Below are 57503 nucleotides of genomic sequence, written 5' to 3' on the forward strand. Positions count from 1 at the left end.
CATCCAGCGCCAGCAGATGAACGACATCTGCCGCCGCGCCCATGAATTCGATCTGCCGGTCGCGCTCGGAGGCCCCTCCGTCAGCGCCTGTCCGGATTATTATCCGTCGTTCGATTATCTCCATGTCGGCGAGCTCGGCGACGCCACCAACCAGCTATTCGAGATCCTGTCGCGCGATGTCTCGCGTCCCGAGGCCCAGGTGGTGCTGACCACCAAGGACCGCGTGCCGATGACGGAGTTTCCGATCCCGGCGTACGAGCTCGCGGACGTGAAGAAATACATGCTTGGCAGCATCCAGTATTCCAGCGGCTGTCCCTATGAGTGCGAGTTCTGCGACATCCCCGGCCTCTATGGCCGCAATCCGCGCCTCAAATCGCCGGAACAGATCATAGCCGAGCTCGACCGCCTGCGCGAATGCGGCATGACCGACACCGTCTACTTCGTGGACGATAATTTCATCGGCAACCGCAAGGCAGCGCTGGATCTCCTGCCGCACCTCATCGAATGGCAGAAGAAGACCGGCTATGTAGTGCGGCTTGCCTGCGAGGCGACGCTCAACATCGCCAAGCGGCCCGAGATACTCAAGAAGATGCGTGAGGCCAATTTCATCACCATATTCTGCGGCATCGAGACGCCTGATCCCGACGCATTGAAGGCAATGCACAAGGACCATAACATGATGGTCCCGATCCTCGAGGGCGTGCGCACCATCAACTCCTACGGCATGGAGGTGGTGTCGGGCATCATCATGGGGCTCGACACCGACAAGGCGAATACCGCGGACGCGCTGCTCGCATTCGTCGAGGAATCCCAAATTCCGCTGCTCACGATTAACCTGCTTCAGGCGCTGCCGAAGACGCCGCTGTGGGATCGGCTGGAGCGGGAAGGGCGCTTGATCGAGGACGATGGGCGCGATTCCAACGTCAACTTCCTGCTGCCCTACGACGACGTCGTGGCGTCCTGGAAGCACGCCATGAGCGTCGCCTATGAGCCGGAAAAGGTGTTCGCGCGCTTCCAGTATCAATGCGACCACACCTATCCGCATCGCCTCAAGATGCCGGTGCCGGATGAGATGAAGACCTGGCGCAACATCAGGCGCGGCCTGATCATGATCAGGAACATCTTCTGGAAGGTCGGTGTGCTCGGCGACTACAAGCGCGTGTTCTGGAAGTTTGCGCTGGGACGCATCAAGCGGGGCGACCTCGAAGGCCTGATCGGCTGCACCCTGATCGCGCACCATCTCATCACCTTTGCGCGTGCGGCATCGAGCGGCGAGACCAATGCGTCGAACTATTCGCTGCGGCTGCGCGAAGCCTCCGTTCCCGCCGAATGATGCGACATGTCTGATTCGGCCGTCCCGCGCCGCCGGACCCTCGATCTGCGGTCGCTCACGCCCGCGCGAGTCGCGCTCGGGCGCAGCGGCGCGAGTGTGCCGACGCGCGCCTTGCTCGATTTCACGTTGGACCATGCCCGTGCCCGCGATGCCGTGCATGCCGTCTTCGACGCGCCGCGGCTGGCAGCGGATCTCCGTGCGCTCGGCCTCCTCGTCACCGAAGCGAAGAGCCAGGCGGTTGACCGCAGGGACTATCTGCGCCGGCCGGATCTGGGACGACAGCTCGATGCCGGCTCGGCAGAGCTTCTCGCGCGAAGTGCCTCGGAGCCGTGCCCACTCGCGGTCGTGATCGGCGACGGCCTGTCGGCGGCGGCGGTCCACGCCCATGCGGCCGCGCTCGTCATGCGCCTGCTGCCGTTGCTCGCGGAAGGGGAAGGTGTCGCGATCGGCCATGTCGCCGTCGCCTCAGGCGCGCGCGTCGCGCTCGGCGACGAGATCGGCGCCATTCTCGGCGCGCGCATGGTCGTGACGCTGATCGGCGAGCGGCCGGGCCTGTCGGCGCCCGACAGCCTCGGCGCCTATCTGACTTTCGCGCCGAAGCCGGGCCGCACCGATGCCGAGCGCAATTGCGTGTCGAACATCCACAAGGCCGGGTTGAGCTATGACGAGGCTGCCTTCAAGATCGCCTGGCTGGTCCGCGAGGGGCTGGCCCGGGAGGTCACCGGGGTGGCGCTGAAGGACGAGAGCGCGGACCGCGCGCCGCGTCGAATTGGCACGGCTTCGCCCGAATGACGGGCATTCCGACAAAATCGCCACATCTTGATCGATTTGGTCACACTTGCCCTGCTTGCGAGAAGGGTGATTGACCTGCTAAACCCCTCGCGGCGATTTTCCGCGCATTTTCAAAGGGCAAGCCTCCCATTGGTATGGCATTTTCAAGCCGTTCGCGGGACGCAATAAGCTCACAGACCGAGCCGATTTAGGAACTGGACAAGGCATGCTCGAAAAGCACCGCGAGAATGAGGTTCATGTCGACAAGGTCGAGCAGGGGCCTGCGTCCTCTATTGCCTTCGGGCTGGAGCGCATCGGGCTGATCGCCGTCCGGGCACCTATTGTCTCCTGCATTGTCCTGCTCGTGCTGATCGTCGGTGCCGTGTTCGGCATTCACCGGATCAAGATCGACGATTCGCTGTCGCAGTTGTTTCGCTCCAACAGCCGCGAATTCCACCAATATGAAGAGGTGACGAAGAAGTTCCCGGCCGAGGAATTCGACGTCCTCGTCGTCGTCGAGGGCAAGACCCTGCTGGCGCGGAACAACCTCGAGAAGCTGCGCGACTTCGTCACCGACATGCAGCTGGTCGAAGGCACGCGCGGGCTGGTCTCGCTGTTCTCCGCGCGTCAGGCACCGGCGCCGGGCAAGCTGCCGGCGGCGCTGTTCCCGGGCGAGCTGCCCGAGGGTGCGGCCTATGACAAGTTCATTGAGACCGTCAAGAACAACGAGATCATCCGCGGCAAGCTGTTGTCGGAAGACGGCACGCTGGCGCTGATCGTGCTGTCGCTCGATCCGGAGGTGGTGGCGTCCAGCAAGCTGACCAAGACCGTCGCCGACATCCGCGCCTTGATGAAGGAAGACCTCAGCGACACCGGGCTCAACGTGCAGCTCTCCGGCGTGCCGGTGATGCAGCTCGAGATCCGCAACGCGGTCGAGCGCGACGGGCTCACCTACAACATCCTCGGCATTCTCGCGGGCTGCGTCATCGCCATCATCTTCTTCCGCAAGATTTCCTTCATGGTGGCCGCGGCGTTCCCGCCGATGATCGCGATCCTGCTGGCGCTCGGCGCGCTCGGCTGGGCCAATTTCAATCTCAACATGTTCCTGAACGTGATGACGCCGCTCATCATGGTGATCAGCTTCTCGGACTCGATGCAGCTGACTTTTGCGGCGCGCGACCGGTTGATCGCGGGCCAGGACAAGTTCACCGCGTTCAAGAACGCGGTGCTGGTGGTGGGGCCGGCCTGCGTGCTGACGCACGGCACCGCCGGCATTTCCTTCATCGCGCTGCAGTTCTCCGACTCCGACCTGATCCGCAAATTCGGCGAGGCGGGCCTTGCCGCCACCATCATCGCGCTGGTTGCGGTGCTGTCGCTGGTGCCGGTGTTCGGCGTGCTGCTGGTGCGCAACGAGAAACTCTTTGCGACCAAGTTCCAGAGCGCGGATGCCGGCGTCCAGGCGCTGCGCAATTTCTGCTACTGGATCGCGGTGCGCATGGTGGGCCGTCCCGGTCTGTTCAGCCTGATCGCGGTGGTGTTCGTCGCCGGCCTCGGGGTCATCTACGCCAATCTGGAGCCGCGCTACCGCCTTGCCGACCAGGTGCCGGACAAGCGCCAGGCGGTCGCCGCCAGCGACCGGCTCGACGCCAAGCTGACCGGCGCCAATCCGGTCAACGTGCTGATCCAGTTCCCCAAGGGTGAATCGCTCTATTCGCCGGAGACGCTGCAAACGATCGCGGACGTGCACGCGACCGTCGAGAAGGCGGCCGGCGTCGGCAATGTCTGGTCGGTCGAGACCCTGCGCCGCTGGCTTGCGGACAAGGCCGGCACCGCCGACGTCGCGACGCTGAAGGAATATGTGAGCGTCATTCCCGAGCATCTGGTGCGACGCTTCATCGATGCCGAGCAGGACGCCGTCGTGGTCGCGGGCCGTGTGCCGGACAAGGATTCCAGCCAGCTGCTGCCGATCGTCGACAAGCTCGATTCCGAGCTCGACGCCGTTCGCAAGAAGCATCCCGGCTACGAGGTTGCGGTGACGGGTCTTGCCGCGATCGCCGCGCGCAACTCGGCCGGCATGATCGAGAAGCTCAACCGCGGCCTCACCGTCGAATTCGCGCTGGTCGCGCTCTTCATCGGCCTCGCCTTCCGCTCATGGGTCGTGATGTTCGCTTGTATCCTGCCCGGCATCTTCCCGGTGGTGATGTCGGGAACGGTGCTGTGGGCGATGGGCGAGGGGCTGCAATTTGCCAGCGTCGTCGCGCTGACCGTCTCGTTCGGCCTCGGCTTGAGCGCGACCATCCACTTCCTCAACCGCCTCAGGCTCGAGAGCAAGCCGGGCGTCGGCTCGGCGCTGGCGGTGGAGCGGGCGACCGTGCTGGTCGGCCCGGCGTTGATCCTGACCACGCTGGTGCTGGCCTGCGGCCTTGTCGTCACGGTGTTCTCCGACCTGCCGTCGCTGCGGCTGTTCGGCTGGCTCAGCGCCTTCTCGATGGTGATGGCGCTCGTCGCCGATCTCTTCATCCTGCGGCCGACGGCGATGTGGCTGATCAACCTGCACGCCAAGCTTCAGGGCGCGGACAAGCCGGCGATCTGAGCGGCTTCATTCGTCGGACATGGAATCGGCGTAGTCTGGACGACTGCGCCGGCGTTCCGGCCGAGGATGCGGTCAATGCGGCAGGACAGCTCCATCCTGGAGTTTCAGCGGAAGCGAGGTGGCGATTCAGCGGCCTTTTTCGTCCCGTTCCTGACACCGGACATGATCCTGCTCGACGCCGGTTGCGGACCCGGGAGCATCACTGCAGCGCTCGCGGGCAGCGTCGGAAAGGCGATTGGCGTCGATATCGAGTCGAGGGCGATTGCGGCGGCCAATCGGCTTGCAGCGGGGACCCGTCTCACAAACTTGTCCTTTGTCGAAGCCGACATGACCGCGCTTCCATTCGAGGATGGATCGTTCGACGCCGTGTTCTTTCACGCGGTGCTCTACCACCAGACCCAGGCGACACTGACGCGAACGCTGGCGGAAGCGCGGCGGGTGCTGAAGCGGGGTGGCTTGGTCGTAACGCGCGACGCCGATGTCGGCGGCAATGTTCTTCATCCCGAACTCGACGGTGTGCGCCTCGCACTCGACCTCTGGCAGCGCTGGTACGAGCACGCCGATCCGGAGGCGCTTTGCTTCGGTCGTCGGCAAGGTTCGATTCTTCGCGCCCACGGTTTCACGCCGGTCTGGGCGGGCGCCAGCTATGTCAACCACAGCGCCGATGCCGCCAGCCGCAGCGAGGCCGTGGCCGATGCGCGGCGCAGCTTGCGCGGCCTCGGGCCGCAGCTCGTGGGTAAGGGGCTCGCGACGGATGATGAAATTCATGCCGCGCTTGCCGGGTGGGACGCTTGGGGAGCCGATCCGGACGCGGTGTATTTCAGATGCCGATGCGAGTGCGTCGCGCGGAAGGATTGATCACACCCGTCACTGTCGTGCGTCGATGCTTGTGCGCTGCGGAGGATGCCGAAGGAGCCGATGTCTGCGATGGAATCGAGCTCAGCAAAAAGCCCCCGGCTCGCGAGAACCGGAGGCCATGTTCCTTTTAGCCGGGAAGGGGATCAGCCCTTCGTCATCGTGATGTTGACGCCGCGGATCTCGCCCTTGGAGGAGATCTGCACCGTCTGCTTGGTGCCATTGGTGCGCAGCGACAAATTGGCAGCGAAGCCGTTGGCCTCGACGAAAACCTCGATCTGGCCGCCGCCGGCGGTGCCCTGCAAATTGCCGAAGATGTTGCGGTTGGTCTCGCTCCAATTGCCGGAGATCCGCTCGCCCTGGCTGGTCACGTCGCTGGTGAGGTCGAATTTGTAGCTGTCGGACGCGCAGTGCAGGGCCTGCTTCAGGCTGAGACCGGTGCCGGCGACCTTGTAGTCCGCCCTGCAGCGGATACGCTCGGTGGAGCCATCGGACAGCGACACCGTGCCGGTGCCGGTCCACGCGCCTTCGAAACCCGCGAACGGTCCGGACGACTGAGCGTGGCTTGCCGAAACTGAGAAGAGCAGCGCAGCCCCGATGCCGGCCGCCTTGATTGCCAGTCCAGATCGTCCAAAGAATTTCATCTCAAATATCCCGTTTTGGAACGACGTCCGCTTATGACTAGAACGTCTCGCCACATCGAAGGTTTAGTGCTCCGAGCCTGTGTCAGGTTCAAATGTCTAACCGGTTCAGATGTCGGCATCGCGAAGCGCGCTCGCCACGGTTCGCCTTGCAATCCCCGTGTTTCGACCTGTTTCTGACGGAAGAGGCGGGGTGGAGAGATGCAGCCCTGCAACAGGTGCGCAGCAAAACGCGATGTGCCTGATTTATGACGTAGTATCAATCTCTTACATCTGCCAATGAAGGCGCAGGGAAGACCTGATTTGGTGGACGCGGCGCCAATTTGGCCGCATTTACCAGTGCTTGTGCCTTCTCCAAAGCCGCACGTTCCGCGGCGACTTGCCATCAGAACAATCCCTTCCGGTCGTCTGCCCTGTGCTGCCCGGGATCGGTGCGATTCTGCCGTCAGAATGAAGGAATACAATGCGTAAGCTTCTCGTCGCTCTCACCTTGCTGTCGGCCTCCCTCTCGACCGCAGCGTTCGCCCAGCAAGGGCGCGGCACCGACGCTGAGCAGAAGGCCTGCTCGCGCGATGTGCAGAAGCTCTGCCGTCCGGTCATCGATCAGGGCGATTTCACCATCCTGGCCTGCCTCAAGGAGAACCGGGCCAAGATTTCGCAGGCTTGTGACCAGGTCCTGAAGAACCACAACCAGTAAGCTCGGCCACTGGCCCACAAAAGGCGGCCCGCGGGCCGCCTTTTCGGGCCCGATCCGCGAAGGGCAGCCATCGAGAGACAGGATTGGTTTTGCGGCCGTATTCCCCTATATGGGGGCCGCGGCGGCATGAGCCCGCGCGAGCGAAAAGCCCTTCCTGTCCAAACGATTGTAGACCAGCCCTCGATGACCTCTGCGAGCGAATTGCGATCCGGCAAGGGTGAGCGCGACGAGAATTTTCCCGTCGCGTCCTGGATCATTCATCCGCGTCATCGCGCGCTGATCCTGGCGTATTACAATTTCGTCCGCACCGCCGACGACATCGCCGACCACGCGACGCTGCCGCCCGACCAGAAGCTCGCTTATCTCGATTTGCTCGAGGCGGAATTGCTCGGCACGGGCGACACCCAGGCCGAGGCCGTCAGCCTGCGGCGCGCGCTGGCCGAGCGCGGCATGGCGCCGCGCCACGCACTCGACGTGCTCATCGCGTTCCGCATGGACGTGACCAAGCTGCGCTACGAAAACTGGGACGAGGTCATCCACTATTGCCGCTATTCGGCGATGCCGGTCGGCCGTTTCATGCTCGACGTCCATGGCGAGAGCACGTCGACCTGGGCCGCATCGGACGCGCTCTGCGCGGCGCTGCAGATCAACAACCACCTCCAGGATTGCGGCAAGGATTTCCGCGAGCTCAACCGCGTCTACCTGCCGCGCGACGCGCTGGCCGCCAGTGGCGCCTCGGTCGAGCAGCTCGGGCTCGCCCAGTCGCCGCCGGCGATGCTGGCCTGCCTTCAGGCACTGGCCCTGCGCAACGAAGCGCTGCTGAACGAGAGCAAACAGTTGAGCGCGGAGGTGCGCGATTTCCGCCTCGGCGTCGAGATCTCGGTGATCCAGGCCTATGCCGACCGCATCGTGCGCCTGTTGAAGGTACGCGACCCCCTGCGCGAGCGCGTGCACCTGAACAAGTTCGAGCTCCTCACCTTCAGCCTCGCCGGCATGATCGGCGAAGTCAGGCGCCGCGCGATCGGACGCAAGGCCATTTCCAGACCGGGGACCGCACATGACGCTTGAGGCGACCTCGCCCGGCGCCAGTTATGGCTCGACCGCATCCGGCAGCTCGTTCTACGCCGCGATGCGTATCCTGCCGCACGACCAGCGCGAAGCGATGTTCCAGATCTACAGCTTCTGCCGCCAGGTCGACGACATCGCCGATTCCGACGGCCCGCGCGACGAGCGGCTCGCCGCCCTTCAGGCGTGGCGCAACGACATCGATGCGCTCTACCAGGGCAATCCGCCGCCGCGGCTGAAGGACTACGTCGCCTCGGTGAAGACCTTCGGGCTGAAGCGCGAGGATTTCCTCGCCATCGTCGACGGCATGGAGATGGACGTGCCGCAGGACATCCGCGCACCCGACATGGCGACGCTGGATCTCTATTGCGATCGCGTCGCCAGCGCCGTGGGGCGGCTGTCGGTGCGGGTGTTCGGCTTGCCGGAAGAGGACGGCATCCTGCTCGCCCATCATCTCGGCCGCGCGCTCCAGCTCACCAACATCCTGCGCGACATCGACGAGGATGCGGGCCTCGGCCGACTCTATCTGCCGCGCGAGGCGCTGCTGCATGCCGGCATCACCTCCAACGATCCGAACCGGGTGATCGTCGAGCGCGCGCTGCCGAAGGTCTGCCTGCCGCTGGCGCAACGCGCGAAGGCGTATTTCGAGGAGGCGGACGAGATCATGAACCGCAACAGGCGCCGCGCGGTGCGCGCGCCGCGGATCATGTCGAAATACTATCATGCCATTCTGGACCTGCTGATCGCGCGCGGCTTCAACGCGCCGCGAGAGCCGGTGCGTGTGTCGAAGATCACGCGCGTCCTGATCCTGCTGCGTTACGCTCTCCTCTGATGCAAAAAACAGCTCACATCATCGGCGCGGGAATCTCCGGCCTCTCCGCCGCCGTGCGGCTCGCCAATGCCGGCTTCAAGGTCGCCGTGCACGAGGCGACGCAGCAGGCCGGCGGCCGCTGCCGTTCCTATTTCGACGGCGCCACCAATCTCACCATCGACAACGGCAATCATCTGCTGCTGTCCGGTAACAGCCATGCGCGCGCCTATGCGCGGTCGATCGGCACCGAGGCCGGCCTCGTCGGTCCTGACAGCGCGCAGTTTCCCTTCGTCGATATCAAGACCGGGCAGCGTTGGCAGATCGATCTCGGCGCCGGCCGGCTGCCCACCTGGGTGCTCGACGAGAGCCGCCGCGTTCCCGATACCGGGCTCACCGATTATCTGAAGCTGGCGCCGCTGATCTGGGCGTCGGAAGCGACGCTGGTTGGAAAATCCATTCCCTGCGAGGGCGTGCTCTATCAGCGCCTGGTGCAGCCGCTGCTGCTTGCTGCGCTCAACGTCGATCCGCCCGAAGGCTCGGCCGGGCTTGCCGGCGCCATCGTGCGCGAGACGCTGCTCGCCGGCGGGCAGGCCTGCCGTCCCCTGATCGCGCGCGACGGCCTCAGTGCGGTGCTGATCGAGCCGGCCGTGACATTCCTGCAGGAGCGTGGCCACACCGTTCAGCTCGGCCACGAGCTGCGCTCGTTTGCGACCAATGACGGCAAGGTCGGCGCGCTGAATTTTGGCGGCGAGGATGTGATCCGGATCGTCGAGGGCGACGTCGTCGTGATGGCGGTGCCGCCGCGCGCTGCAGCGAGCCTGTTGCCGGGCCTGAAGACGCCGACCGAATTCCGCGCCATCGTGAACGCGCATTTCCGCGTTGAGCCGCCGCCTGGCTCGGCGCCGATCCTCGGCGTGATCGGCGGCGTCGTGGAATGGCTGTTCGCGTTCCCGAACCGGCTGTCCGTCACCATCAGCAACGGCGATCGCCTGGTCGACATGCCGCGCGAGGAACTCGCGCAGGCGATCTGGAACGACGTCTGCAAGGCCGGCGGCGTGTCCGGCGAGCTGCCCCCTTGGCAGATCGTGCGCGAGCGCCGTGCCACATTTGCGGCGACGCCGGCGCAGAATGCCCTGCGTCCGGGGCCGGTCACTGCGCTGAAAAACCTGTTTCTTGCAGGCGATTGGACTGCTACGGGATTGCCTGCAACCATCGAGGGATCGGTAAGGTCCGGTGATCGCGCCGCCGATCTGGTTCTGGCCGCCAAAGGATCCTGACAAGGGATACTGACAGGCGGCCCTGACGGGCATTTGTCCCGGCCAATTTCAATCGACTATCGGAGCAATCGAGCGAGATGGATTCCGTGAACGCGACCAGCCCCGAAGCCCTCGAATCCAAGACCTTCGAATCGAAGAGCCTGGAATCAAAGGTCCTGGAATCGAGCATTGCGTCGGCGACGCAAGGCGTCATCGGCTTCCAACAATCCGACGGCCATTGGGTGTTCGAGCTCGAGGCCGATTGCACGATTCCGGCTGAATACGTGCTGCTGCGCCATTATCTCGCCGAGCCGGTCGATGCCGTGCTCGAAGCCAAGATCGCCAATTATCTTCGCCGCGTGCAGGGCGTCCATGGCGGCTGGCCGCTGGTGCATGACGGCGAGTTCGACATGAGCGCCAGCGTGAAGGCGTATTTCGCGCTGAAGATGATCGGGGATTCGATCGACGCGCCGCACATGGTCCGTGCGCGCGAGGCGATCCATTCCCGCGGCGGCGCCATTCACAGCAACGTCTTCACGCGCTTCATGCTTGCGATGTTTGGCGTCGTGACCTGGCGCGCGGTACCGGTGCTGCCGATCGAGATCGTGCTGCTGCCGTTCTGGTCGCCGTTCCACATCAACAAGATTTCCTACTGGGCGCGCACCACCATGGTGCCGCTGATGGTGCTCGCAGCGCTGAAGCCGCGCGCGAAGAATCCGAAGGGCGTCGGCATCGACGAGCTGTTCCTGCAGGATCCGCGCTCGATCGGCATGACCGCCAAGGCGCCGCACCAGAGCATGGCCTGGTTCGTGCTGTTCCGCGCGCTCGACGGCATTTTGCGCGTGGTCGAGCCGATGTTTCCCAAGAGCTTGCGCAAGCGTGCCATTGACGCGGCGCTCGCCTTCACCGAGGAGCGGCTCAACGGTGAGGACGGCATGGGCGCGATCTATCCGCCGATGGCCAACATCGTCATGATGTACGACGCGCTCGGCAAGGACGAGAACTTCCCGCCGCGTGCGATCACGCGCCGGGGCATCGACAAGCTGCTCGTGATCAAGGACGACGAAGCCTATTGCCAGCCCTGCGTCTCGCCGGTGTGGGACACAACGCTGACCGCCCACGCGCTGCTCGAAGCCGGCGGTGACAAGGCGGTGCCGGCGGCCAAGCAGGGTCTCGACTGGCTGATCCCGAAGCAGGAGCTCGAGGTGAAGGGCGACTGGGCGGTGAAGCGGCCCGACGTGCGCCCGGGCGGCTGGGCCTTCCAGTACAACAATGCCCATTATCCCGATCTCGACGACACCGCGGTGGTCGTGATGTCGATGGACCGGATGCGCCGGGAGCACGGTGCGACCGGTTATGACGCCGCGATCGACCGTGCCCGGGAATGGATCGAAGGCATGCAGAGCGACGACGGCGGCTGGGCCGCTTTCGACGTCAACAACCTCGAATATTACCTGAACAACATTCCGTTCTCGGACCATGGCGCGCTGCTCGACCCGCCGACCGAGGACGTCACCGCGCGCTGCATCTCGATGCTGGCCCAACTCGGCGAGACCGCGAAGACCAGCAAGCACGTCGTGGACGGGATCGCCTACCTCCGCAAGACCCAGCACCCCGAAGGGTCCTGGTACGGCCGCTGGGGCATGAACTTCATCTACGGAACCTGGTCGGTGCTGTGCGCCCTCAACATGGCGGGGGTCCGCCACGACGACCCGATGATGCGCAAGGCGGCCAACTGGCTGGCCTCGATCCAGAACCAGGACGGCGGCTGGGGCGAGGACGCCGTCAGCTACCGGCTGGACTACCAGGGCTGGCAGGCCGCCCCCTCGACCGCCTCGCAAACGGCATGGGCCTTGCTTGCCCTGATGGCGGCAGGCGAGGTTGATCACCCGGCCGTCGCCCGCGGGGTGGAGTACCTGATTGCCACACAGAACAAAAAAGGACTGTGGGACGAGAGCCGCTACACCGCCACAGGCTTTCCCCGTGTATTCTATCTACGATATCATGGTTACCCGAAGTTCTTCCCGCTGTGGGCGTTGGCGCGGTATCGGAACTTGCGGAGCACCAACAGCAGGGTGGTAGGGGTCGGAATGTGACTTTGGGGACGGGGGACTATCTGACCGCGGGCAATGCCATTGATCCGCGACCGATCTTGATCGTGACTGGACTGGTTCAGGAGGCCCGCATCGCGGCTGGGCCCGGAATGGCCGTCATTTGCTCGTCGAGCAGCCCGGCCCAGTTGCGGGCGCTGCTGACGGTGATGGATCCCAAGACGATTCGCGGCGTGATTTCGTTCGGCGTGGCCGGCGGGCTCGACCCGACGCTGCGCTCCGGCGACGTCGTGCTGGCGACCGAGGTGCTCGCCGGCGATACCCGCTGGGCCGCCGGGCTGTCGCTCGGCGACGACCTCATCGACCGCCTGACGTCGGGCCGCCGCCGCGTGGTGCGCGGCAGCCTTGCCGGCGCCGAGGAAGTGGTCACCGGCCGCTCCTGCAAGGCGGCGCTGCATTCGGAGACCGGGGCTGCGGCCGTCGACATGGAAAGCCACATTGCGGCGGCGTACGCCGCCGAGGCCGGCTTGCCGTTCGCCGCGGTCCGCGTCATCAGCGATCCCGCCCATCGCGCGCTGCCGGCGCTCGCCCGCGCCGCGATCAAGCCGAACGGCCAGATCGACGTGCTGGCCGTGCTGCGCGGCATCGTGCGAAATCCGACAGCACTGCATGGACTGGTCTCGACCGGCATCGACTTCAACCGCGCGCTGCGCAGCTTGCGCGGCTGCCGCGACTTCCTGATCGGCACCGAACTCGTGGAGAGCGAGGCGCTGGTGTCCGAGGCGGCATAAGTTTCTCGATCCGACAACAGAAAGGCCCGGCCGCCCTTGGCGTCCGGGCCTTTCTTGTTCGCAGCGGCCCATCTATTTCCCGTCTTGTTGGGTGCCGTATCTAGTGCACCTTTCTCTAGGTCTCGTCCGGCGGGACGATCCGGATCGGCCGCGTCCCGATCTCTGCTCCGGTAAACTTATCAATCGTGAGGGGCTCGATCTCGGTTCCCGTTTCTTCGTCAAAGAAGCGCGTTACGCCTGTAGCATCACGATGCTTTCGTCCCCAGGCTCCGATTGTGAGCAGAACGGGAAGAAAGTCCCTTCCGGCTTGCGTGAGGACATATTCGTCACGCGGCGGACGATCGCTGTAGCGGCGGGTCTGAAGCAACCCGTCCTGGGTCAGAGCGGCAAGTCTTTTGGTCAGCATCGTCGGTGCAATCCCGAGGCTTTTGCGAAACTGGTCGAAGCGGGTGAGCCCTGCGTGGGCGTCCCGCAGGATCAGCATGCTCCATGCGTCCCCGACCAGGGAGAGGCTGCGGGCGATTAGGCAAGGCAGATCATCGATGTTTTTCATGTTGATATCGTTTTGATAGTAAGTTAGTATCTTTTCGATATTGACACTTTGACGTGGGAATTCCACGAAAAAAGAGGATTCGAAGACAATGACCAGTCAGCAACGCGTTGCCCTTGTAACGGGCGCTTCTTCCGGTATCGGCTTGGTGACGGCGCAGGCTCTGCGCAAGGACGGCTACCGGGTCTTCGGTACCAGTCGGAAGCCCACAGCCGATACCGACGGCATAAAGATGCTGGTCTGCGACGTCACGGATGACGCTTCGGTGCGAACCCTGGTCGCCGATGTTGTCGAGGCCGCGGGCCGAATCGACTTGCTGGTCAACAATGCAGGAAGCGGGCTGCTCGGCGGCGCCGAAGAATCTTCTTCTGCTCAGGTGAAAGCGCTGTTCGATGTCAACGTCTTCGGAGTCGTCCGGGTGACCAACGCGGTCCTGCCCATCATGCGGCGGCAGCGCGGCGGACGGATCGTCAATCTGAGCTCGCTCCTCGGTCTTGTCCCCGCGCCATTCAACGCCTTCTACTCTTCGACCAAGCATGCCATCGAGGGCTACTCAGAATCCCTTGATCATGAAATTCGAACCCAGGGAATCCGCGTTGTGTTAGTGGAGCCGGGATTCACGCGGACGCCGTTCGAAGACAGCATCACCAAGCCAGACAGCATTCTGCCGGAATACGACTTGGCTCGTTCCTCGGCGGCCGAACAGATGCGAGAGGGTCTGGAAAAAGGTGACGCGCCGGAAGTGGTGGCGAAAGTTGTTGTGAAGGCCGCCAATGCGAGATCGCCGAAGCTGCGTTATACCGCCGGCAAGGTTGCGGGACAGGTCCGGTTCATGCGGCGGTTCGTGCCGGAATCTGTCCTCGACAAGGCCTTGCGCAAGTTCAACAAACTGCCTGCCGCTTGATCGGCTGCGGTTTGAAGTGAACAAAAGAAAGGCCCGGTCGCTAAGGGCGGTCGGGCCTTTTCGTTCGATGTGACGCGCGCGCTCTACGCCGCAGTCGAAGCCTTCCGCGCAGCCTTCTCCTGGGCAGCGGCGGCCTCGTCCTTGCGGATCTCCGACAGGCGCTTCTGCACTTCCGCCGAGAAGATGTACTGCGCCGGACGCTGCTTGCTCATGTCGATCTCCGGCGCCATCGGGCCCGTGGTCCTGACGCCGCGCAGCGACACCCACATCGCCTTCAGCGGATGGCTGATGGCCGCGGTCGCAGCCGTCGGCTCGTAGCCGCAATGGGCCATGCAGTCGGCGCACTTCTCGTACTTGCCGGTGCCGTAGGTCTCCCAGTCGGTGGTGTCCATCAGCTCCTTGAAGGTTTTGGCGTAGCCTTCACCGAGCAGATAGCAGGGCTTCTGCCAGCCAAAGATGTTGCGCGCGGGCATGCCCCAGGGCGTGCACTCGTATTCCTGGTTGCCGGCGAGGAAGTCGAGGAACAGGCCGGAATGCATGAAATTCCACTTCTTGCCCTTGCCCATCGCAAAGACGTCGCGGAACAGCTTCTTGGTCTTGGTGCGGTTGAGGAAGTGCTCCTGGTCCGGCGCGCGCTCATAGGCGTAGCCGGGCGACATCGAGACGCCGACGCCGAGCTCGACGGTGAGATCGAGGAATTTTGCGATCTCCTCGGCCGGATGGCCGTCGAAGATGGTGGCGTTGACATTGACCGTGAAGCCGCGCGCCTTCGCCGCCTTGATCGCGGACACGGCGCGGTCGAACACGCCCTTCTGCGACACCGCCTTGTCGTGGTGCTCCTTCAGGCCGTCCAGATGCACGGAGAAGAACAGATACGGCGAGGGCTCGAACAGATCGAGCTTCTTCTCGAGCAGCAGCGCGTTGGTGCAGAGCGAGACGAACTTCTTGCGCGCGACGAGGCCGCGCACGATCTCGCCGATCTCCTTGTGGATCAGCGGCTCGCCGCCGGGAATGGCGACCATCGGTGCGCCGCACTCGTCGGCCGCGTCCCAGCACTCCTGTGCGGTCATGCGGCGGTTGAGGATCGCATCCGGATAGTCGATCTTGCCGCAGCCGACGCAGGCGAGGTTGCAGCGGAACAGCGGCTCCAGCATCAGCACGAGCGGATAGCGTTTACGGCCAAGCAGCTTCTGCTTGATCAAATAGCCGCCGATACGCATTTCCTTGAAGAAGGGGATAGCCATTACAAAGATTCTTTCTGGGCTTGGAATTCGGGTGGGTCAGCTCGCGGCCAGTTGGGCCGGAAGCCGGAATTCGATGTTTTCCTCGCGGCCCGGCAGCACCGAGACCTTGACCGGTCCGATCCGCCGCATCGCTTCGATCACGTCATCCACGAGTACCTCAGGCGCCGAAGCGCCGGCCGTGATGCCGACGGTCCTGGCATCTTTCAACCACTCCGGATTGAGCGCGCTGCCGTCGGCAATCAGATAACTCGCGACGCCGGCCTCGGTGCCGATTTCGCGGAGCCGGTTCGAATTCGAGCTATTGGCAGCGCCCACCACCAAGATCACGTCGACCAGCTTGCTCAAGTCCCTTACCGCAGATTGGCGGTTCTGTGTCGCATAGCAGATATCCCGGATGTCCGGGCCTTGAATATCTGTAAAGCGAGCCTGCAGGGCCGAAATGATGTCCTTGGTGTCGTCGACCGACAGGGTGGTCTGGGTGATGTAGGCCACTGGCGTATCCGCGGGCAGCGTCAGGGCCTTAACCTCCTCAACGCTTTGGACCAGCAGCACGGGGCCGGGAACCTGGCCCATCGTGCCCTCGACCTCGGGGTGGCCGGCATGGCCGATCAGGATCAAGGTGCGGCCCCTGGTGATGTAGCGCTTCCCCTGATTGTGAACCTTCGTGACCAGGGGGCAGGTGGCATTGAGCACCGGAAGGTCGCGCGCGGCGGCCTCTTCCTCGACGCTGCGGGCGACGCCATGGGCGCTGAACACCGTCACCGCCTTGGGCGGCACCTCTGACAGTTCCTCGACGAAGATCGCGCCTTTGTTCTTGAGGCTCTCGACGACGTATTTGTTATGCACGATCTCGTGGCGCACGTAGACGGGCGCGCCGTACTTCTGCAGCGCCCGTTCCACGATCTCGATCGCACGTACCACCCCCGCGCAAAAGCCGCGCGGTTGCGCCAGATAAACTTCCATTGGACGCCCATCACGCAAGTTGCACCAATCCGCTTCGTAGTCCCCGGCGGCACCCCGATACTGACCAACGAGTTGCAATATCCGCACCATTGGTTTCGCGCCCGCGGTAGCCGCCCACCCCGGTTGGGACTCCCGCTGCATGGAGGCGCAATACTTTGTGTCAAAAAATCGGCAGTAAGGAAAGGTCGAATGAACTTTGGTTCCTGAATGGATCCGTGCTACGGTATTATAGTAGAGAGCGTCCCGCCGGCGAAATGGCGATCTTTGTGCGCTCCTCCTTGGTCACTTTCCCGCCTCAACTCCTCGGCTATACCGACCGCCCCGCATGATTTTGCCCGGTCTTCGCCGTTTACCTCGAACCTCCTTGCGGCGCGTGCCACTCAAAACAGCAATAGGTTTCGCCTGGGAACTCCGTTAAACAGCGGGCGTTTCCGGCAAGCTGTTAATCGCAGAAAGAAAAGAAGTGCTGCAAAGCGTAGTCGTTGCCATCGTCAGGGCCTGCACCCGGTTTGCCTCCCTCGTCGTCGCTCTCGGGCTCCTGCTGTCGGTGGGGGCCGGCTATTACACGTCGCAGCACTTCGCCATCAACACCGACATCAATTCGCTGATTGCCCAAAATCTGGACTGGCGCCAGCGCGACCAGCAGTTCGATCGTGCCTTCGACCGCGATGCGACCATCACGGCGGTGGTCGAGGCCAAGACGCCGGAGATGGCGACCGCGGCATCTGACGCGCTCTATGCCAGGCTGAAGGACAACAAGACCGATTTCCAGTCGATGCAACAGCTCGGCACCGGCGAGTTCTTCGAAAAGAACGGCCTGTTGTTCTTGCCGACCGAGGAGGTCGCCAAGACCACCGCCCAGTTTGAATCCGCAGCACCCCTGATTGAGATCATGGCAGGCGATCCTTCGATCCGCGGCCTGACCGGCGCGCTGGAGACGGGGCTTGCCGGCGTCAAGCGCGGCCAGGTCAAGCTCGACAATACCGCGCGGCCCTTCAACCAGATCGCGCAGACGGTCGAGACCGTGCTCAACAAGGGCATTGCGAGCTTCTCATGGCGCGAGCTCGTTAGCGACGAGCCGCTGACGGATTCCGACAAGCGCGCCTTCATCGAGTTCAAGCCGATCCTCGACTACAACGCGCTCGAGCCGGGCAAGGGCGCCACCGACGCGATCCGCAAGGCCGCAGCCGACCTGGATTTTGCGACCAAATACCAGGCGCGCGTGCGCCTGACCGGTCCGGTCCCGATCGCCAACGAGGAATACGCCACCGTCCAGGAAGGCGCCGTCGTCAACGGCGTCGGCACCGTCCTCGTCGTGCTGCTGATCCTCTGGATGGCGCTGCATTCGTCGAAGATCATCTTTGCAGTGTTCATCAATCTCTTCGTCGGCCTTGCGCTGACGACAGCTGCCGGCCTGATGATGGTCGGCTCGTTCAATCTGCTGTCGATCGCGTTTGCGGTGCTGTTCGTGGGACTGGGCGTCGATTTCGGTATCCAGTACAGCGTCCGCTACCGTTCCGAGCGCTACAAGCACAACGATCTCTCCGGCGCGCTAGTGCTTGCCGCCAAGCGCTCCGCGGTGCCGCTGTCGCTGGCGGCAATGGCGACCGCCGCCGGTTTCCTCTGTTTCCTGCCGACCGATTACAAGGGCATCTCCGAGCTCGGCCAGATCGCCGGCGTCGGCATGCTGGTGGCATTCCTCTCCAGCATCACCGTACTGCCCGCGATGCTGAAGCTGTTGAACCCGCCCGGTGAGCAGGAGCCCGTTGGCTATGCCTTCCTGGCGCCCCTCGATCACTTCCTGGAGAAGCACCGTGTGCTGGTCGTGGGTGGAACGCTGCTGCTGGCAGTCGCCGGCCTGCCGCTGCTCTACTTCCTGAAGTTCGACTTCAACCCGATGAACCTGCGCAATCCGAAGGCCGAATCGATCGCGACCTTCCTCGATCTGCGCAAGGATCCGAACACCGGCGCCAATGCCATCAACGTGATGACCACGTCGGAAGATCAGGTGAGGCAGGTCGAGGCGAAGCTGGAGAAGGTGCCGGAGGTGTTGCGCGTGATGTCGCTCAACAGCTTCGTGCCGGAGGACCAGCCGCCGAAACTGAAGCTGCTGGCGCAGGGCGCCAAGGTCCTGAACCCCGCGCTCAATCCCGATCAGATCGACGCGGCGCCGACGGACAAGGAGAATGTCGATGCGCTGAAATCCTCGGTCGACAATCTGCGCCGCACCGCGGGCGATGCCAAGGGTCCGGGTTCGGCCGCCTCGCGACGGCTTGCGGATGCGCTCGAGAAGCTCGCCAATGGCGACGAAGCCACGCGCAATAGGGCGCAGGACGTGTTCGTCACGCCGATGAAGATCGTGTTCGACCAGCTTAGGAACGCGATGCAGGCCGAACCTGTCACCCTGAAATCACTGCCGCCCGACCTCGTCAGCGCCTGGAAGAGCAAGGACGGCATCATCCGCGTCGAGGCGCTGCCCAAGGGCGATCCCAACGACAACGACACGCTGCGCAAATTCGCTGCGGCGGTGCTCGTTGCCGAACCGGCCGCGATCGGCGGCCCGGTCTCGATCCTGAAATCCGGCGACACCGTGGTGAATGCGTTCATCCACGCCGGCATCTATGCGCTCCTGGTGATCGGTCTGTTGCTGTGGCTCGCGCTGCGGCGATTCGTCGACGTGCTGATGACGCTGGTGCCGCTCCTGGTTGCGGGCGCGGTGACCCTCGAGATTTGCGTGTTGATAGGCCTGCCGCTCAATTTCGCCAATATCGTCGCGTTCCCGCTGCTGCTCGGGGTCGGCGTGGCCTTCAAGATCTATTACGTCGTGGCCTGGCGCTCGGGCAGGACAAACCTGCTCCAGACCAGCCTGACCCGTGCGATCTTTTTCAGCGCCCTGACGACGGCGACCGCGTTCGGCAGCCTGTGGCTGTCGAGCCATCCCGGCACGTCCAGCATGGGCAAGCTGCTGGCGCTCTCGCTGGTGACGACGCTCGCCGCCGTGCTGCTGTTCCAGCCGGCCCTAATGGGCAAACCCCGCAATCTCAGGGAGTAGGCAGATGTCGCCGACCGGGTCGGCGGCGGCCTTCTGACCGGGTTTGGCAGTGCCGGCGGCCTTCGGCGCTGCGGGTGCAGGCTGCGCCGCTGCCGCTGTAGCGCCCGTCGTTCCCTGGGCTTTCGGGGCTGCCCCGGTGGACTTCGGCGCGCCCTTGGCCATGGCGTTGGCAGGGCTCAAGGGAATCGGGGGAGCGACCCGGGTCCAGGTCTCGCCACCGCACAGGAAGCCCATCACGCAGCCCTTGATTTCGAGCTGATCGGTGCCGACAGGCGTGATCGTCGCGCTGTAGAGCTGGCCGTCCTTGGCGTTGTAGACTTGGCCTTCCCACTGATCGACACCGGGTTTCTTCTTCATGTCGATCAGGGTCGCCATGCCCAGCGTGGGCCTGGTCTTTTTCGACGCATCCGGATTGTATTCATCGCGGCCGCCGGGCTGTTTTTCCCAGGAAACCGCGCCCCACATGCTACCATTGCATTGGGCAACGCGAATGTTGGCGACGCCGTCGGCGACCCGCCAGTCGCCGGTGGGATCGGCCGCGAGCGCCGGGGTCAGGCAGGTGAAACCGCCAGCCAGTATTAGTCCGGTGTAAAGGGCTAAACGCATGATAGTTCCTTGGCAGTGCAACATGGTCTAAAGCTGTGCTTGCGAAGATGGTCCGAAAAAGGGCAAAAGGCCGCACAGACCGTTTTCGGCAACGGTCCGTTTTCAGTTGACGAGACGGCCCTCAACCGAAGTATGTAGCGGATGCACAGCCCAAATCCAGACATGTCTCAGCTATTCGCGGACCGTCAGGCCCAGCGCAGCGCCCTGCACAATCGGCATCTGAACGAGCAGTTCGTTCGGGTCCTGAAGACCATCGGCTACGATGTCGGCTTCCAGAAGGGGCAGGGGCAGTACCTCTACGACCGCGATGGCGCGCGCTATCTCGATCTCTTGTCCGGCTTTGGCGTTTTTGCGATCGGGCGCAATCACCCGGTCATGCGCGAGGCGCTCAAGAGCGTGCTCGATGCCGACCTGCCGAATCTCGTTCAGTTCGACGTCTCGGTGCTCGCCGGCGTGCTCGCCGAGCGGCTCCTGAAATATGTTCCCTATCTCGACAAGGCGTTCTTCGCCAATTCCGGCGCCGAATGTGTCGAAGCCGCGATCAAGTTCGCCCGTGGCGCCACGGGGCGTCCCGGCATCGTCTATTGTGCCCACGGCTATCACGGCCTCACCTACGGCGCGCTGTCGCTGACGGGCGATTCGAACTTCCGCACCGGCTTCGAGCCGCTGCTGCCGGGCTGCACCTCGATCCCGTTCAACGATCTGGCTGCGCTGGAAAAGGCGCTGGCCTCGCGTGAGGTCGCGGCCTTCGTCGTCGAGCCGATCCAGGGCAAGGGCGTCAACATGCCCACCGACGAGTTTCTGCCCGGTGCGGCGGCGCTCTGCAAGAAATACGGCACGCTGTTCGTCGCCGACGAGATCCAGACCGGCATGGGCCGCACCGGCCGCTTCCTCGCGGTCGAGCACTGGAACGTCGAGCCCGACATGGTGCTGCTGTCGAAGTCGCTGTCCGGCGGCCACGTGCCGGTCGGCGCCGTGCTGACGCGCAAGAGCATCTTCGACAAGATCTTCAACCAGATGGACCGCGCGGTTGTGCACGGCTCCACCTTCTCCAAGAACGATCTGGCGATGGCCGCGGGCATCGCCACGCTCGACGTGATGGAGTCCGAGAAGCTGATCGAGTCCGCTGCCAAGCGCGGCGCCGAGCTGCGCCTTGCGCTGACGCGCATGGTGCCCGGCTACGAGCTGCTGAAGGAAGTGCGTGGCAAGGGCCTGATGATCGGCATCGAGTTCGGCCCGCCGAAGTCGCTGCGGCTGCGGGCGTCGTGGAACGTGCTGGAGGCCGCCAACAAGGGCCTGTTCTGCCAGCTCATCACCGTGCCGCTATTCAAGGACCACAAGGTCCTGACCCAGGTCGCCGGTCACGGCAGCCACACCATCAAGCTGCTGCCGCCGCTCACCATCACCGAGGAAGACTGCGGCTGGATCGAGCGCGCCTTCGACGACGTCATCGCCGGCAGCCACAAGGTCCCCGGTGCGATCTGGTCGCTCGGCAAGACGCTGGTGGACAACGCGGTGCGGCGGTCGGCGTAACCTCAGGCCGAATGCGCGGTCCGTCGCGCGAGACTAGCGTGTCGCTCCAATGCTTCTAAGCCCTCGGTGTCGTCCTGGCGAAAGCCAGGACCCATACCGCGTGATTTATCAATAGATCTCGGGGCCAGTACCACGTGCATAACTTTGCCCTGTGGTAATGGGTCCTGGCTTTCGCCAGGACGACCAAGTGGAGGCACTTCGGTCTATCGACATCGTGGTGCGATGCTGCGCCACTACCCCTCCACATTCGCCTTCATTGCCGCCTCGAACTTGTCGACGAACTCGGCGAGTTCGTCGCCGCCGATATCGCTGACGGCCCAGAAGTTCAGGCCGCGCTCGCCCCAGCGGCGGCAATTGAAGCCCTGCATGCTCTGGGTCTTCGGCAGTCGATGCTCGGTGCTCGCGGTCTGCGCCACGAACAAATTGATCACATGCTGACGGCGCTTGTAGACGACCGCGCCGATGGCGCGGGCATCGATATAGTCGAGCCGGCCGCCGACGAGCGTAAAGCCCTGCGCCGTAAGATCGATCACGGGCGGGGCAACGTCGAGCTTGCCGTTGAACCACGGCTTGACTGTGTGCTGGTCGGTGGAGACGACGTCGATGAGGTGGCCGGCCTGGAGTGAGCGCAGATGCGCGGAGACGACCTCCGACAGGATGCGTTGCTGGTCGTCCTGGCGCAGCACCAATGCGACGACGCCGGACGCGGCGAGCGCGGAGACCGCCGAGCCCATCGCAAAGCCGCGCAGCACGGAGCGGCGGGTGGGTTGGCGCTGCGGCTGCGGCAGCGAAGCCTCGATCCGGGCGCGGAGGCTCGACGGCGCGGTATAGCGCAAATCGGCGTCGGCCAGCACGCGCTTCATTTCGTGTTGTGACGCAAGCTCGGCGGCGCAGGCCGGGCAACTGGCAATGTGGGCTTCCACCTCGCGCGCGTGGCCGGCATCGAGCTCGTTGTCGAGCAGCGCGTGAAGCAGGATTCTTGCTTCGTCGCAGGTCATCTGGCTTGCTCCTCTTCCGCCGTCCAGGCCGCGCGCAGCATGGCGCGGGCGCGGGCGAGGCGGGACATCACGGTGCCGACGGGCACGCCGGCGGCCTCGGCGATTTCACGATAGGACAGGTTGTTGATCTCCCGCAGCACGAATGTTTCCTTGAATGGCTCGGCGAGTGCGTCGATCAGCTTGCGGATCGCGCCGGCATCGCGGCTGCGCAGCATTTCGGTTTCGGGGCCCGCCTCGGTCTCCTGCCAGATCGGCGTCTGCTCGGCGGCGCCGGGCGTGTCCTCGATCGCGCTGTGCCTGTGCGCGCGCCGCGCATATTCGGCGTTGCAAACGTTGCGCAGGATCGCGAACAGCCATGGCTTCATCGCCGGCCCGCGATAGCTGTCGAAGTGCTTCAGCGCGCGCAGATAGCACTCCTGCACCGCATCCTCGGCATCGGAGGCATCGCGCAGCAGATAGCGCGCGAGCGTATAGACGTCGTCGAGATAGGGCATCGCCGCCTCGCGGAAGCGCTGCGCCTTCTGCAAATCGTCGTTGGCGGGCATCGCTCCTCGCTTTGCCTCTTGTTCTGGTCGTCGCGTTGTTTCGTCCAAGTTCGCTTGGTCGGCGTGTGTGACGGATGGCGCACGAGCCCGGCCGGCGTGGGACCACCGGCCGGGCAAGACGTTGATGCCTTGGTTCGAGGCGTTACTCAACCTTGATCATCCCCGTCATGTGCGGGTGCAGCGAACAAAAATACTTGTAGTCGCCCGCATTGGTGAAGGTGAACGAGAACTTGTCGTCGGTGTCCAGGGTCTTGGACCTGAACTTGCCGGCCGAGACGATCGTGTGCGGGATGTCGTCCCGGTTCATCCAGGTCACTGTGGTGCCAAGCTTGATCTTGAGCTCGGCCGGCTGGAAGACGAAATTGTCGATATGCACCTCCATATTGTCGTCGGCTCGGGCGGTTGTGACAGGCAGCAGGATGGTCGCGGCCAAAGCGAGACCGAGGTCGACAGCGAAGTCGCGGCGGTTGAGTGTCTTCATTGTCAGCTTCCGTTCAGCCTGCTCAGCCCTGGAGCGGCGTGTCGATGATCGCGAGCCGCTGCTCGTTCTGCTTGAAGTTGACGCTGGCGACCCCGAGCATGGAGCGGAGCTTGGCGTCCTCGACCTTCATCGGTCCGGGCGAGGGAGCGGCTCCCGGCGCCGGCTGCGGGAACGCAGTCGAGCGCGCGGTGTGGAAGGTGACGTTGCCCTCGACCTTCTGCATCACCTGGTGGATGTGGCCGTTCAGCACGGTGACCGAGCCAAAACCCTTGACGTATTCGAGCGCGCGGCCGCCATCCTCGGTGCCCCAGCCCCATTCCGGATAGACGGTCCAGAGCGGAATGTGGGCGAACAGCACGACCGGCGTCGATTTCGACTTGCCGCGGAGATCGTCCTCGAGCCAGGCGAGCTGCTCGGCGCCGAGATTGCCGAGGCCGCCGGCCTTGAGATCGACGACGTTGACGAGGCCAATGAAGTGCACGCCGCCGGCATCGAACGAGTACCAGCCCTGGCCCTTGGTGCCGCGGCCGTAGCGCTCGCGATAGAACTTCACTTCTTCGTCGATGAAGTCGTGCTCGCCCGGCACGTAGTGCACGTCGAGCTTGGTCTGCGAGATGATGCGCTCGGCATTGTCGAACTCGGCGGCCTTCGACAGATGGGTGATGTCGCCCGTGTGAATCATGAACGACGGCTTGACCGGCATCGCGTTGATCTTGTTGACGGCTTCCTCAAGCGTACCGAGCGCGTTGGGATTGGCCGGCTTGTCGAAGCCGACATGGCTGTCGCTGATCTGGAGGAAGGTCATGCCGGGCGCGTCCGCGGTCGCGGCTTGCGCGGAATCGATGATGCCGAGCGAGCGCGGCACGCCGCCCGTGACGGTCCAGAGCACCCCGGTGCCTGCCCAGGTCATGCATTCCAGCACCTTGCGGCGGCTGACGCCGTCGTCCCCGTGATCGTGTCCGCTCATCGCGCAGCTCCTCCGGCCCGGAATTGGGCTTCGGGGAGGTGATTGGGGGAGGGGTGGGTTTATTCCCGGGAAGGACGACTTGCCGAAGGATGACGATGACGTTTCCGTGAGCGGAGCTGTGCGAGGGACTACCGCCCATCCTCCAAAATCATCATCGCGCCTTTTTCCGCGATCATCGCGGTCGGCGTGTTGGTGTTGCCCGATGTGATGGTCGGCATGATCGAGGCGTCGACGATGCGCAAGCCGTCGAGGCCGTAGAAGCGCAGGCGCTCGTCCACCACCGCCATCGGGTCATTCACCGCGCCCATCTTCGCGGTGCCGACGGGATGGAAGATGGTGGTGCCGATATCGCCGGCAGCTTTGGCAAGCGACGCATCGTCGTCGCCGACGGAGGGGCCGGGCAGATATTCGGTCGGGCGATATTTGGCTAGCGCCTTCTGCTGCATCAGGCGGCGGGTGGTGCGGATGGCATCGGCGCCGACCCGGCGGTCGTCGTCGGTTGACAGATAATTTGGCGCGATGATCGGCTTCTCGTCTGGACTCGCCGCGCGCAGCCGCACGGTGCCGCGCGAGGTCGGCTGGAGATTGCAGGCGCTCACGGTGATCGCCGGGAAGCGGTGCAGCGGATCGCCGAACTTGTCGAGCGACAGCGGCTGCACGTGGAACTGGATGTTGGCGCGTGCCCGCGTCGCATCGGAGCGTGTGAAGATACCGAGCTGCGACGGCGCCATGGTCAGCGGACCGCGGCGGCGGAAGGCGTAGTCGAGCCCCATCAGGCCGCGGCGGACCAAATTGTAATAGGTCTCGTTCAGCGTGCGCACGCCCTCGACCTTGTAGATCGCGCGCTGCTGGAGATGGTCCTGGAGGTTGCGGCCGATGCCGGGCTTGTCCATGACGATGTCGATGCCGAGCGGCGACAGCCAGTCGGCAGGTCCGATGCCGGAGCGATGCAGCACTTGCACCGAGCCGATCGAGCCAGCCGAGAGGATCACCTCGCGTTTGGCACGCGCCTCGATGATCTCGCCGTTCTGGATGAAGCGCACGCCGACGGCGCGGCCCTGCTCGATGATCAGACGGTCGACCAGCACGTGCTTCTCGAGCCGCAAGTTCGGGCGGTTCAGCGCCGGCTTGAGGAAGCCACGCGCCGACGACCAGCGCCGGCCGCGCTTCTGGTTGACGTGGAAATAGCTGGTGCCTTCGTTGTCGCCGGTGTTGAAATCCGGGATGCGCTTGATGCCCATCTCCTCGGCGGCGTCGCCGACGGCATCGAGGATGTCCCACGACAGCCGCGGCGCCTCGATGCGCCAGCCACCGCCGGCGCCGTGATGCTCGCTCGCGCCGAGGAAGTGGTCTTCGAGCCGCTTGAACAGCGGCAGCACGTCGTCATAACTCCAGCCGGTCATGCCGAGCTGGCGCCAGTGATCGTAATCGGCGGCCTGTCCGCGCATCGAGATCATGGCGTTGATCGCCGAAGAGCCGCCGATCACCTTGCCGCGGGGATAGGCGAGCGATCGGCCGTTGAGGCCGGGCTCGTCCTCGGTCTTGAACATCCAGTCGGAGCGGGGATTGCCGATGGCGAAGAGGTAGCCGACGGGAATGTGGAACCAGATCCAGTTGTCGTCGCCGCCCGCTTCGAGGATGAGGACGCGGTGTCCTGGATCGGCCGACAGCCGGTTGGCGACGATGCAGCCCGCCGTGCCGGCTCCGACGACAATATAGTCAAACTCACCTTCGAGCCGTCTTGGCATTCTGCTTCCATCCGGATGGTCCACTTAGCGTTCCGTCCTAATAGGCAGAGGCGGCGGACCGGACAAGTCCGGCCATGTCCGGCGGACAGGGCTAGGCCCCGATCCCCGGCAGTTGGGTGGACTGGCGCTTGCATGTTAGACAGTCCTGTATTTCAACAAAGCTTGAGACCCTCCATGCCCATCGTGAACCGTGTCGCCGACCTTCAACCCGATATTCAGGCCTGGCGCCGGGACATCCATGAGCATCCCGAACTGCTGTATGACGTACACCGCACCGCAGCATTCGTCGCGGATCGGCTGCGCGAGTTTGGCTGCGATGAGGTCGTGACCGGCCTCGGCCAGACCGGTGTGGTCGGCGTGATCAAGGGCAACAGGCCGGCCGGCGAGGGGCTCAAGGTGATCGGCATGCGCGCCGACATGGATGCGCTGCCCGTCGATGAGCAGACCAATTTGCCTTACGCCTCCAAGACTCCGGGCAAGATGCACGCCTGCGGCCATGACGGCCACACCGCGATGCTGCTCGGCGCGGCCCGCTATCTCGCCGAGACCCGCAATTTTGCCGGCGATGCCGTGGTGATCTTCCAGCCGGCTGAGGAGGGCGGCGCCGGCGGCTTGGCCATGGTCAAGGACGGCATCATGGAACGCTTCGGCATCGAGCAGGTCTACGGCATGCACAACGGCCCTGGCATCCCGGTCGGCTCTTTCGCGATCCGGTCGGGTCCGATCATGGCGGCGACCGACGAGGTCGACATTATGATCGAGGGCCTCGGCGGCCACGCCGCACGTCCGCACAAATGCATCGATTCCGTGCTGGTCGGTGCACAGGTGATCACGGCGTTGCAGTCGATCGTCGCGCGCAGCGTTGATCCGCTGGAATCGGCGGTGATCTCGATCTGCGAATTCCACGCCGGCAACGCCCGCAACGTCATCCCGCAGACCGCGACGCTGAGGGGCACCATCCGCACGCTGTCGCCGGAGGTGCGCAAGCTGGTCGAGAAGCGCGTGCACGAAGTGGTGGCGGGCGTGGCGCAGATCACGGGCGCCAAGATCGATTTGCACTACAAGCGCAACTATCCCGTCGTGAACAACCACGCCGCGGAGACGGAAGTCGCGCGGCGTATTGCGAAGCAGGTTGCGGGCGAGGCCAACGTGCACGAAATGCCGCCGCTGATGGGCGGCGAGGATTTCGCCTACATGCTCGAAGCGCGCCCTGGCGCCTTCATCTTCTGCGGTAACGGCGACAGCGCCGGACTGCATCATCCCGCCTACAATTTCGACGACGAGGCGATCGTTTACGGCACATCCTACTGGGTCAAGCTGGTCGAGGAATCGCTCGCGGCGTCGTAAGGCTGCGCGGAAGCACAAATGAAAGGGCCCGTGCATCGCACGGGCCCTTTGTTTTGGAGTGATGGGGGCGGCTGTCAGAAGATCCGCGAGAAGATCACGTAGAGCGTCCCCGACAGCAGGATGGCGACGGGCAGGGTCAGCACCCAGGCCATCAGCATGTTCCTGAGGGTGGCGAACTGGAGTCCGGACCCGTTGGCGGCCATCGCTCCTGCGACGCCTGATGACAGCACGTGGGTGGTCGAGACCGGCAGGCCGAACATGTCGGCGGCGCCGATGGTCGCGGCGGCGACGAGCTCGGCGGAGGCACCCTGCGCGTAAGTCAGGTGGGTCTTGCCGATCTTCTCGCCGACGGTGACGACGATGCGCTTCCAGCCGATCATGGTGCCGAGGCCGAGCGCGATCGCCACCGCAACCTTCACCCAGGTCGGGATGAACTTGGTGGCGCTGTCGAGCCCGCCCTTGTAGGCGTTCAAGGTCGCGACCTCTTCCTTGTTGAGGTCGTTTTCCTTGTCCTTCATCAGGAAGCGGATCGCTTCCGAGGTCAGGTACATGTCGTTACGAGTGTTGCCGACCGCTTCGGCCGGCACCTTGTTCAGCGAGCCGTACTTCGCGACCTGGTCGCCGACATCCTTCACCAGCACCGCCAGCGAGGGATAGGTGCCTTCGGCGATGTGATGCGAGGTGATGTACTGAGTCACCGCGGGACGGGGGTCGCCGATGATGCTGTGGCCGGCGCCCTTGGCCGCAACCACCTTGGAGGCCGCTTCCGAGACCTTCTGGAACTGGGCGACCTGCGATTCCGGCAAGGCGCGGTTGAGCGCGTAGGCGGTCGGCACGGTGCCGATCAGGATCAGCATGATCAAGCCCATGCCCTTCTGGCCGTCGTTCGAACCATGCGCGAAGCTGACGCCGGTGCAGGTCGCAATCAGCAGGCCGCGGATCCAGAGAGGCGGCGCCTTGTGGCCATCCGGCGCGGCGTACAGAGCCGGGTTCTTGACGATCGTCTTCAGCAGCAGCAACAGCACCGCGGCGCAGACGAAGCCGACCAGCGGCGACAGCAACAGCGCGTAGCCGATTTCGGTAGCCTTGCCCCAGTCGACGCCGGACGTGCCGTCGCGGCCGCGCATCAATGCGTTGGCAACGCCGACGCCGATGATCGAGCCGATCAGGGTGTGCGAGCTCGATGCCGGCAGGCCGAAATACCAGGTGCCGAGATTCCACATGATCGCAGCGATCAAGAGCGCGAACACCATGGCGAAGCCGGCGCTGCTGCCGACCTGAAGGATCAGCTCGACGGGCAGCAGCGACACGATGCCGAAGGCAACCGCGCCGCTCGAGGTCAAGACGCCCAGGAAGTTGAAGAGACCGGACCACATCACCGCGGCTTCCGCCGGCAGCGAGTGAGTGTAGATCACGGTCGCCACCGCATTGGCGGTATCGTGGAAGCCGTTGACGAACTCGAAGCCCAGGGCAATCAAGAGCGCGACGAACAGCAGCATATAAGGCAGATAGCTCGTGACCTTGGTGCCGGTCGCGTCGACATCGGCGTAGATGCTGTAGGAGACGTACAATACGCCGACGGCGAGGATGCCGAAGAACAGGATCATGGTGAGTGGGTTGAAACCCTTGTCGAGATTCGGCCGGGAGGCCGGCTGGATCGGCGCGCCGTCGGCTACCGCTCCGTCAAATGCTACATCGGTCATGTTTGGACGCCCCTTAACTTTCTGTAAGGGCTATTGTCCCCGATGGATTTGAAGGCTGGATGACAACCAGCGCTTGAAAGTCGTTTTCCCGCCTGTATTTAGGCGGCGCGCGCCGCTTTCTTCTGCATGCCGGCGACGATCTTCAGATCTTCGACAAAGCGCTGATATTCCAATGCCTTGGCTTCCGCATCAGGCAGCCGCAGCAGGTAAGACGGGTGCACCGTCACCAAAGCCTTGCGTCCGTCGGGAAGGTCTATGAGCCGTCCGCGGGTCTTGCCGATAGGGGTGATCTTGCCGAACACGCTTTGCGCGGCGGTGGCGCCCATCGCCACGATGAGATCGGGCTGGATTGCCGAGACTTCCCGCTCATACCACTGCCGGCAGGCCCGGATTTCCGGCGTCGCCGGTTTCTGGTGGAGGCGGATTTTTCCTCGGGGTACGAATTTGAAGTGCTTGACCGCGTTGGTGACATAAACCTTCTTGCGGTCGACGCCGGCTTCCTCCAGCGCGCGGTCGAGCATCTGGCCGGCCGGGCCGACGAAGGGGTGGCCGGCGAGGTCTTCCTTGTCGCCGGGCTGCTCGCCGACCAGCATGATATTGGCGGACTTCGGACCTTCGCCGAATACCGTCTGGGTCGCGTTCTTGTAGAGATGGCAGGCGCGGCAGTGGGCGGCCTCCTCGCGGAGCGCTTCGAGATCGTCGGCTGCGGTCTTGCGTTTCATCGGAGCCTCCGGCCGCTTTTGAGGCTTGTGCGGATCGGTTGCGGCATTGGCGATCATGGCGCCGGTCATGCGTTCGGCATCCTCGATCAAAGGCTTAATGATCGAAGCCTCGGGCAGGTTCCTCCAATATTTCTTCGGCATCTCGGCCTGCATCGCCTTCACCTTGAGCCGGGCTGGATTGAAGATGCTGGCGTAGTAGCGCCGCCAGGTTTCCTCCAGCCGGTCTTCGCCCGGCGCCTCGCTCTTGCTCACGCCTGAGGTGAACGAGAGCGCGTGGCCGTCCCAATGCGCGCAGAGGTCCGGCGTCAGGATCGACCAGGGCATGTCGGCAAAGCGCTTGGCGAAGAACGGCGCGGCGAGCTCGACGATGTGATGCTCCGGCTCGAACCAGGCGACGTAGTGCGCGTCGCGTTCGCGGCCGATCTCGCGGAAGCGCACGAAGGCATGCATCTTGTGCTCGTCGCGATGGACCGCTCTTGCCATGGCCGTGACCTGCGCGACATAAGGATCGGTCGCGACCTCCATGAGATCGTGATTGTCCTTCAGCCGAAAGAGCAGGCGATAGAGGATGGCAAAACGCTCGGGATCGTGATGCAGGATTGCGGCCTTGGCGAGCTCGACGAATTTTGCCGGCACGTTGAAGGTGCCATCGCCGCCTTCCGGCAATGGAGACGGCGAGGGCGGCGCGAACAGCTCCGCTTCGCCGCCCTGCACGGCCCAGGTGACATCCAACGGTTTTACCTTGTGAAGCACGAGCGCACGCGCGGCTTTGCGCCAGCCGTCGAAATCGGTTTCGGTGTCGAGAGTGATGTACTGCATCAGAAGCCAAATCCCAGTTGCGTTGCCTTGGGCTTGAACCGTTCGATCAGCCGCGCCTCGTCGAGGCGATGTGGCGAGGGGCGGTGATCGCTGAGGACGATGAACGGCAGCGCCTTGTTCCGAGGCACATGCAGCCGTGCGAGATCGGAGAGGCGGATCGTGGTGGTGCGCCGTGTCGCGATGATGCGTTCGACCGCCTTGGTGCCGAAGCCCGGCACGCGCAGCAGCTCCTCGCGGCTGGCACGGTTGACGTCGAGCGGGAAGCGGTCGCGATGGCGCAGTGCCCAGGCGAGTTTCGGATCGATGTCGAGCGGCAGCATCGCGCTGTCGTCGACGATCTCGCCGACGTCGAAACCGTAGAACCGCATCAGCCAGTCGGCCTGGTAGAGCCGGTGCTCGCGCAGCAGCGGTGGCGCGCGCAGAGGCAAAGCGCGGCTGGCGTCGGGGATCGGGCTGAACGCGGAATAGTACACGCGCCTCAGCCTGTATGAACCGTAGAGATTGGCGCTGGTGTGGAGGATGGTGTGGTCGGAGGCCGCGTCGGCGCCGACGATCATCTGCGTGCTTTGTCCGGCCGGCGCGAAGCGCTGCGGCTTGGCTTTCGTCTTCGCGCTGCGGCTTTCCTCGGCCTCGTCGAGCTTCAGCCGCAGCCGGCCCATGGTGCGGCGGATCGCGCGCACGTCCTTCTCGGGCGCGAATTGCTGCAGGCTGGTTTCCTGCGGCATCTCGATGTTGATGGAGAGACGATCGGCATATTTGCCGGCCTGCGTGATCAATGCATCGTCGGCCTCCGGGATGGTCTTGAGATGGATGTAGCCGCGGAAGTGATGCTCCTCGCGCAGTTTTCGCGCGACGCCGACCACTTGCTCCATGGTGTAGTCGGGGCTGCGGATGATGCCGGAGGATAGGAACAGCCCTTCGATATAATTGCGCCGGTAGAAGTCGAGCGTGAGCTTGACGACCTCGTCGATGGTGAAGCGGGCGCGCGGCACATTGGAGGAGGCGCGGTTGACGCAATAGAGGCAGTCGTAATTACAGGCATTGGTCAGCAGCACCTTGAGCAGCGAGATGCAGCGTCCATCAGGCGCATAGGAATGGCAGATGCCCATGCCCGGTGCGGTCGAGCCCATGCCCTTGCCGTCGCTGGAATCCCGCTTCTCGGTGCCGCTGGAGGCGCAGGACGCGTCGTACTTGGCGGCGTCTGCCAGAATCTCCAGCTTGCGTTGCACGTCCATATGTGAATCCCTTTGATTCAGCTCATGAATCCCGAAGAGTGCCAATTCGATTGACTCCTGGGCCGCCGTTAGCTTTATATTAGAACATACCATGAACAATTGAGCCAGCCGCTGGTTCTCTTTTTGAGAGCCATCGGCAATCACCTCTGAAGGAGCGGCGAGCATGAGCGGCGCACGCATCAGCGCGCTTGCGACCTTGCGCGGCCAGATCGAGCGCATCGAGACGGCGGAGGTCGTGCATCAGCACGATCGCGTCGCGCTCGGCCACGGCGAGGCCGACAGCGCGCTGAAGGGCGGACTCGCGCGCGCGGCGATCCACGAGGTGTTTTGCGAGGGCCGACAAGGCGCGGCCGCGACGGGTTTTGTCACCGGGCTTGCGGGTCGCATGACGGCCCGCAAACCGCTGCTGTGGGTGCGGCAGGATTTTTCGGACATGGAAACCGGCGCGCTGTCGATGAGCGGGCTCGCCGAGCTCGGCCTCGATCCGCGTCGCGTGGTGATGGTGCGCGCGGCCGATGTCGAGAGCGCGCTGCGCACCTCGGCCGATGCGCTCGCCTGCGATGCGCTAGGGGCGGTCGTGCTCGAGCTCTGGGGTGAGGCCAGGCAGTTCGATCTCGTGGCGAGCCGCAAGCTGACATTGGCCGCGCAGTCTTCAGGCGTGACTGGCCTGTTGCTGCGGATGGCCGCGCAGCCGCTGCCTTCGACCGCGGAGACGCGATGGATGCTGCGCGCAGCGCATTCGCCGCCGGGGCCGGTGTGGAGTGCCTGGGGCGCGCCGCGCTTCGATGCCGAGCTCTTGCGCAATCGCCATGGCCCGTGCGGCCGATGGATCATGGAATGGAAATGTGATGAGTGCCAGTTCTCTGAATCGTCGACGTATCCTCAGCCTGTGGCTGCCGCGCCTGCCCATCGACCGGATCCAGCGGTTTTTCAGCAGCGCCGGACTGGGTAAGACCAAAGCGTTTTCAAGCGAAGTGGGTACCGGTTCGCGTGAAGAAAACGCGTCAAAACAAAAAGATGAGCCCAGCATCGTCGTTGCCAAGGACAACAACGCGCTGGTGATCCATGCGCTGGACGAGGCCGCCGAGCGTCTGGGTCTGTATATCGGCCAGCCGCTCGCGAATGCCCGGGCGATGTGTCCGGACTTGAAAGTGTTCGACGCCGATGTCGTGGCCGATGCGAAGACGCTCAGCGATATCGCCGACTGGTGCGACCGCTTCACGCCGCTGGTGGCGCTCGATCCGCCGCACGGGCTGTTTCTGGACATCACCGGCTGCGCGCATCTGTTCGGCGGTGAAGCTGCGCTGTTGCAGACCCTGGTCCGTGCCCTCGATCGCCAGGGCTTTGCCGTCAGCGCGGCGATCGCCGGCACCTCGGTCTGCGCACGCACGCTGACGCGGCAGGTCACGGGCACCATCGTCGCCGATGGCGGGGAGGCGGCGGCGATCAGCCGGTTTCCGGTGTCCGCGCTTGGTGCAGGCGAGGCCATCACCACCGGTTTGCGCCGCGCCGGCCTGAAGACGATCGGCGATGTCGCTTCCCGCGCGCCGCATGAAATCACGGCTAGGTTCGGTGCGCGGTTCTCCACGCTGCTTGCGCATGCGCTGGGGCAGGGCGATGCGCCGATCAGCCCGCGAAAACCGCTGCCCGACTACATCGTGGAAAAACGCTTTGCCGAGCCGATTGCGACCGACACCATGATCGCGATGACGCTGTCGCGCCTCGCCGACACGTTGATCGCGTCGATGGAGAAGCAAGGCAAGGGCGCGCGGCGCCTCGAGGCAGCCTTCTTCCGCACCGACGGCGCGGTGCGCGCGATCATGGTCGAGACCGGACGTCCCGTGACGCGAAGCGCGATGATCGATCGGCTGTTTCGCGAGCGGCTCGATGCGCTCGCCGATCCCCTCGATCCCGGTTTCGGCTTCGACATGGTGCGCCTGTCGGCGAGCCGCACCGAGATCGTCGTGCAGGAGCAGCGCGATCTCGACGCCCATGTCCACGACAATGACGAGTTGGCCGCGCTGATCGACCGCGTCGCCGCGCGCATCGGCGGAAAGCGCGTCGTCGTGCATCTGCCGCAGGACACCCATATCCCTGAATGCGCGGTGCTGGCCGCACCGGCGCAACATCATCTCGCCGCCGCCATGCAGGCCGAATGGCCGGCGCGTGCCGAGAGCGAGCCGCCGCTGCGCCCGCTCAGGCTGTTCGACAAGCCGGAGCCGGTCACGGTACCGTTCGCGACCGTGCCGGACGGACCGCCGCATCAATTCACCTGGCGCCGCGCGCAGCATGCGGTGGTGCGGGTGGAGGGGCCCGAGCGCATCGCCATGGAATGGTGGCGGCAGGACGGCAGGCAATTGACGCGGGATTATTTCCGCATCGAGGACGCCGCAGGCCTGCGGTTCTGGATCTTTCGCGATGGTCTCTACGACGAGCTGATTGACGATGAGGGCAAGTCCATTCCCGCGAAATGGTATGTGCATGGTCTCTTCGCATGACCACATCCGCTTATGCCGAGATCGGCATCACCACCAACTTCTCCTTCCTGCGCGGCGGCTCGGATCCGCGCGCCTATGTGCATCAGGCCAGCATCCTCGGCATTCCCGTGATCGGCATTGCCGATCACAACACGCTCGCCGGTGTGGTGCGCGCCTACAAGGAGCTCGACAATGCCGAGGTGCTGCACAAGCCGAAGCTTCTGATCGGCACGCGCATCGTCTTCATCGACGGTACGCCCGATATTCTGGTCTATCCGCGCGACCGCGCCGCCTATGGCCGGCTGTGCCAGCTTCTCACCAGGGGCAAGCGCGGCGACGACATCACGCGGATCGAAAAGGGCGAGTGCCGTCTCACCTTCGCCGATCTCCTTGCGTTTTCGGAAGGCCAGTTGCTGGTGCTGACGCTGCCACATCGTTTTGAGCCTGAGCAGGCGCTGGATGTTCTTTCAAAGCTGAAGGCAAGTCGCGCCGAGGGCGTGTGGCTGGCGGCAAGCCTGGTCTATCGCGGTGACGACCGGCGCCGGCTGGCTGGGCTCGATGATCTCGCAGCCAAAGCCAAAGTGCCGCTGCTTGCGACCAACGAAGTGCTCTACCACCACCCCGCGCGCCGTCCCCTCCAGGACGTGCTGACCTGCATCCGGGAAAAAACAACGATCGAGGCGGTTGGACGGAAGCTGGAAGCCAATGCAGAGCGGTTTCTGAAGACGCCCAGGGAGATGGCGCGGCTGTTCCGCGATTTCCCTGAGGCGATTGCCGAGACCATGCGCTTTGCGGACAAGATCACCTTCTCGCTCGATCAGCTCAAATACCAGTATCCGGACGAGCCGGTGCCGCCGGGCAAGACCGCGCAAGGGCATCTGGAGGATCTGACCCGGGCGGGTGTGCAGAAGTATTTCGGCGGCAACATCGACGACAAGCTTCGCGCCACTCTCAAGAAAGAGCTCGCGCTGATCGCCGAGCTGAAATACGCGCATTACTTCCTCACCGTGCACGACATCGTGCATTACGCGCGCAGCCAGAACATTTTGTGCCAGGGGCGGGGATCGGCGGCGAATTCGGCGGTCTGCTATGTGCTGGGCATCACCTCGGTCGACCCGACCAAGGTCGATCTGCTGTTCGAGCGCTTCATCTCCAAGGAGCGGCTGGAGCCGCCCGACATCGACGTCGATTTCGAGCATTCGCGGCGCGAGGAGGTGATGCAATATGTCTATCGCCGCTACGGCCGCCACCGCGCCGCGATCATTGCCACCGTCATTCATTATCGCCCGCGCAGCGCCATCCGCGACGTCGGCAAGGCGCTGGGCCTGACCGAGGACGTCACCGCCGCGCTTGCCGACACCGTCTGGGGCAGTTGGGGCAAGGGCCTCAACGACATGCAAGTCAGGCAGGCCGGCCTCGATCCGCAAAATTCCATGATAAACCTCGCGGTCGAGCTCGCGACCGAGCTGATCGAATTCCCGCGCCATCTCTCCCAGCATGTCGGCGGCTATGTGCTTACGCAAGACCGGCTCGACACCTATGTGCCGATCGGCAATGCCGCGATGGACGACCGCACCTTCATCGAATGGGACAAGGACGACGTCGACGCGCTCAACATGATGAAGGTCGACGTGCTTGCGCTCGGCATGCTGACCTGCATCAGGAAATGTTTTGATCTGATCGAGCAGCACAAGGGACAGCGTTACGCGCTTGCGGACATCAAGTCGGAAGATGACGACGAGGTTTATCAAATGCTGCAGCGAGGAGAATCGCTCGGCGTGTTCCAGGTCGAGAGCCGCGCGCAGATGAACATGCTGCCGCGCCTGAAGCCGCGGACCTTCTACGATCTCGTCATCGAGGTCGCGATCGTGCGCCCGGGGCCGATCCAGGGCGACATGGTGCATCCATATCTGCGGCGGCGGAATCGTGAGGAGAAGGAAAATTATCCGGCTCCGTCGTCCGAGTATGGAGAGCCGGACGAACTCTATAAGGTGTTGCACAAGACGTTGGGGGTGCCCCTGTTCCAGGAGCAGGCCATGCGGATTGCGATCGTGGCCGCGGGCTTTACCCCGGAAGAGGCCAACGGATTGCGGCGTGCCATGGCGACGTTCCGCAACGTCGGGACGATCGGCTCTTTCGAAGAAAAAATGGTCGGCAACATGATCCGCCGGGGGTACGATCCTCAATTTGCCAAAAACTGCTTCGAGCAAATCAAGGGGTTTGGCTCCTACGGCTTTCCGGAGAGCCACGCCGCGAGCTTCGCGCAGCTCGTCTACATCTCCTCATGGTTGAAATATCACCACCCCGACGCCTTCTGTTGCGGCCTGCTGAACTCGCAGCCGATGGGCTTTTACGCGCCCGCGCAGATCGTCAGCGACGCCATCAAGAACGGCGTCAAGGTGCGCGACATCGACGTGTCCTACAGCTTTGCGCAGAACACGCTGGAAAACACCGACGACAAATATTGTGCCGTGCGCCTGGGCTTCCGCCAGATCGACGGCTTTCACTGGCTCGATCCGGATGAAGAGTTTCTCAAAAAGGAACAGGCGAGGCGGCAGGGCAAGGACTACGTCACGCCGGAAGATTGGGCCGACCGCATTGTCGCTGCCCGCAACCGCCGTCCCTTCACCTCGCTCGAAGATTTTGCTCGCGACACCGGCCTGCCCAAGCGCGCACTGATCCTGCTCGCCGATGCCGACGCCTTCCGCTCGCTCGGGCTCGACCGTCGCGAGGCGCTGTGGCAGGTGCGGCGGCTGCCTGACGATGTGCCGCTGCCGCTGTTCGAAGCCGCGACCGCGCGCGAGCAGCCGGACGAGCACGCCAAGCTATTGCCGGTGATGCCGCGCTCCGAGCAGGTGGTCGCGGATTACCAGACCATCCGGCTATCGCTCAAAGGCCACCCGATGGAGTTTTTGCGCGAGATGTTTTCGCGCGAGCGCATCGTCGCCTGTAAGGACATCAGCCACGAGAACGAGCGGCGCCGCGTCCGCTGCGCCGGCGTGGTGCTGGTGCGGCAACGGCCCGGCAGCGCCAGCGGCGTCGTGTTCATGACGCTGGAGGACGAAACCGGCATCGCCAATGTCGTGGTGTGGCCCAAGATCATGGAGCAGTACCGGAAAGAAGTGATGGGCGCGCGCCTCATCGAGGTTCAGGGCTATATCCAGAGCAGCCCCGAAAAGGTGACGCATCTCATCGCCCAGCGCATGATTGATCGCTCGCACGATCTGGTCGGCCTTGCCAATGACGCTCTGAGCCGCAAGCGTCCATCAGGCGCCGACCTGCTTGAACCGCTCAACGACGACCGCCGCGATCACGTCGACACACCCGCCCAAAAAATCCGCCACCCCCGCAACGTCCGCATCCTGCCGCCGTCGCGGGATTTTCATTGAGGGCGGTCGGCTCACTCCTCAACGTCGTCCTGGCGAAAGCCAGGACCCATTACCCCGACGGGGTGTTGTGTTGCTTGCCGCCGGCCAAGCAACTCGGAATCCTCGCAAAACCACTCCCTGTGGTTATGGGTCCTGGCTTTCGCCAGGACGACATCGCGTGTGTGGTTGATTGCGTCGTTCAAGCCCACCCTCACTCCGGCGCGGCCCCCACTGGCGGGCCGCCGGGCGGGCGGTGCAGGAAGGTCAGCGAGGCGTAGGCGCCGGCCCAAGAGCCGATCGCGGCGAAGGCCACATAGAACGCGTTCTCGGTATAGCTGATCACGGCATAGGACGAGAGCAGGTACCAGACCGCGCTCCAGTTCGCCGCCGGCACGCGCTTGCGCGCGATTACGGCCGAGGTGAACATCACATAGACCGCATCGGTGGCTGCCGTTGCGATGAACACGGCGCCTGCGGTGAGGGGGTCGATGGCGGCCATTGTGGTCCTTTCCGTGATAGTGAGATGTTCGCGAAGCTAAGGGAGAGTAACGGTCATGCAAAGCCCCGCCAGCATTCTCAGCGATATCTGGACCTCCGCCGGCGGTGATGCGGCCGCGCTCGCGCGCGTGCGGCTGACCGGAGAAGAGCCGCACATTCCGTCCTCGTTTCGTGTCGCGCTCGCCGGACAGACGACGATCGCCGCCGCCGGCCTCGCCGCCGCCGAAATCTGGAGATTGCGCAGCGGCGAAGTGCAGGATGTCTCCGTCGACATGCGCCACGCCGTCGCCGAATGCAGATCCGAGCGCTATTTACGCGTCGACGACAAGCCGCCGCCGCCGGCCTGGGACGCCATCGCCGGCGTCTACAAAACCGGCGACAACCGCTTCGTCCGCTGCCACACCAATTTTCCGCATCATCGCGACGCCGTCTGCAAGGTGCTCGGCTGCGAGCCCGAGCGCGAGAAGGTGCAGGCCGCTTTGATACAATGGAAGGGCAAGGATTTCGAGACGGCGGCCTATGCCGCAGGCGGCGTCGTTGCCCTGATGCGCTCCTGTGACGAATGGTCGGCGCTGCCGCAGGCCCGCGCGCTCGCCGACTTGCCGCTGGTCTCGATCGAGAAGATCGGCGAGGCCCCGCCGAAGCCATGGCCAAAAGGCGATCGTCCGCTTGCAGGCCTTCGCGTGCTCGATCTCTCCCGCGTCATCGCAGGTCCCGTCGCCGGCCGCACGCTCGCGGCGCACGGGGCGGATGTGTTGCTCGTGTCAGGGCCCGATCTGCCCGCTATTCCCTGGCTGACCATCGACACCGGCCGCGGCAAGCTCACCACCTTCCTCGAGCTGAAGAGCGAGGCGGGCAGGGCGCAGATGCGCGCGCTGTTGAAGGACGCCGACATCTTCTCGCAAGGCTATCGCCCGCGCGCGCTTGCCGCTCTCGGCTTCTCGCCGGAGGACGCAGCGGAGATCAACCCCGGCATCGTCTACGTGACGCTGTCGGCCTATGGCCATGCCGGCCCCTGGGCGGAGCGGCGCGGCTTCGATTCGCTGGTGCAGACCACGACCGGCTTCAACCATGCCGAAGGTCAGGCCGCCGGCCTCGATGGTCCCAAGGAATTGCCGGCCCAGATGCTCGACCACGCCACCGGTTATCTGATGGCGTTCGGTGCGATGATGGCCAAGACGCGCCAGGCCCGCGAAGGCGGCAGCTGGCACGTGCGCGTGTCGCTGGCGCAGACCGGACGTTGGCTGTGGAATCTCGGACGGCTCGAACGCGGCCTCGACACCCCGGATATTACGGGCGAGGACGTACATGCTGCATTCATCGAGAGCGTGCCATCTGGCTTCGGCACGTTGAAGGCGGTGCGTCATTCAGCACTGCTGTCGAAGACGCCGGCACGATGGAGCCGTCCGGCGATGCCGCTCGGCAGTCATCCGGCACAGTGGCCGGCGAGAAGCTGACGTGAAGCTGACGCGTCGCAAAATTTTAACGTAAACCGAAAGGTGCCCCGCGTTTTTTAGGTTGTTTGAAATCACAATTCGGCACTATTAGCGCGATCGATGAGGCAGGCATCCGCCGGTATCATCGCAGATATGACCGGGCCCCATGGTAGTTGAGAATACCAAGCGATTGCAGGTGCTTACAAAACAACGGATGATCACATCCGTAGTTTTACTGGCACTTGCCGGTGCCGGGGCCTACGGCTACCTCTCGGCGGGGGCCAAGGATAAGAGCCACTCCGAGGTCTCCAGCCAGTCGCGCAGGAATGCGCAGAACTTCACGCCCACGCCGTCGGAATGGGCGACGCTGACGATCGAGCCGGTCAAGGCCAAGACCTTCCGGGCCGAATATGTCACCGAGGGCAAGGTCGCGGTCGACGAGGACCGTTCGACGCCGGTGTTCTCGCCCTATGCAGGCCGGGTGACCAAGCTGCTCGCCAAGCCGGGCGAGATGCTGAAGCAAGGGCAACCGCTGTTCACAATCGAGGCCGCCGACACCGTGCAGGCCCAGAACGATTTCATCGCGGCAATGACTTCGCAGAACAAGGCGAAGTCGGCGATCGATCTTGCCGACATCCAGTTCAAGCGCGCCAAGGACCTCTACGAGGGCCATGCCATCCCGCTGAAGGACTATCAGCAGGCGGAAGCGACCCAGGTTCAGGCGCAGAACGACATGCGCTCCTCGGCGACGGCGCTGGAGGCCTCGCGCAACAAGCTGCGCATCCTCGGCTTCACCGACGAGACCATCAAGGCGTTCCAGGACAAGGGCGCCATCAATCCGGAAGTCACGATCTATTCGCCGATCGCGGGCACGGTCGTGCAGCGCAAGATCGGCCCCGGCCAGTACGTCAATTCCGGCGCCAGCGATCCGGTCTTCGTGGTCGGCGACCTCTCCACGGTCTGGCTCACCGCCTTCGTGCGCGAGAGCGATGCGGCCGCCGTGTGCATCGGGCAGGACATCACGGTCAACGTGATGGCGCTGCCGGGCCGTCCCTTGACCGCGAAGATCAACTACGTCGCCGCCGCGATCGATCCGAGCACCCGCCGCCTGCTGGTCCGCGCCACCATCGACAACAAGGACGGCCTGCTCAAGCCGGAGATGTTCGCCAACGTCACGATCTATTCGGCCGGCGACCGCGCCGCCCCGGCGGTGCCGAAACAGGCGTTGATCTACGAAGCCGACAAGGTCCGCCTCTGGGTCGCACGCGAGGACAAGTCGGTCGAGCTGCGCGAGATCAAGATCGGCCTCATCAACGGCAACCTCGTCGAGGTCACCAGCAATCTGAGACCTGGCGAGCAGATCGTCACCAAAGGCAGCCTGTTCATCGACCGCGCGGCGTCCGGCAGCTGATCGACGACCCAAGAAAATTGAAAACCTGAATGGATCGTCTCGTCGCCCTTGCCGTCAATCGGCGCTTCCTGATGGTCGGCATGTTCTTTGCCGTGCTGATCGGCGGCCTGATCGCGTTCAACCAGCTCAACATCGAGGCCTACCCCGATCCGACCGCGCCGATGGTCGACATCGTAACGCAGAGTCCGGGCCTGTCGGCGGAGGAGATCGAGCGCTACATCACCATTCCGATCGAGACCCAGGTCGCCGGTCTGAAGAACGTGACGACCATTCGCACCATCTCGCTCTACGGCCTCTCCGACGTCAAACTGCAGTTCTCCTTCGCCTACACCTATGACGAGGCGTTGCAGCAGGTCTTGAACCGCCTGGCGCAGCTCGCGCCGCTGCCCGGCAACGTGCAGCCGCAGATCTCGCCGCTCAGCCCGATTGGCGAAATCTTCCGCTACCGTCTCGTCGGCCCGCCGAACTACAGCGTGCTCGACCTCAAGACCATCCAGGACTGGATCCTGCAGCGCCGCTTCCGCGCCGTGCCCGGCGTGATCGACGTCACCGGATGGGGCGGCAAGAGCAAGACCTACGAGCTCCAGGTCGACTTCAACAAGCTCGTCGCCAACGGCCTGACGCTGCCGCAATTGCTTCAGGCGGTCGGCAATTCCAACGTCAATGTCGGCGGCAACACGGTCAATATCGGCCAGCAATCCGCCGTTGTGCGCGGCGTCGGCCTGATCCGGTCGATCGACGACCTCGCCAATACGATGGTCTCGCAGACCAACGGCAATCCGGTGCTGGTCAAGGACGTCGCCACTGTCACCGTCGGCCAAAAACCCCGTCTCGGCATTGCCGGCCTCGACGATGCCGACGACATCGTGCAGGGCATCGTGCTGATGCGCCGCGGCGAGCAGAGCTCGCCAACCATCAAGCGCGTCCACCAACTCGTTCAGACCATCAACGATTCCAGCATCCTGCCGCCGGGCGTGCGCATCGAGCGCATCTACGACCGCGGGGACCTGATCGAGCTCACCACCCACACCGTGCTGCACAACATGGTGATTGGCATTCTGCTGATCGTGCTCTTGCAGTGGATCTTCCTCGGCGATCTGCGCAGCGCGCTGATCGTCGGCGCCACGATTCCGTTCGCGCTGTTCTTCGCGGTGATCATCCTGGTGTTGCGCGGGGAATCGGCGAACCTGCTCTCGGTCGGCGCGATCGATTTCGGCCTGATCGTCGACGCCACCGTCATCATGGTGGAGGCGATCTTCCGGCGCCTGACGCAGACGACGCCGATGTCGGAATCCGAGCAGATGTCGCCCGAGACGCTGTTCGGCATGAAGAGCCACGCCATCCTCAGCGCGGCGGCCGACGTCTCGCGCTCGATCTTCTTTGCCGCCGCCATCATCATCGCGGCCTTCCTGCCGCTGTTCACGCTCTCCGGCGTCGAGGGCAACATCTTCGGACCGATGGCCCGGACCTATGCCTACGCACTGGCCGGCGGGCTGCTTGCGACGTTCACCGTCACCCCGGCGCTGTCCGCGATCATTCTGCCGGCGCATGTCCGCGAGACCGAGACCAAGGTGATGCTGATCCTGCACCGGATCTACATGCCGGTGCTGAATTGGGCCGTTGCCAACCGCGGCATCATGCTCGGCGGCGCGGTCGGCCTCGTGCTGATGACGGTTGCGCTCAGCCGGCTGCTCGGCCTCGAATTCCTGCCGAAGCTGGAGGAGGGGAATCTCTGGATCCGCGCCACGCTGCCGCCGACCATCTCGCTCCAGGAAGGCAACTCCTACGTCAACGAGATGCGCAAGGTGATCCGCGCACGGCCTGAAGTGGAATCCGTGGTGTCGCAGCACGGCCGCCCCGATGACGGCACCGACGCCGCCGGCTTCTTCAACGCCGAGTTCTTCGCGCCGCTCAAGCCCGCAAGCCAATGGCCCGGCACCCACGACAAGGAAGAGCTGACCGCGCAACTGCTCAAGCAGCTCGACGATCGCTTCCCCGGCGTCGAGTTCAACTTCTCGCAATACCTGCAGGACAACGTCTCCGAAGCCGTCTCCGGCGTGAAGGGCGAGAACTCGATCAAGCTGTTCGGCAGCGATCTCCAGGCGCTGACCGACACCGCCAACAAGATCAAGTCGGTGCTGGCCACCGTGCAGGGCGTCACCGACCTCGCGGTGTTCACCTCACTCGGGCAGCCGACCATCCAGATCGACATCGACCGCGCCAAGGCCGCGCGCTATGGCCTCGCGCCGGGCGACATCAACGCCACCATCAAGGTCGCAATCGGCGGCGACACCGCCGGCGACATCTACGAGGCCGGAAGCGACCGCCACTTCCCGATCATCGTGCGCCTTGCGCCGGAATTCCGCAGGAGCGCCGAGGTCATCCAGAATTTGCGGATCGGCGCGCCTGGCCCGAACGGTACCGTGACGCAGATTCCCTTGAGCGAGGTCGCCAGCATCAGCTTGGTCTCGGGTGCTGCCTACATCTATCGCGAGCAGCAGGAACGCTATCTGCCGATCAAGTTCTCGGTGCGTGAGCGCGACCTCGGCAGCGCGATCCGCGAGGCGCAGCAGAAGGTCGCCGCCCAGGTGCAGCTACCGCCCGGCGCGCACATGGACTGGGTCGGCGAATTCGGCAATCTCCAGGACGCGATCCGGCGCTTGTCGATCGTGGTGCCGATCTCGCTCGCGCTGATCGGCGTCCTGCTCTGGTTCAATTTCGGCTCGATGACCGATACGCTGCTCGCCATGAGCGTGATCCCGATGGCGATCTTCGGCGGCGTGCTCGGCCTCTTGATCACCGGCACCGCCTTCAGCGTCTCCGCGGCGATCGGCTTTATCGCGCTGTTCGGCATCGCCGTGATGGACGGGATCATCATCCTGTCGCAGTTCAACCAGCTCATCGAAGAAGGCATGGATCGCGTGAGCGCGGTGATCCGCACCGGCGAATTGCAGCTCCGGCCCGTGTTGATGACCTGCGTCGTCGCCGGCATCGGCCTGCTTCCGGCGGCGCTGTCGGAAGGCATCGGCTCGCAGGTGCAGAAGCCGCTCGCGGTCGTCGTCGTCACGGGCATGATGCTGGCGCCGGTCGTGATCCTGGTGACGTTGCCGGTCCTGATCTCCTTCTTCTCCCGCCGCGCACGCTGACGCAACTAACCCAGCGCGTGCTGCGCGATCCGCACCAGCATCATGGTGCCGAGCCCGAGCAGCACCAGGCTGGCGAATCGGCTGCTCAACGAAAGCATCCGCGGCGTCAGCCGTGACCGTGCGCTGGCCACCATCGTGCTCAGGACCATCCACCAGGCCGCCGAGCCTACGAACACGCCCGCGACCAGTGGGGCTGCTGCCGACTGCGTGGAGAACGCGTGCAGCGCCGCCAGGAACAGGATGACCGTCAGCGGATTGGTCAGCCCCAGCGCGACGGCGCTGAGATAGGCGTGTGTCAAACGCACCGCGTCGGCCTGGCCGGTCTCCTGAAGCACGATCGAGTTGCGATGGGTCCTGATCGCGAACCACAGCAGCGTGAGCGCCGAGACGATGCCGAAGCCGACGGCATTGGCCTCGACCCAGGGCTGTGCAAGCGAGCCCAATCCCAAGACCGCGAGGATGCTGTAGGTGAGATGGACGGTCGCCGCACCGAAGCCTGTTGCGAGACCCGTGGCCATGCCCGATGCCAATGTGCGCTGAATGCACAGCATGCCCATTGGTCCGATGGGGGCGGCGACGGTAAAACCAATTCCAATGCCGGAGAAAAGCGCGGCAAGATAATGCGATAAAGGCATGCATCCGCACGAACAAATGAAACCTGTGCGCGTGCGTACCTGCGAAAGGGAATCGTCGCCTCAACCGAACGGGTGAAAAGCGAAAGGGAACCCGAACACGTTCGTGTGAATCAAAGTCGTCGTGTTCTCGTGACAACAGTTCCATTGCGCGGCATGGAATCGCGTCGGGCTTTGTTTGAACCTAATCCGAGCTGTCGCGACTCAGAACCCGTAGAGTTGCGCGGGATTATCGACCAGGATCTTCTTGCGCAGATTTGCGTCCGGCGCCCACACCGGAAGCTGGTTGAGCAGGCGGCCGTCGTCAATCTGATAGAGCGGCGCGATGTCGGTGGCTTTGCGTCCCTCGACGCGGCTCGAATCCGGATGCGGCCAGTCCGTGCCCCAGACGATGCGGTCCGCATTCGCCGCGATCAGCGCGCGGGCATACGGCACCATGTCCTGATAGTCGGGTGCGAGCTTCGACGAGCGGTAGGCGCCGGAGATTTTCACGTAGGCCTTGCCGGATTTGACGAGCTCGATTAGGTCGGCAAAGCCTGGCTGCTCTAGCCCGAGCGAGGCCTCGAGCCCGCCAAAATGGTCGAACACCGCGGGCACGGGTGAAGCCAGCACGAGTTCCTTGATCGCCGAGATCATCGGCAGCGTGGTGTAGAGCTGCACGTGCCAGCCGCGCGCCTTCATGCGCTCGACGGCGGTCGTGAAGCGCGCTCGGCCGACATTGGGATCGCTGACGCCGCCGGTTGCGAGATTGATGCGGATGCCGCGGAAGCCGTCCGTCTGCATCGTGTCGAGCTGGGCCTCCGTCGTCTTGTCATCGATCACCGCCACCCCGCGCGCGGTCGCGCCGCGCGCCTTCATGCCGAACAGGGTGGAGGAATTATCGGTGCCGTAGACGCTCGGCGTCACGATCACCACCCGCTCGATATGCAGCGCCTTGTGCAACGCGGCCATTTCCTCCGGTGAAGCCGGCTCCGGCGTGTAGACGCGGCCTGCGAAAAACGGAAATTTTTCGACATCGCCATGGATGTGGGTGTGACAGTCGCAGGCATGGGCCGGGACGTCGAAATTGACCGGCGTCGCGGGCTGCGCGGCACGTGCGTGGGCTTTGTTGGACATGGCAACTCCGGCGGCGAGGGAGGCAAGCAGGACGCTGCGTCGGCTGAGCATGATTTCTCTCCCCGTTTTGTTATTTGGCGGTGGCGTCGGGACAGTATCACATCAGCCCGGCAGCCGCTGCGCTTCGCTGCATAGCTGCTCGACGAGGTCCGCAAGCGGGCGTGAGCCGTCGACGCGCACGACCGGGCAGGGCAGCTTCGCGAGCCACGCTTCATCTTTTGCGAGACTGCGGCCGTCGCGATCGCCGGCTTCGTAGTGCGAGGCCCAGTCGACGAACGACTCCGCCTCCTCATGACGCCAGCCGCCCTGTGCGACGGCATCCGCTCCGAAATGCGTAGCCTCGCGGTCACGCAGGCGCTGCAAGCGAAGCTCGCGCGGCGTCGTCACAAAGACGACGAGATCGAAGAATGTGACGAGCTCGTCGCCCCAGCCGGTGACGGTTCCGCTCAGTACCCAATCGAGCCGCGGCAAAAACATCTCGCGCATCAGGCGCAAACGCTCGGCGGCAGGGCGTGTCGTCTGGTAGGGCGGCGCCGTCGGCAGCCAGAAATAATCATCGCTGTCGTGATGCGGCAGCGCAAGCCTGCCGGCGAGCGCGCGACCGATCGTCGTCACGCCGGAGCCGGAGGCTCCCATCAGATGGATTCGGCGGCTTTTCATCGGCACCAAGGCGGACGATTTGAAGCTACTGCCCGGACGGCGTGCGCAGACCGTGCCAGGCGTCGCGGACTTGCTGGTAGTGCACCTCGGGCAGATAGTCCGGCGTGTTCAGGCTCAAGGTCTTGACGTCGAGATGGCCGACGGCGCTGAGCAGCGTGTAGGAGGCGATGACGCGGTCGCGATTGGCGCCGATCAGGCGGGCCTTGGCCTGGATCAAATCGGCCTGCGAGTTCAGCACATCCACCGTCGTGCGCTGTCCACCCGCGGCCTCGCGCTGCACGCCCTGGAGGGCGACGGTCGCCGCCTTCACTTCGGACTCCGAGGCCGAGACCGCAATCTTGGCGCCTTCGTTGGCAACCCACGCGCTGACCGCCGCCGTGCGCGCCTGGTTGCGCACCTGGTCGAGCACGAGCCGGCTCTGCGCCGTGATCTCCTTGGCCTGCCTGGTCTGTGCGGCGGCCTGGCCGCCGTCGTAGATCGGCACGGTGACATTGGCGACGATCGAGGCCTGATCTTCGGCGAAGGTGCCGAGCGTCGGGTCGTTGTTGCGGCTTTTGCTGGCGCTGCCCTGAACGCTGGCGCTCGGCAGCAGCGCGCCCTCGGCGACGCGGATGTTGGTGGAGGCGACGTCGACGTCGAAGCCGGCGGCCATCACCGCCGGGTGCTGCCGGATCGCCATCGTCAGCGAGTCCTCGCGGCTCTTCGGCAGATAGCGGTCGACGACTTCGGCAGGACGGAGCTGCGACGGTGCATTGCCGATCACTTGCGCATAGGTCGCCTGGCTGATCGCAAGCGCGACTTCGGCGGCGTTGAGATCGGAGAGCCCGCGGTTGAGCCGCGCCTCGGCCTGTGCGCTGTCGGTCGGCGTGACGTCGCCGGCGTTGAGGCGGCGCTGGGTGACGGACAGCGTCTCGCGCAGGAAGGCGACGTTGGAGCGCTGCGCCTCGACCAGCGACTGGTTGGCCAGCACGTTGGTGTAGGCGGTGACGGCATCGAGCAGCACGCCCTGGCCGACATTGCGCAGCGCCTCGCGGCCAGACTGCACCTGGAGTTCGGCTGCCCGCACGTTGTTGGCGGTGCGGAAACCGTTGAACAGGGTCTGCGTCACGGTGACGCCAATGATCCACGGCTTCAGATTGGCTGTCTGGATGGTGTTGTCGGGCAGCAGATTGCGCACCGATTGCAGGCCGGCGCTGAGGCTCGCCACGATTTGCGGGCGGTAACCGGCGAGCGCCTGCGGCACGTTCTCGTCCGTGGCGCGTTGCCGCGCACGTTCGGCATTGAGCTGCGGATTGGTCTGGTAGGCCTTGGCGAGCGCCTCCGGCAGGGCTTCCGCCCCTGCTGCGGAGGGAAGGGCGCACGAGAGCGCCAGCGCGGTCCATGTTGCAAGCACTGGAGCCACGCCCGATCGATGCCGCGTCATCACGCGACCAGCTCTGGCGGCACGCCCAATCATGTAATCCCGCAAAATCCCGGCTGTCCGCCCCCGCCGACGGCGGCTCTTACCTGTTTAACCAGCGCCGGTCCCGCAGGCAAACTGCCGCGGGGAAAACCCCCATGTATTCCGTGCTTGTTGCAGGTGCGTCACAGGACTTCTGCGGGAAAGCGGCAGAGCCTTACACCAGCCTGACCGCTCGCCGCTGTTACCGGTTCTTGTTCACCGGCTTGCGCTTCTCGATGAACGCCGCCATGCCCTCGGAGCGGTCCTCCAGCGCGAAAGTCGCGTGGAACAGGTTGCGCTCGACGCTCATGCCCTCGGCGAGTGTGGTCTCGAAGGCGCGGTTGACCGCTTCCTTGGCCATTGCGGCCGCAGGCTGCGACATCGCGGCGATCTTCTCGGCCGCGGCCATCACCTCGTCCATCAGCTTGTCCGCGGGCACGATGCGGCTGACGAGGCCGCTTCGCTCGGCTTCCGCAGCATCCATCATGCGGCCGGTGAGGCAGAGGTCCATCGCCTTGGACTTGCCGATTGCGCGGGTCAGGCGCTGGGTACCGCCGATGCCGGGGATGGTGCCGAGCGTGATTTCGGGCTGGCCGAACTTGGCGGTGTCGGCGGCGATGATGACGTCGCACATCATGGCGAGCTCGCAGCCGCCGCCCAGCGCATAGCCCGCGACCGCGGCGATCGTCGGCTTGCGGCAGCGTGCGAGCCGGTCGCCGCCGATCGCGGCAAAATCCTCGGAGAACATGTCGATGAAGGCTTTGGGCTGCATCTCCTTGATGTCGGCGCCGGCGGCAAAGGCCTTCTCGCTGCCGGTCACGACGATGCAGCCGATGGCGTCATCGGCCTCGAGATCATCGACTGCCGCGGCGATCTCCCGGAAGACGCCAAAGGAGAGCGCGTTGAGCAGCTTCGGCCGGTTCAGCTTGATGATGCCGACCCCGCCTTTGCTTTCGACGATGATGTGTTCGAACGTGCTCATGCTCCACCCACGCTTTTGATTGGGCGGGCAATGTGCCCGCTGGCGCGGTGGGCTTCAAGGGGGACACATGGCCCCCCCTGGGGCCGGAAATCACGCCAGGAATCACGCCATGAACATGCGCGCGGCGGACGCCAGCGTCAGCAGCGTGCCGACGCCAATGAAGATCTTGCCGATCAGGGAGCTCTGGTCCCAGGCCGAGCTCTGCTGGCTGCTTGCCATCACCGGCGCCGGCCGCGGCAGCGCGTCGGTTGCGGCAATCACCGCCTTCTGCGCCGGCGGGTTGTCCTGTTCCGCAGCGCGGTCGATGTCGTTGAGCTGATCGGGTGCCACGACCTGGCTCTCGGCATTCGGGGCGGCGGCATTATCGGCCGCTGCCTGGACGTTGTCGTTGGCGCGGCCCGTCATTGCGGAGGCGGCAGCCGCGGTCGGCGTATCGGCGGCGGCGAGCTGTGCATTGGCATTGGCGACCTCCGGCGGCATCTGGCTCGCGGCCGGCACGTCTCCATTGTCGGTCTTCGCCCCCTCGGCCTTTGCCGCGGCGTCCTTCTTGTCGGCCTTGTCGTCGGATTTCTGCGCCGTCCTGGTGCTATCGTGGTGGCGCGAGGTATGTCGCCGCTGCTTGCCCGGCTTGTCCGTGTCGGCTTGCTTGCCCGCGCTGTCCGATTTGCCGGCAGAGTTCGGCGCCGCCTGTGCAGCGCCGCCGAACAGCAAGAAAAGCCCGGCAAGAAGAATCACTGCCGCGTGTCCGCTGGCTTTCATCATGTTGACGATCTCCCCAATTCAGCCCGTCCCGGGAGCGAACAGAGACCCCGGGCCATGACGACAGCGGGGCAAAAAATGGGAATCTTCGGGCCACACGGGGCAAAAACGCGGCAAGCCGGGCCTTCGCCGCCGGACGCCGGGGTGCGGACGGGATCGATCGGTGTTATGAGCCGTCCAGATCCTGACGGCTGCATCGGTCGCGCGGTCCGGCATGTATCACGAATTCGTGATCTAGCGGGTGCCGACGTAACAAATTGAAAGAGCGGCCGAATTGCATGGTGAGGGCGCGCGTGCGCGGACGTGAGGACGAGTGGACCGACCTGATGCGGTCGGCCATGGCAGGCGATGACGCGGCGTATCATCGCCTGTTGAAGGCGGTCACGCCTGTGCTGCGCGCTGCCGCGAGGCGCGGCCTGGCGCGGGCCGGGCAGCCTCCCGACCAGGCCGAGGATATCGTGCAGGAGATCTTGTTGGCGGTGCATCTGAAGCGGCACACCTGGGACAGCGAAGCCCCTTTCGCCCCGTGGCTGTTTGCGATCGGCCGCAACAAGCTGATCGACATGCTGCGGCGGCGGGGCAGGCGGATCTTCGTCAACATCGACGATTTCGCCGAATCCCTGCCGGGCGAAGTGCCGCAGGAGACGGTCTCGGCAGGCGAGGTCGCCAGCCAGCTCAATACGCTGCCGCAGCGCCAGCGCGACGTGCTGCAGTCGATCGCGGTCGAGGCCACCTCGATCAAGGATACGGCGATGAAATATGCGATGAGCGAGGGTGCGGTGCGGGTCGCGCTGCATCGCGGACTTGCGGCGCTGACCGCCAAACTGCGGGACCAGTAGTCATGGATACCGATCAACTCATTCGTTCGCTCGCGGCCGACAACGCCCATCGCGCGCCGCGCGTCGGCGCGGTGCTGACCATGGCGCTGCTGGTCGCAGCCCCCCTGTCGATCCTGATTTTCGCGACGTTTCTCGGCGTGCGTCACGACGTGATGAGCGCGATGCATAACCCGTTCTTCGACATGAAGTTCGCGGTCACGCTGTCGCTCGCGATCCCCGCGATCATCGTCAGCCTGCATCTGTCGCGGCCCGAGGCCCTGATGCGCGGCTGGGGCTGGCTGCTGCTGCTGCCCGTGGGGCTGCTCGCGGTGGCGATCGGCAGCGAGGCGATGATGGCGCCGGCGATGCCGATGACGATGCGGATGGTAGGCAAGAACTCCAGGGTCTGCCTGTTCGCGATCCCGGCGATGTCGCTGCCGCTGCTTGCGGGGGCGCTGTTCGGCCTGCGCCACGGCGCGCCGTCGCGCCCCGCGCTCGCGGGTGCGCTCGCCGGTCTCGTGTCGGCCGGGCTCGCCGCGACGCTCTATGCCTCGCACTGCACCGACGATTCCCCGCTGTTCGTCGCGACCTGGTACACGCTCGCGACCGCGCTGGTGACCGCGATCGGCGCAGCGGTGGGGGCGAGGGTCCTGCGTTACTAGCGCGCCAGCCTCACGCCGCAGGCGTCGTGCCCTGCATGCGGTGGAAGCGCAGCACCTGCTGCGCGGTCGAGCTGCGTAGCGCCTCGTAAGCGTCGCGCAACGTCAGCATGTCGGTCTGCGAGCCGCCTGAGAGCTTCTCGCGCATGGCGATGATCGCACGCACGCTCGGCCAATGCATGGCCGCGACCTTGGCGAGTATCATCACGCCCTCGGTCCTGCTTTCGATCATCATGGTCTCGGCGGTCTCGACCGCGACGCCCGCGAGCGCCGCGAGCCCTGCATTGGTCTCGTCGAACTTGTCCTGCTCGGCGAAGGTGGCGACCTGGGATTCGGTGAGGCGGCCGTCTTCGTGCAGCGACTTCACCAACGCCCGCGCCATCTCGGTCTGCCTGGTCGTGGTGGCGGTGCGCACCCGCTGGGCCGCTTCCTGGACCGCGCTGGACACGTCGTCCGCAAGCTCCGGATGGGCGGCCTCCAACTTCCTGCGCACCGTTAATGACGCCTTCGCGACCAGCCTCAAATAATGATGGCGGGGCAGGTCTGGCCGCAGGCCGATGCAGGTGGCGAGGTCGTCGTCGCGTTCGGCGCGGGTGACGAGGTCGGTGAAACTTCCCTCGGAGAGCTGTGCGCCCGGATTGCCCACGGTCGCTTGCACCACGTCCTCGTCGCCGCGCGTCACCAGCACGTCGGTCAGCGCTTCCGACAGCACTCGCCGCAGCGAGATCGCCTTGAGATGGGCCTGGCCCCTGGTGCGCGCGATCTCGATCAGGGTCGCCTCGTCCAGCCGTTCCGATTTCGACAGCACGGGGCCGGAAATCTCGATCACCTCGTCGAGCGCGAGCGTCCGGATGATCTTAGGCGGCGCAGCCGCGATCGGTGCGAGGCGCTCCGCGAGCAGCGCCCTCGCAGAAGTCTCGATCTGCTCGATCAGGCATTGGAACACGTCGTCGAAGACGCGGACATGGTCGTCGGAATAGTCCACCGCGTTGCCTACGAAGAGCTCGGTGACCTGGCGCAGCGTCTCCACCCGGCGCGCAACGGTGCCGTGCGAGAGCGCAGCCTGCAATTCGTCGAGCAGATTCTCGGATGTTTTTGCGGATTTTGATCTCATTGCCCTGTCCTGGAGCGTTCGGCCCGGCGGCGGCTTCTCTCGCGCCGGGAGAAAATGGATTGGTCAGCTCGTTGCAATGCGGTTGCGCCCTTGCGCCTTGGCGGAATAGAGCGCGCTGTCGGCGCGCACGAGAAACGTGTCGGCAGTATCAATCTCGCGCAGCGTCACGACGCCCGCGGAAATGGTCACGCGCATGCCCGGAGAGAATGCGCTCCAGTCCAGATCGGCGACGATGCCGCGCAGCCGCTCGAGCATGCGCGACGCCGCCTCGCTGTCCGTTCCCGGCAGCAACAGCAAAAATTCCTCGCCGCCGTAGCGGCCGAAGCAGTCGGCCGGGCGGATGTTGGCGAAAATGGTGATCGCGAAGGTCCGCAGCACCTCGTCGCCGACGGGATGGCCGTGGGCATCGTTGATGCGCTTGAACCAGTCGAGGTCGATCAGTGCGATCGCGCAAGGCGTCGATGCCCGCCGCGATTTTTCGATCTCGGCGTCGAGAAGCCGCATGATGCAGCGGCGGTTGTAGGAGCCGGTGAGCTCGTCGAGCTCGGCCAGCTCCTCGATGCGCTGATAGGCAGCCTTCAGCTCGATGCTGCGCCGGTACAGGATCTTGCGCAGCGTCGCACCGAACAGGCCGAGGAAGGCGCACTGGCCGATCACCAGCACGAAGCAGAGCATCGAGGCGGTGCGCTGCAGCCGCGTTGCAACGGGCATGCCGATCGGCAGGTCGGAGGCGAGGAAGACGGCGGCAAGGCCGGCGCTCGCCATCGCCCAGGTCAGAATCGCCTGGGCCGAGGTCATGCGCAGCGTGCCGAAAGCAAAGATCAGGAACAGCACGCTGAGGAAGGCGACGCCGACGGCAGGCACCGACAGCAGGAACACGAATTGCAGCGCCATATGCGCCGAGATCTGGAACACGGTGAGATAGTGGTCCGAGAATCGGTCACCTACGCCGGCTTCCGACAGCACGGCGAAGCTGCCGATGATCAACAGGCCGCCGAACCAGAACAGCGAGGCAATGTCGATCGAGATGGCGCCGTCAAAGGCGTAAACCAGCAGGACGGAGGCGCCGAGCGAGTAGCTCGCGACCTGGCCGATATACATCTGGCGGCGCTGCCGGACACGGCGCGCCAGAACCTCGGGTGCGGCCGCCTCGGGCGTGAGGACGAGATCCGCGACCTCAGCGGCATTCCTCTCGGGAAAGGACGTCGCGGCCGTGCTCATGGTCCCGCCAATGGTCGATGTCAGCCTAAAAATCTACGTGGCAAGCCTTTAGGTTTGGTATCCTTCGAAACCGAATCCGCGCTGTGCAGCGCGGGAGTGGGCGACGTCGGCCGGCGCAGGAATTTGTCGGCGATTAGGCATCGTGTGCGATGCCGTCGAGCCAAAGCAGGGCTTCGGAAGACACACGTCGTGCAAGGCTGCTATGGTTCCATGCAGGTCGGGCCGTCTACGCTGGGACGGCAGTGCGCAGGAAAGTGCTTCATTACTATGTTACCGTTCTCGAGCGAAGCGGCCAGCCGCGGGTGGCAAAAGGAAATTTCGCGTATGTGGGGTAGATCACACAGGCCCCCGTATCACTGCGGTAGACTGAAGAATTTCGCGCCTCCCGTCGAACCGTCTGCCGCATCGACCCGACCAACCTTGCGAGACGGCCTTTGAGCGTGACACAAGCGGCTTCGGACGAGGTCCTGATCGCCAGGATCGCTCAAGGCGACCGGCTCGCCATGCAGGTGCTGTACGGGCGGCACCATGTCAGGGTGTATCGCTTCGGCCTCCGGCTCGTGCGGGACGAGCAGGCGGCGGAAGACCTCATCAGCGAGGTGTTTCTCGACGTCTGGCGTCAAGCCGGCAAGTTCGAGGGCCGGTCCGCCGTTTCCACCTGGCTGCTGGCAATCACCCGATTCAAGGCCCTGTCTGCGCTCCGGCGCAGGAAGGATTTTGAGTTGGACGACGAAGCCGCCAACGCGATCGAGGATTCGTCCGACAATCCGGAAACGGCGGTGCAGAAGAAGGATACCAGTGAAGCGTTGCGGGAGTGTCTGACGGGCCTCTCGCCTGATCACCGGGAAATCGTCGATCTCGTCTACTACCACGAGAAGTCCGTGGAAGAGGTGGCCGAGATCGTTGGCATCCCGGAGAACACTGTAAAGACGCGCTTGTTCTATGCGCGCAAGAAATTGGCCGAACTGCTGAAGGCAGCCGGCATTGAGCGAGGCTGGCCATGATGGCATTGAGCAAGAAGATGCTGGAGCAAGAGCCCAGTGAAATTGAACTGCTGCTGCCGTGGCACGCGGCCGGCACGCTGAACGCGCGCGATGCCCGCCGCGTCGAGGAAGCGCTGGCGAGCGATCCGGCGCTTGCGAAGCAATATGCGGCGATCCGCGGCGAGTACGAAGAGACCATCCATCTGAACGAGAGCCTGGGCGCTCCGTCGGCGCGCGCGATGCAGAAGCTGTTCGCCGCGATTGACGCCGAACCTGCGCGGCCGATCGGCTCGCTGCCGCTGTCGGCGCGCATCGCGACCTTCTTCTCGAGCCTGTCGCCGCGCACGCTGGCCTGGTCGGCGAGCCTTGGCGCCGTCGCGCTGGTGCTGCAGGCCGGAATCATCGGCGCGGTGCTGATGAAGACGCAGCCTGCGACCTTCCAGACCGCTTCGCTCTCGACCAGCGCGCCGATCACGCGCGAGCTCGGTACGACTGCCGCGCCGGCGCGCGCGCTGGTGCGCTTCACGCCCGAGGCGCGCGTCGCCGACATCACTGCATTGCTCGACGGCTACCAGGCTTCGATCATCGGTGATGCCAAGGGCGGCATGTTCCGCCTCCAGTTCGACAAGGCGATGAGCCAGGACGAACTCGCCTCGCTGCTCGGCAAGATGCAGCGCGAGAAGTTCGTCAATCTGGCCGTCGCTGCGCCCTAGACGCGCCGCGGAACCGATGACACGCAAGTCCGCGAGCAGGGTACGCGCCGGGGCCTACGCTTCGTCGGTCGGAGCCGCGCTTTTGCTTGCCGCCTGTCTCGGCGTCGAGCTTGCGCAGGCGCAGGCGATCATGCGCACGCCGACGATCAGCGTCCCCTCCCGCACGCCGACCTTTTCTCCCAGCATCGCCGCGCGCGTCAGTCCGGGTGTGGCCGCCAGAGCGGTGGTCGTTGGGCGCGGCCCCGGGCCCGGCCCGATTGTGACATCGAGGATTTCGGCGCGGATGGTGCCGACGCCGGTGCTGCCTTATGCGCGCTATTCCCCGAACCTCTATCCGGCCTGTACCGCGGCCTCTCGCGACGCCGCCGGCGAATGCCTGGCGCAGCCGGACGCAGGCGGCGATGGCTCGGGCAAACCGGGCAAGAAGAGCACCGGCAAGGGGCGCGGCAACGGCACATTGGCCGCCGTCGTCTCCCGCAGCTTCGCCAACGAATTCGTCGCCGAGATCGACGGGGGTCTGTCGGTGACCGAGACCGACGAACTCGCGCGCCGCCACGGCCTGACGCGCATTGCATCCGAGAATTTCCCGCTGATCGGGGCCAATTTCGGCCTGTTCCGCATCACCGACGGGCGGCCCGCCGAAACCGTGCGGCGCGAATTCGCCGCCGACGGCAGCGTGCGCTCGGTCCAGCCGAACTTCCGCTACGTGCTCCAGGACCAGAAGCCGACGACGCCGAGCGAAGGTGATCCAGCGCAATACGCACTGACAAAACTCCGGCTGCCGCAGGCGCATACGCTTGCGCATGGCGCCAACGTGACCGTTGCCGTGATCGATTCCGGCATCGACGCCAGACATCCCGAACTCGCCAACTCCATTGCCGACAATTTCGATGCGCTCGGCAGCACCGAGGGCGCGCACGTTCACGGCACCGGCGTTGCCGGCGCCATCGTGGCGCATGCCAAGCTGATGGGCAGCGCGCCCGAGGCGCGCATCATCGCCATCCGCGCCTTCGGCGGCACCACCGGCGGGGCCCAGAGCTCGTCCTACATCATCCTGCGCTCGCTGAACTATGCCGCCGAGCACGGCGCGCAGATCGTCAACATGAGCTTTGCCGGTCCGAAAGACGCGGTGATCGAGCGGGCCATCGCGGCGACTGCTGCGCGTGGCCTGGTGCTGATCGCGGCCGCCGGCAATGCCGGCGCGAAGTCGCCGCCGCTTTATCCGGCCGCCAATCCCAACGTGATCGCGGTCAGTGCGACCGACCAGCAGGACAGGCTGTTCACCGCCTCCAACCGTGGCAACCACATCGCGGTCGCAGCGCCCGGAGTCGACATCTTCCTGCCGGCGCCTGACGGCAAATACCAGATGACGTCGGGCACCTCGTTCTCAGCCGCCTATGTCTCCGGCGTCGCGGCGCTGCTGCTCGAGCGCAACTACGCCTTGAAGCCGGAAGCGCTGCGCATGACGCTGGCGAAGACCGCGCGGGACCTCGGTTCACCCGGGCGGGATGATCTCTTCGGCGATGGCGAGGCCGATGCGTTTGCCGCGGTCATGGCCGTTCCCGCCGACAGCGCGACGCCGGTCGCTGCCGCCGGTACAACTAAACGTGAAGATATCGAGAAGCGTCGCGACGAGCCTGGCATCCGCGCAATAGAGCAACCCTCGTTGTCGAGCACGGGCGATAAATCCGCGGTTTCTCAGGCGGATAGGCCGGCGACGCGATAGCGGCTGCGACAACTTTGCGCGCGGCGCGAAGATCGAAAAATCAAATGCCGCATTGAACGTTC

At 64.5% G+C, this 57503-nt stretch carries 47 protein-coding genes (1 of these 47 only partly in view); 25 read left to right on the forward strand and 22 right to left on the reverse strand.

Translation table 11 applies throughout. The features are described from left to right. The 4 genes from IVB31_RS01350 to IVB31_RS01365 all read left to right on the forward strand — a co-directional run. On the forward strand, positions 1–1333 hold the 3' portion of the coding sequence (locus IVB31_RS01350; protein WP_247317638.1) for a B12-binding domain-containing radical SAM protein. It extends 254 nt beyond the left edge of the window; the window shows 1333 of its 1587 coding nt (coding positions 255–1587); the start codon falls outside the window, past its left edge; the stop codon is at positions 1331–1333. Between the two features lie 6 nt (positions 1334–1339). Continuing rightward, positions 1340–2125: an ethanolamine ammonia-lyase subunit EutC gene (eutC, locus tag IVB31_RS01355; RefSeq protein WP_247317640.1), complete on the forward strand. Its 786-nt coding sequence runs from the start codon at positions 1340–1342 to the stop codon at positions 2123–2125. A 205-nt stretch (positions 2126–2330) separates the two neighbouring features. Next, entirely contained in the window at positions 2331–4697 is a 2367-nt protein-coding gene (locus IVB31_RS01360; RefSeq protein ID WP_247317642.1) for an MMPL family transporter, read from the forward strand. 75 nt (positions 4698–4772) lie between these two features. After that, positions 4773–5555, forward strand: coding sequence for a class I SAM-dependent methyltransferase (locus IVB31_RS01365; RefSeq protein WP_247317644.1), 783 nt, complete (start codon positions 4773–4775; stop codon positions 5553–5555). A gap of 143 nt (positions 5556–5698) precedes the next feature. On the opposite strand, the gene IVB31_RS01370 is transcribed toward IVB31_RS01365, so the two are convergent. Beyond that, entirely contained in the window at positions 5699–6196 is a 498-nt protein-coding gene (locus tag IVB31_RS01370) for a hypothetical protein (protein WP_247317647.1), read from the reverse strand. Between the two features lie 460 nt (positions 6197–6656). Between IVB31_RS01370 and IVB31_RS01375 the strand changes: the two genes are divergently transcribed. The 6 genes from IVB31_RS01375 (at position 6657) to IVB31_RS01400 (ending at position 12864) form a co-directional block, all read left to right on the forward strand. Next, positions 6657–6890, forward strand: a complete 234-nt coding sequence (locus IVB31_RS01375; protein ID WP_007593627.1) for a hypothetical protein — start codon at positions 6657–6659, stop codon at positions 6888–6890. Positions 6891–7073: 183 nt separating this feature from the next. Further along, the gene (gene hpnC / locus IVB31_RS01380; protein ID WP_247317649.1) at positions 7074–7958 is read left to right on the forward strand and encodes a squalene synthase HpnC; all 885 of its coding nucleotides are present in this window, start codon (positions 7074–7076) and stop codon (positions 7956–7958) included. Next, complete coding sequence (gene hpnD, locus IVB31_RS01385; protein WP_247317651.1) at positions 7948–8787, forward strand: presqualene diphosphate synthase HpnD; 840 nt, start codon at positions 7948–7950, stop codon at positions 8785–8787. The genes hpnC and hpnD overlap by 11 nt, the downstream gene beginning before the upstream one ends. Next, positions 8787–10043 (forward strand): hydroxysqualene dehydroxylase HpnE, encoded by a 1257-nt coding sequence (hpnE, locus tag IVB31_RS01390; protein ID WP_247317654.1) that lies wholly within the window; start codon positions 8787–8789, stop codon positions 10041–10043. Before hpnD ends, hpnE begins: the two co-directional genes overlap by 1 nt. Positions 10044–10120: 77 nt before the next feature. Then, positions 10121–12118: a squalene--hopene cyclase gene (shc, locus tag IVB31_RS01395; RefSeq protein ID WP_247317655.1), complete on the forward strand. Its 1998-nt coding sequence runs from the start codon at positions 10121–10123 to the stop codon at positions 12116–12118. Next, positions 12115–12864, forward strand: coding sequence for a phosphorylase (locus IVB31_RS01400; RefSeq protein ID WP_247317657.1), 750 nt, complete (start codon positions 12115–12117; stop codon positions 12862–12864). The genes shc and IVB31_RS01400 overlap by 4 nt, the downstream gene beginning before the upstream one ends. A gap of 115 nt (positions 12865–12979) precedes the next feature. On the opposite strand, the gene IVB31_RS01405 is transcribed toward IVB31_RS01400, so the two are convergent. Continuing rightward, a complete protein-coding gene (locus IVB31_RS01405; RefSeq protein ID WP_247317659.1) occupies positions 12980–13417 on the reverse strand; it encodes a helix-turn-helix domain-containing protein in 438 nt (145 codons plus the stop codon). A gap of 88 nt (positions 13418–13505) precedes the next feature. Between IVB31_RS01405 and IVB31_RS01410 the strand changes: the two genes are divergently transcribed. Further along, positions 13506–14318, forward strand: coding sequence for an oxidoreductase (locus tag IVB31_RS01410; RefSeq protein WP_247317661.1), 813 nt, complete (start codon positions 13506–13508; stop codon positions 14316–14318). A gap of 83 nt (positions 14319–14401) precedes the next feature. On the opposite strand, the gene hpnH is transcribed toward IVB31_RS01410, so the two are convergent. Next, positions 14402–15562, reverse strand: coding sequence for an adenosyl-hopene transferase HpnH (hpnH, locus tag IVB31_RS01415; RefSeq protein ID WP_247317663.1), 1161 nt, complete (start codon positions 15560–15562; stop codon positions 14402–14404). A 36-nt stretch (positions 15563–15598) separates the two neighbouring features. Then, the gene (gene ispH / locus IVB31_RS01420; protein ID WP_247317665.1) at positions 15599–16525 is read right to left on the reverse strand and encodes a 4-hydroxy-3-methylbut-2-enyl diphosphate reductase; all 927 of its coding nucleotides are present in this window, start codon (positions 16523–16525) and stop codon (positions 15599–15601) included. A gap of 463 nt (positions 16526–16988) precedes the next feature. Here ispH and IVB31_RS01425 point away from each other — a divergent pair, with 463 nt between their 5' ends. Next, the gene (locus IVB31_RS01425) at positions 16989–19577 is read left to right on the forward strand and encodes an MMPL family transporter (RefSeq protein ID WP_247317666.1); all 2589 of its coding nucleotides are present in this window, start codon (positions 16989–16991) and stop codon (positions 19575–19577) included. On the opposite strand, the gene IVB31_RS01430 is transcribed toward IVB31_RS01425, so the two are convergent. After that, positions 19545–20183 (reverse strand): DUF2147 domain-containing protein, encoded by a 639-nt coding sequence (locus tag IVB31_RS01430; protein ID WP_247317667.1) that lies wholly within the window; start codon positions 20181–20183, stop codon positions 19545–19547. The two genes, IVB31_RS01425 and IVB31_RS01430, sit on opposite strands and share 33 nt — an antisense overlap. 141 nt (positions 20184–20324) lie before the next feature. Between IVB31_RS01430 and hpnO the strand changes: the two genes are divergently transcribed. Then, positions 20325–21716: an aminobacteriohopanetriol synthase HpnO gene (gene hpnO, locus IVB31_RS01435; protein WP_247317669.1), complete on the forward strand. Its 1392-nt coding sequence runs from the start codon at positions 20325–20327 to the stop codon at positions 21714–21716. Between the two features lie 233 nt (positions 21717–21949). On the opposite strand, the gene IVB31_RS01440 is transcribed toward hpnO, so the two are convergent. The 5 genes from IVB31_RS01440 to IVB31_RS01460 all read right to left on the reverse strand — a co-directional run bounded on the left by IVB31_RS01440 (position 21950) and on the right by IVB31_RS01460 (position 26455). Next, entirely contained in the window at positions 21950–22714 is a 765-nt protein-coding gene (locus IVB31_RS01440; RefSeq protein WP_247317671.1) for an anti-sigma factor, read from the reverse strand. Continuing rightward, positions 22711–23259: a sigma-70 family RNA polymerase sigma factor gene (locus IVB31_RS01445; RefSeq protein WP_247317673.1), complete on the reverse strand. Its 549-nt coding sequence runs from the start codon at positions 23257–23259 to the stop codon at positions 22711–22713. Before IVB31_RS01445 ends, IVB31_RS01440 begins: the two co-directional genes overlap by 4 nt. Positions 23260–23401: 142 nt before the next feature. Then, on the reverse strand, positions 23402–23740 hold the full coding sequence (locus tag IVB31_RS01450) for a cupredoxin family copper-binding protein (protein WP_247317677.1): 339 nt from the start codon (positions 23738–23740) through the stop codon (positions 23402–23404). 22 nt (positions 23741–23762) lie between these two features. Beyond that, positions 23763–24707: a metallophosphoesterase gene (locus IVB31_RS01455; RefSeq protein WP_247317678.1), complete on the reverse strand. Its 945-nt coding sequence runs from the start codon at positions 24705–24707 to the stop codon at positions 23763–23765. 128 nt (positions 24708–24835) lie between these two features. Then, a complete protein-coding gene (locus IVB31_RS01460; RefSeq protein ID WP_247317680.1) occupies positions 24836–26455 on the reverse strand; it encodes a GMC family oxidoreductase N-terminal domain-containing protein in 1620 nt (539 codons plus the stop codon). A 174-nt stretch (positions 26456–26629) separates the two neighbouring features. Between IVB31_RS01460 and IVB31_RS01465 the strand changes: the two genes are divergently transcribed. Further along, a complete protein-coding gene (locus IVB31_RS01465; protein ID WP_247317682.1) occupies positions 26630–27802 on the forward strand; it encodes a M20 aminoacylase family protein in 1173 nt (390 codons plus the stop codon). Between the two features lie 74 nt (positions 27803–27876). Here the strand turns inward: IVB31_RS01465 and IVB31_RS01470 are convergent, their stop codons facing one another. The 3 genes from IVB31_RS01470 to IVB31_RS01480 form a co-directional block, all read right to left on the reverse strand. After that, complete coding sequence (locus tag IVB31_RS01470) at positions 27877–29505, reverse strand: inorganic phosphate transporter (protein ID WP_247317684.1); 1629 nt, start codon at positions 29503–29505, stop codon at positions 27877–27879. A 98-nt stretch (positions 29506–29603) separates the two neighbouring features. Next, complete coding sequence (locus IVB31_RS01475; RefSeq protein ID WP_247317686.1) at positions 29604–31046, reverse strand: UdgX family uracil-DNA binding protein; 1443 nt, start codon at positions 31044–31046, stop codon at positions 29604–29606. Next, on the reverse strand, positions 31046–32281 hold the full coding sequence (locus IVB31_RS01480) for a putative DNA modification/repair radical SAM protein (protein WP_247317688.1): 1236 nt from the start codon (positions 32279–32281) through the stop codon (positions 31046–31048). Before IVB31_RS01480 ends, IVB31_RS01475 begins: the two co-directional genes overlap by 1 nt. Positions 32282–32444: 163 nt before the next feature. Between IVB31_RS01480 and IVB31_RS01485 the strand changes: the two genes are divergently transcribed. Genes IVB31_RS01485 through IVB31_RS01495 form a run of 3 tightly spaced genes read left to right on the forward strand, consistent with a single transcriptional unit; the run spans position 32445 to position 38147 of the window. Beyond that, entirely contained in the window at positions 32445–33233 is a 789-nt protein-coding gene (locus IVB31_RS01485; protein WP_247317690.1) for a DNA repair protein, read from the forward strand. Next, on the forward strand, positions 33130–34779 hold the full coding sequence (locus IVB31_RS01490; RefSeq protein ID WP_247317692.1) for a DNA polymerase Y family protein: 1650 nt from the start codon (positions 33130–33132) through the stop codon (positions 34777–34779). Before IVB31_RS01485 ends, IVB31_RS01490 begins: the two co-directional genes overlap by 104 nt. After that, positions 34776–38147 (forward strand): error-prone DNA polymerase, encoded by a 3372-nt coding sequence (locus IVB31_RS01495; RefSeq protein WP_247317694.1) that lies wholly within the window; start codon positions 34776–34778, stop codon positions 38145–38147. Before IVB31_RS01490 ends, IVB31_RS01495 begins: the two co-directional genes overlap by 4 nt. A gap of 190 nt (positions 38148–38337) precedes the next feature. Here IVB31_RS01495 and IVB31_RS01500 read toward each other — a convergent pair whose 3' ends face one another. Beyond that, positions 38338–38625: a hypothetical protein gene (locus tag IVB31_RS01500; protein ID WP_008136644.1), complete on the reverse strand. Its 288-nt coding sequence runs from the start codon at positions 38623–38625 to the stop codon at positions 38338–38340. A gap of 55 nt (positions 38626–38680) precedes the next feature. On the opposite strand from IVB31_RS01500, the gene IVB31_RS01505 reads away from it, so the two are divergent. The 3 genes from IVB31_RS01505 to IVB31_RS01515 all read left to right on the forward strand — a co-directional run bounded on the left by IVB31_RS01505 (position 38681) and on the right by IVB31_RS01515 (position 44617). Further along, positions 38681–40081, forward strand: coding sequence for a CoA transferase (locus IVB31_RS01505; protein WP_247317695.1), 1401 nt, complete (start codon positions 38681–38683; stop codon positions 40079–40081). 145 nt (positions 40082–40226) lie between these two features. Continuing rightward, the gene (locus tag IVB31_RS01510; protein ID WP_247317697.1) at positions 40227–41471 is read left to right on the forward strand and encodes an efflux RND transporter periplasmic adaptor subunit; all 1245 of its coding nucleotides are present in this window, start codon (positions 40227–40229) and stop codon (positions 41469–41471) included. Between the two features lie 29 nt (positions 41472–41500). After that, complete coding sequence (locus tag IVB31_RS01515; protein ID WP_247317699.1) at positions 41501–44617, forward strand: CusA/CzcA family heavy metal efflux RND transporter; 3117 nt, start codon at positions 41501–41503, stop codon at positions 44615–44617. A gap of 5 nt (positions 44618–44622) precedes the next feature. Here IVB31_RS01515 and IVB31_RS01520 read toward each other — a convergent pair whose 3' ends face one another. The 6 genes from IVB31_RS01520 to IVB31_RS01545 all read right to left on the reverse strand — a co-directional run bounded on the left by IVB31_RS01520 (position 44623) and on the right by IVB31_RS01545 (position 50210). After that, on the reverse strand, positions 44623–45252 hold the full coding sequence (locus IVB31_RS01520) for a LysE family transporter (protein ID WP_247317702.1): 630 nt from the start codon (positions 45250–45252) through the stop codon (positions 44623–44625). Between the two features lie 201 nt (positions 45253–45453). Then, the gene (locus IVB31_RS01525; RefSeq protein ID WP_247317705.1) at positions 45454–46416 is read right to left on the reverse strand and encodes an amidohydrolase family protein; all 963 of its coding nucleotides are present in this window, start codon (positions 46414–46416) and stop codon (positions 45454–45456) included. A 51-nt stretch (positions 46417–46467) separates the two neighbouring features. Then, the gene (locus IVB31_RS01530) at positions 46468–47025 is read right to left on the reverse strand and encodes a hypothetical protein (protein WP_247317708.1); all 558 of its coding nucleotides are present in this window, start codon (positions 47023–47025) and stop codon (positions 46468–46470) included. Between the two features lie 25 nt (positions 47026–47050). Next, a complete protein-coding gene (locus tag IVB31_RS01535) occupies positions 47051–48448 on the reverse strand; it encodes a TolC family outer membrane protein (RefSeq protein ID WP_247317711.1) in 1398 nt (465 codons plus the stop codon). 220 nt (positions 48449–48668) lie between these two features. Then, the gene (locus IVB31_RS01540) at positions 48669–49448 is read right to left on the reverse strand and encodes an enoyl-CoA hydratase (protein ID WP_247317714.1); all 780 of its coding nucleotides are present in this window, start codon (positions 49446–49448) and stop codon (positions 48669–48671) included. A 102-nt stretch (positions 49449–49550) separates the two neighbouring features. Continuing rightward, a complete protein-coding gene (locus IVB31_RS01545; protein WP_247317717.1) occupies positions 49551–50210 on the reverse strand; it encodes a hypothetical protein in 660 nt (219 codons plus the stop codon). 290 nt (positions 50211–50500) lie between these two features. Between IVB31_RS01545 and IVB31_RS01550 the strand changes: the two genes are divergently transcribed. Together IVB31_RS01550 and IVB31_RS01555 are read left to right on the forward strand one after the other, a co-directional pair. Beyond that, entirely contained in the window at positions 50501–51046 is a 546-nt protein-coding gene (locus IVB31_RS01550) for a sigma-70 family RNA polymerase sigma factor (RefSeq protein ID WP_247317720.1), read from the forward strand. A gap of 2 nt (positions 51047–51048) precedes the next feature. Then, positions 51049–51687 (forward strand): DUF1109 domain-containing protein, encoded by a 639-nt coding sequence (locus tag IVB31_RS01555; protein WP_247317723.1) that lies wholly within the window; start codon positions 51049–51051, stop codon positions 51685–51687. A gap of 10 nt (positions 51688–51697) precedes the next feature. Here IVB31_RS01555 and IVB31_RS01560 read toward each other — a convergent pair whose 3' ends face one another. Further along, positions 51698–52798, reverse strand: coding sequence for a DUF2336 domain-containing protein (locus tag IVB31_RS01560; RefSeq protein ID WP_247317726.1), 1101 nt, complete (start codon positions 52796–52798; stop codon positions 51698–51700). 63 nt (positions 52799–52861) lie between these two features. Then, positions 52862–54019: a GGDEF domain-containing protein gene (locus IVB31_RS01565; RefSeq protein ID WP_247317727.1), complete on the reverse strand. Its 1158-nt coding sequence runs from the start codon at positions 54017–54019 to the stop codon at positions 52862–52864. A gap of 434 nt (positions 54020–54453) precedes the next feature. Here IVB31_RS01565 and IVB31_RS01570 point away from each other — a divergent pair, with 434 nt between their 5' ends. The 3 genes from IVB31_RS01570 to IVB31_RS01580 are packed head-to-tail and all read left to right on the forward strand — an operon-like array spanning position 54454 to position 57441. Then, positions 54454–55023 carry a sigma-70 family RNA polymerase sigma factor gene (locus IVB31_RS01570; protein WP_247317729.1) on the forward strand — a complete coding sequence of 190 codons (570 nt, stop codon included), beginning with the start codon at positions 54454–54456 and terminating at the stop codon, positions 55021–55023. Further along, entirely contained in the window at positions 55020–55715 is a 696-nt protein-coding gene (locus IVB31_RS01575) for a hypothetical protein (protein ID WP_247317731.1), read from the forward strand. Before IVB31_RS01570 ends, IVB31_RS01575 begins: the two co-directional genes overlap by 4 nt. Before the next feature lie 16 nt (positions 55716–55731). Continuing rightward, positions 55732–57441, forward strand: coding sequence for a S8 family serine peptidase (locus IVB31_RS01580; RefSeq protein ID WP_247317732.1), 1710 nt, complete (start codon positions 55732–55734; stop codon positions 57439–57441). Positions 57442–57503: the final 62 nt, after the last annotated feature.

Origin of the sequence: Bradyrhizobium sp. 21 (genome assembly GCF_023073335.1) — a bacterium.
In the GTDB taxonomy this organism is placed as follows: domain Bacteria; phylum Pseudomonadota; class Alphaproteobacteria; order Rhizobiales; family Xanthobacteraceae; genus Bradyrhizobium.

Bases quoted from the DNA above. Each gene is read 5' to 3' on its own strand.
- eutC (WP_247317640.1), top strand. From the start codon at position 1,340: ATGTCTGATTCGGCCGTCCCGCGCCGCCGGACCCTCGATCTGCGGTCG.
- IVB31_RS01360 (WP_247317642.1), top strand. From the start codon at position 2,331: ATGCTCGAAAAGCACCGCGAGAATGAGGTTCATGTCGACAAGGTCGAG.
- IVB31_RS01365 (WP_247317644.1), top strand. From the start codon at position 4,773: ATGCGGCAGGACAGCTCCATCCTGGAGTTTCAGCGGAAGCGAGGTGGC.
- IVB31_RS01370 (WP_247317647.1), bottom strand. From the start codon at position 6,196: ATGAAATTCTTTGGACGATCTGGACTGGCAATCAAGGCGGCCGGCATC.
- IVB31_RS01375 (WP_007593627.1), top strand. From the start codon at position 6,657: ATGCGTAAGCTTCTCGTCGCTCTCACCTTGCTGTCGGCCTCCCTCTCG.
- hpnC (WP_247317649.1), top strand. From the start codon at position 7,074: ATGACCTCTGCGAGCGAATTGCGATCCGGCAAGGGTGAGCGCGACGAG.
- hpnD (WP_247317651.1), top strand. From the start codon at position 7,948: ATGACGCTTGAGGCGACCTCGCCCGGCGCCAGTTATGGCTCGACCGCA.
- hpnE (WP_247317654.1), top strand. From the start codon at position 8,787: ATGCAAAAAACAGCTCACATCATCGGCGCGGGAATCTCCGGCCTCTCC.
- shc (WP_247317655.1), top strand. From the start codon at position 10,121: ATGGATTCCGTGAACGCGACCAGCCCCGAAGCCCTCGAATCCAAGACC.
- IVB31_RS01405 (WP_247317659.1), bottom strand. From the start codon at position 13,417: ATGAAAAACATCGATGATCTGCCTTGCCTAATCGCCCGCAGCCTCTCC.
- IVB31_RS01410 (WP_247317661.1), top strand. From the start codon at position 13,506: ATGACCAGTCAGCAACGCGTTGCCCTTGTAACGGGCGCTTCTTCCGGT.
- hpnH (WP_247317663.1), bottom strand. From the start codon at position 15,562: ATGGCTATCCCCTTCTTCAAGGAAATGCGTATCGGCGGCTATTTGATC.
- ispH (WP_247317665.1), bottom strand. From the start codon at position 16,525: ATGGAAGTTTATCTGGCGCAACCGCGCGGCTTTTGCGCGGGGGTGGTA.
- IVB31_RS01430 (WP_247317667.1), bottom strand. From the start codon at position 20,183: ATGCGTTTAGCCCTTTACACCGGACTAATACTGGCTGGCGGTTTCACC.
- hpnO (WP_247317669.1), top strand. From the start codon at position 20,325: ATGCACAGCCCAAATCCAGACATGTCTCAGCTATTCGCGGACCGTCAG.
- IVB31_RS01440 (WP_247317671.1), bottom strand. From the start codon at position 22,714: ATGACCTGCGACGAAGCAAGAATCCTGCTTCACGCGCTGCTCGACAAC.
- IVB31_RS01445 (WP_247317673.1), bottom strand. From the start codon at position 23,259: ATGCCCGCCAACGACGATTTGCAGAAGGCGCAGCGCTTCCGCGAGGCG.
- IVB31_RS01450 (WP_247317677.1), bottom strand. From the start codon at position 23,740: ATGAAGACACTCAACCGCCGCGACTTCGCTGTCGACCTCGGTCTCGCT.
- IVB31_RS01455 (WP_247317678.1), bottom strand. From the start codon at position 24,707: ATGAGCGGACACGATCACGGGGACGACGGCGTCAGCCGCCGCAAGGTG.
- IVB31_RS01460 (WP_247317680.1), bottom strand. From the start codon at position 26,455: ATGCCAAGACGGCTCGAAGGTGAGTTTGACTATATTGTCGTCGGAGCC.
- IVB31_RS01465 (WP_247317682.1), top strand. From the start codon at position 26,630: ATGCCCATCGTGAACCGTGTCGCCGACCTTCAACCCGATATTCAGGCC.
- IVB31_RS01470 (WP_247317684.1), bottom strand. From the start codon at position 29,505: ATGACCGATGTAGCATTTGACGGAGCGGTAGCCGACGGCGCGCCGATC.
- IVB31_RS01475 (WP_247317686.1), bottom strand. From the start codon at position 31,046: ATGCAGTACATCACTCTCGACACCGAAACCGATTTCGACGGCTGGCGC.
- IVB31_RS01480 (WP_247317688.1), bottom strand. From the start codon at position 32,281: ATGGACGTGCAACGCAAGCTGGAGATTCTGGCAGACGCCGCCAAGTAC.
- IVB31_RS01485 (WP_247317690.1), top strand. From the start codon at position 32,445: ATGAGCGGCGCACGCATCAGCGCGCTTGCGACCTTGCGCGGCCAGATC.
- IVB31_RS01490 (WP_247317692.1), top strand. From the start codon at position 33,130: ATGAGTGCCAGTTCTCTGAATCGTCGACGTATCCTCAGCCTGTGGCTG.
- IVB31_RS01495 (WP_247317694.1), top strand. From the start codon at position 34,776: ATGACCACATCCGCTTATGCCGAGATCGGCATCACCACCAACTTCTCC.
- IVB31_RS01500 (WP_008136644.1), bottom strand. From the start codon at position 38,625: ATGGCCGCCATCGACCCCCTCACCGCAGGCGCCGTGTTCATCGCAACG.
- IVB31_RS01505 (WP_247317695.1), top strand. From the start codon at position 38,681: ATGCAAAGCCCCGCCAGCATTCTCAGCGATATCTGGACCTCCGCCGGC.
- IVB31_RS01510 (WP_247317697.1), top strand. From the start codon at position 40,227: ATGGTAGTTGAGAATACCAAGCGATTGCAGGTGCTTACAAAACAACGG.
- IVB31_RS01515 (WP_247317699.1), top strand. From the start codon at position 41,501: ATGGATCGTCTCGTCGCCCTTGCCGTCAATCGGCGCTTCCTGATGGTC.
- IVB31_RS01520 (WP_247317702.1), bottom strand. From the start codon at position 45,252: ATGCCTTTATCGCATTATCTTGCCGCGCTTTTCTCCGGCATTGGAATT.
- IVB31_RS01525 (WP_247317705.1), bottom strand. From the start codon at position 46,416: ATGCTCAGCCGACGCAGCGTCCTGCTTGCCTCCCTCGCCGCCGGAGTT.
- IVB31_RS01530 (WP_247317708.1), bottom strand. From the start codon at position 47,025: ATGAAAAGCCGCCGAATCCATCTGATGGGAGCCTCCGGCTCCGGCGTG.
- IVB31_RS01535 (WP_247317711.1), bottom strand. From the start codon at position 48,448: ATGACGCGGCATCGATCGGGCGTGGCTCCAGTGCTTGCAACATGGACC.
- IVB31_RS01540 (WP_247317714.1), bottom strand. From the start codon at position 49,448: ATGAGCACGTTCGAACACATCATCGTCGAAAGCAAAGGCGGGGTCGGC.
- IVB31_RS01545 (WP_247317717.1), bottom strand. From the start codon at position 50,210: ATGATGAAAGCCAGCGGACACGCGGCAGTGATTCTTCTTGCCGGGCTT.
- IVB31_RS01555 (WP_247317723.1), top strand. From the start codon at position 51,049: ATGGATACCGATCAACTCATTCGTTCGCTCGCGGCCGACAACGCCCAT.
- IVB31_RS01560 (WP_247317726.1), bottom strand. From the start codon at position 52,798: ATGAGATCAAAATCCGCAAAAACATCCGAGAATCTGCTCGACGAATTG.
- IVB31_RS01565 (WP_247317727.1), bottom strand. From the start codon at position 54,019: ATGAGCACGGCCGCGACGTCCTTTCCCGAGAGGAATGCCGCTGAGGTC.
- IVB31_RS01575 (WP_247317731.1), top strand. From the start codon at position 55,020: ATGATGGCATTGAGCAAGAAGATGCTGGAGCAAGAGCCCAGTGAAATT.
- IVB31_RS01580 (WP_247317732.1), top strand. From the start codon at position 55,732: ATGACACGCAAGTCCGCGAGCAGGGTACGCGCCGGGGCCTACGCTTCG.